The sequence below is a fragment of the Citrifermentans bemidjiense Bem genome (genome assembly GCF_000020725.1).
In the GTDB taxonomy this organism is placed as follows: Bacteria; Desulfobacterota; Desulfuromonadia; order Geobacterales; family Geobacteraceae; genus Geomonas; species Geomonas bemidjiensis.
Genome location: NC_011146.1, coordinates 2,498,101 through 2,555,771, shown reverse-complemented (window position 1 = coordinate 2,555,771; position 57,671 = coordinate 2,498,101). Strand labels below are relative to the sequence as shown.

Annotated in this window: 48 protein-coding genes, 1 pseudogene and 1 riboswitch (2 of these 50 only partly in view); of the genes and pseudogenes, 37 read left to right on the top strand and 12 right to left on the bottom strand. The window is 60.2% G+C overall.

The features are described 5' to 3' along the window. Positions 1-48: the beginning of a phage holin family protein gene (locus GBEM_RS10990; protein WP_012530628.1), read on the bottom strand. The gene continues 288 nt to the left of window position 1, outside the view; only the first 48 of its 336 coding nucleotides appear in the window; the start codon lies at positions 46-48; the stop codon falls past the left edge of the window. A 331-nt stretch (positions 49-379) separates the two neighbouring features. Here GBEM_RS10990 and iorA point away from each other — a divergent pair, with 331 nt between their 5' ends. The 15 genes from iorA (at position 380) to nrfD (ending at position 18,068) form a co-directional block, all read left to right on the top strand. Continuing rightward, complete coding sequence (iorA, locus tag GBEM_RS10985; protein ID WP_012530627.1) at positions 380-2,134, top strand: indolepyruvate ferredoxin oxidoreductase subunit alpha; 1,755 nt, start codon at positions 380-382, stop codon at positions 2,132-2,134. Continuing rightward, complete coding sequence (locus GBEM_RS10980; protein WP_012530626.1) at positions 2,131-2,712, top strand: indolepyruvate oxidoreductase subunit beta; 582 nt, start codon at positions 2,131-2,133, stop codon at positions 2,710-2,712. The genes iorA and GBEM_RS10980 overlap by 4 nt, the downstream gene beginning before the upstream one ends. A 255-nt stretch (positions 2,713-2,967) precedes the next feature. Next, the gene (locus GBEM_RS10975; RefSeq protein WP_012530625.1) at positions 2,968-4,272 is read left to right on the top strand and encodes a phenylacetate--CoA ligase family protein; all 1,305 of its coding nucleotides are present in this window, start codon (positions 2,968-2,970) and stop codon (positions 4,270-4,272) included. A gap of 10 nt (positions 4,273-4,282) precedes the next feature. Beyond that, a complete protein-coding gene (locus tag GBEM_RS10970) occupies positions 4,283-4,714 on the top strand; it encodes an ACT domain-containing protein (protein WP_012530624.1) in 432 nt (143 codons plus the stop codon). Positions 4,715-4,837: 123 nt separating this feature from the next. Next, positions 4,838-5,977, top strand: coding sequence for an ABC transporter substrate-binding protein (locus GBEM_RS10965; RefSeq protein WP_012530623.1), 1,140 nt, complete (start codon positions 4,838-4,840; stop codon positions 5,975-5,977). A gap of 44 nt (positions 5,978-6,021) precedes the next feature. Beyond that, a complete protein-coding gene (locus GBEM_RS10960; protein ID WP_012530622.1) occupies positions 6,022-7,161 on the top strand; it encodes an ABC transporter substrate-binding protein in 1,140 nt (379 codons plus the stop codon). Positions 7,162-7,170: 9 nt separating this feature from the next. Beyond that, positions 7,171-8,055, top strand: coding sequence for a branched-chain amino acid ABC transporter permease (locus tag GBEM_RS10955; protein WP_012530621.1), 885 nt, complete (start codon positions 7,171-7,173; stop codon positions 8,053-8,055). 44 nt (positions 8,056-8,099) lie between these two features. Beyond that, complete coding sequence (locus GBEM_RS10950; protein ID WP_012530620.1) at positions 8,100-9,062, top strand: branched-chain amino acid ABC transporter permease; 963 nt, start codon at positions 8,100-8,102, stop codon at positions 9,060-9,062. Next, on the top strand, positions 9,055-9,807 hold the full coding sequence (locus GBEM_RS10945; RefSeq protein WP_012530619.1) for an ABC transporter ATP-binding protein: 753 nt from the start codon (positions 9,055-9,057) through the stop codon (positions 9,805-9,807). The genes GBEM_RS10950 and GBEM_RS10945 overlap by 8 nt, the downstream gene beginning before the upstream one ends. 105 nt (positions 9,808-9,912) lie before the next feature. Further along, positions 9,913-10,656: an ABC transporter ATP-binding protein gene (locus GBEM_RS10940; RefSeq protein WP_012530618.1), complete on the top strand. Its 744-nt coding sequence runs from the start codon at positions 9,913-9,915 to the stop codon at positions 10,654-10,656. A gap of 220 nt (positions 10,657-10,876) precedes the next feature. After that, positions 10,877-12,178: a phenylacetate--CoA ligase family protein gene (locus tag GBEM_RS10935; protein ID WP_012530617.1), complete on the top strand. Its 1,302-nt coding sequence runs from the start codon at positions 10,877-10,879 to the stop codon at positions 12,176-12,178. A 90-nt stretch (positions 12,179-12,268) separates the two neighbouring features. Further along, positions 12,269-12,601: a c-type cytochrome gene (locus tag GBEM_RS10930; protein ID WP_012530616.1), complete on the top strand. Its 333-nt coding sequence runs from the start codon at positions 12,269-12,271 to the stop codon at positions 12,599-12,601. Between the two features lie 370 nt (positions 12,602-12,971). After that, positions 12,972-16,238: a formate dehydrogenase gene (gene fdh, locus GBEM_RS10920; RefSeq protein WP_012530615.1), complete on the top strand. Its 3,267-nt coding sequence runs from the start codon at positions 12,972-12,974 to the stop codon at positions 16,236-16,238. 1 nt (position 16,239) lies between these two features. Then, positions 16,240-17,034, top strand: a complete 795-nt coding sequence (locus GBEM_RS10915) for a 4Fe-4S dicluster domain-containing protein (RefSeq protein WP_012530614.1) — start codon at positions 16,240-16,242, stop codon at positions 17,032-17,034. After that, complete coding sequence (nrfD, locus tag GBEM_RS10910; RefSeq protein WP_012530613.1) at positions 17,031-18,068, top strand: NrfD/PsrC family molybdoenzyme membrane anchor subunit; 1,038 nt, start codon at positions 17,031-17,033, stop codon at positions 18,066-18,068. Before GBEM_RS10915 ends, nrfD begins: the two co-directional genes overlap by 4 nt. Positions 18,069-18,209: 141 nt before the next feature. On the opposite strand, the gene GBEM_RS10905 is transcribed toward nrfD, so the two are convergent. The 3 genes from GBEM_RS10905 to GBEM_RS10895 form a co-directional block, all read right to left on the bottom strand. Next, complete coding sequence (locus tag GBEM_RS10905; protein ID WP_012530612.1) at positions 18,210-18,581, bottom strand: pyridoxamine 5'-phosphate oxidase family protein; 372 nt, start codon at positions 18,579-18,581, stop codon at positions 18,210-18,212. Positions 18,582-18,617: 36 nt separating this feature from the next. Beyond that, a complete protein-coding gene (locus GBEM_RS10900; RefSeq protein ID WP_012530611.1) occupies positions 18,618-18,998 on the bottom strand; it encodes a VOC family protein in 381 nt (126 codons plus the stop codon). A gap of 66 nt (positions 18,999-19,064) precedes the next feature. Further along, on the bottom strand, positions 19,065-20,261 hold the full coding sequence (locus GBEM_RS10895) for an MFS transporter (RefSeq protein ID WP_012530610.1): 1,197 nt from the start codon (positions 20,259-20,261) through the stop codon (positions 19,065-19,067). Between the two features lie 360 nt (positions 20,262-20,621). Between GBEM_RS10895 and rd the strand changes: the two genes are divergently transcribed. From rd to dcd, 19 genes are all read left to right on the top strand, one after another. Continuing rightward, complete coding sequence (rd, locus tag GBEM_RS10890) at positions 20,622-20,780, top strand: rubredoxin (RefSeq protein ID WP_012530609.1); 159 nt, start codon at positions 20,622-20,624, stop codon at positions 20,778-20,780. Between the two features lie 80 nt (positions 20,781-20,860). After that, complete coding sequence (locus GBEM_RS10885) at positions 20,861-22,195, top strand: FAD-dependent oxidoreductase (RefSeq protein ID WP_012530608.1); 1,335 nt, start codon at positions 20,861-20,863, stop codon at positions 22,193-22,195. Positions 22,196-22,264: 69 nt separating this feature from the next. After that, the gene (gene acnA / locus GBEM_RS10880) at positions 22,265-25,069 is read left to right on the top strand and encodes an aconitate hydratase AcnA (RefSeq protein WP_012530607.1); all 2,805 of its coding nucleotides are present in this window, start codon (positions 22,265-22,267) and stop codon (positions 25,067-25,069) included. Between the two features lie 323 nt (positions 25,070-25,392). After that, positions 25,393-25,683, top strand: a complete 291-nt coding sequence (locus GBEM_RS10875) for a metal-sensitive transcriptional regulator (protein ID WP_012530606.1) — start codon at positions 25,393-25,395, stop codon at positions 25,681-25,683. Positions 25,684-25,700: 17 nt separating this feature from the next. Beyond that, positions 25,701-28,196 carry a heavy metal translocating P-type ATPase gene (locus GBEM_RS10870; RefSeq protein ID WP_012530605.1) on the top strand — a complete coding sequence of 832 codons (2,496 nt, stop codon included), beginning with the start codon at positions 25,701-25,703 and terminating at the stop codon, positions 28,194-28,196. A gap of 5 nt (positions 28,197-28,201) precedes the next feature. Then, entirely contained in the window at positions 28,202-28,423 is a 222-nt protein-coding gene (locus GBEM_RS10865) for a heavy metal-binding domain-containing protein (protein ID WP_012530604.1), read from the top strand. Between the two features lie 400 nt (positions 28,424-28,823). Next, the gene (locus GBEM_RS10860) at positions 28,824-29,984 is read left to right on the top strand and encodes an ABC transporter permease (RefSeq protein WP_012530603.1); all 1,161 of its coding nucleotides are present in this window, start codon (positions 28,824-28,826) and stop codon (positions 29,982-29,984) included. Positions 29,985-29,996: 12 nt separating this feature from the next. Beyond that, positions 29,997-30,665: an ABC transporter ATP-binding protein gene (locus GBEM_RS10855; RefSeq protein WP_012530602.1), complete on the top strand. Its 669-nt coding sequence runs from the start codon at positions 29,997-29,999 to the stop codon at positions 30,663-30,665. A gap of 306 nt (positions 30,666-30,971) precedes the next feature. Then, positions 30,972-32,243 carry a TolC family protein gene (locus GBEM_RS10850; protein WP_012530601.1) on the top strand — a complete coding sequence of 424 codons (1,272 nt, stop codon included), beginning with the start codon at positions 30,972-30,974 and terminating at the stop codon, positions 32,241-32,243. A 26-nt stretch (positions 32,244-32,269) separates the two neighbouring features. Continuing rightward, complete coding sequence (locus GBEM_RS10845; RefSeq protein WP_012530600.1) at positions 32,270-33,640, top strand: efflux RND transporter periplasmic adaptor subunit; 1,371 nt, start codon at positions 32,270-32,272, stop codon at positions 33,638-33,640. A gap of 190 nt (positions 33,641-33,830) precedes the next feature. Next, positions 33,831-36,968: an efflux RND transporter permease subunit gene (locus GBEM_RS10840; protein WP_012530599.1), complete on the top strand. Its 3,138-nt coding sequence runs from the start codon at positions 33,831-33,833 to the stop codon at positions 36,966-36,968. A gap of 147 nt (positions 36,969-37,115) precedes the next feature. After that, positions 37,116-37,598 (top strand): hypothetical protein, encoded by a 483-nt coding sequence (locus tag GBEM_RS10835; protein WP_012530598.1) that lies wholly within the window; start codon positions 37,116-37,118, stop codon positions 37,596-37,598. A 516-nt stretch (positions 37,599-38,114) separates the two neighbouring features. Continuing rightward, positions 38,115-38,981: a GerMN domain-containing protein gene (locus GBEM_RS10830; protein WP_012530597.1), complete on the top strand. Its 867-nt coding sequence runs from the start codon at positions 38,115-38,117 to the stop codon at positions 38,979-38,981. Positions 38,982-39,042: 61 nt separating this feature from the next. Continuing rightward, complete coding sequence (locus tag GBEM_RS10825; protein ID WP_012530596.1) at positions 39,043-40,281, top strand: two-component system sensor histidine kinase NtrB; 1,239 nt, start codon at positions 39,043-39,045, stop codon at positions 40,279-40,281. After that, positions 40,278-41,627, top strand: coding sequence for a sigma-54-dependent transcriptional regulator (locus tag GBEM_RS10820; RefSeq protein WP_012530595.1), 1,350 nt, complete (start codon positions 40,278-40,280; stop codon positions 41,625-41,627). The genes GBEM_RS10825 and GBEM_RS10820 overlap by 4 nt, the downstream gene beginning before the upstream one ends. Positions 41,628-42,038: 411 nt before the next feature. Beyond that, positions 42,039-42,581 (top strand): hypothetical protein, encoded by a 543-nt coding sequence (locus tag GBEM_RS10815; protein WP_012530594.1) that lies wholly within the window; start codon positions 42,039-42,041, stop codon positions 42,579-42,581. A gap of 19 nt (positions 42,582-42,600) precedes the next feature. Then, positions 42,601-43,491, top strand: coding sequence for a transporter (locus GBEM_RS10810; protein ID WP_012530593.1), 891 nt, complete (start codon positions 42,601-42,603; stop codon positions 43,489-43,491). Positions 43,492-43,516: 25 nt separating this feature from the next. After that, entirely contained in the window at positions 43,517-44,323 is an 807-nt protein-coding gene (locus GBEM_RS10805) for a hypothetical protein (protein ID WP_012530592.1), read from the top strand. Positions 44,324-44,712: 389 nt separating this feature from the next. Further along, positions 44,713-45,231 carry a dCTP deaminase gene (gene dcd, locus GBEM_RS10800; protein WP_012530591.1) on the top strand — a complete coding sequence of 173 codons (519 nt, stop codon included), beginning with the start codon at positions 44,713-44,715 and terminating at the stop codon, positions 45,229-45,231. Positions 45,232-45,247: 16 nt separating this feature from the next. Here the strand turns inward: dcd and GBEM_RS10795 are convergent, their stop codons facing one another. Both GBEM_RS10795 and GBEM_RS10790 read right to left on the bottom strand, forming a co-directional pair. Continuing rightward, the gene (locus GBEM_RS10795; protein WP_012530590.1) at positions 45,248-47,509 is read right to left on the bottom strand and encodes an ATP-binding protein; all 2,262 of its coding nucleotides are present in this window, start codon (positions 47,507-47,509) and stop codon (positions 45,248-45,250) included. Positions 47,510-47,518: 9 nt separating this feature from the next. Further along, entirely contained in the window at positions 47,519-48,265 is a 747-nt protein-coding gene (locus GBEM_RS10790) for a phosphate/phosphite/phosphonate ABC transporter substrate-binding protein (protein ID WP_226373852.1), read from the bottom strand. Between the two features lie 471 nt (positions 48,266-48,736). Here GBEM_RS10790 and GBEM_RS10785 point away from each other — a divergent pair, with 471 nt between their 5' ends. Beyond that, complete coding sequence (locus tag GBEM_RS10785) at positions 48,737-50,674, top strand: PAS domain S-box protein (RefSeq protein ID WP_012530588.1); 1,938 nt, start codon at positions 48,737-48,739, stop codon at positions 50,672-50,674. Between the two features lie 24 nt (positions 50,675-50,698). Here GBEM_RS10785 and GBEM_RS22030 read toward each other — a convergent pair. Further along, positions 50,699-50,854, bottom strand: a pseudogene (locus GBEM_RS22030) (sulfite exporter TauE/SafE family protein); the annotation flags it as partial. A 334-nt stretch (positions 50,855-51,188) separates the two neighbouring features. Between GBEM_RS22030 and GBEM_RS10780 the strand changes: the two are divergent. Further along, the gene (locus GBEM_RS10780; RefSeq protein WP_012530587.1) at positions 51,189-51,791 is read left to right on the top strand and encodes a phosphatase PAP2 family protein; all 603 of its coding nucleotides are present in this window, start codon (positions 51,189-51,191) and stop codon (positions 51,789-51,791) included. 177 nt (positions 51,792-51,968) lie between these two features. Here the strand turns inward: GBEM_RS10780 and GBEM_RS10775 are convergent, their stop codons facing one another. From GBEM_RS10775 to GBEM_RS10760, 4 genes are all read right to left on the bottom strand, one after another. Then, complete coding sequence (locus GBEM_RS10775) at positions 51,969-52,706, bottom strand: sulfite exporter TauE/SafE family protein (RefSeq protein ID WP_012530586.1); 738 nt, start codon at positions 52,704-52,706, stop codon at positions 51,969-51,971. 39 nt (positions 52,707-52,745) lie between these two features. Next, complete coding sequence (locus tag GBEM_RS10770) at positions 52,746-53,972, bottom strand: molybdopterin molybdotransferase MoeA (RefSeq protein ID WP_012530585.1); 1,227 nt, start codon at positions 53,970-53,972, stop codon at positions 52,746-52,748. Positions 53,973-54,085: 113 nt separating this feature from the next. Next, positions 54,086-55,354, bottom strand: coding sequence for a M20 family metallopeptidase (locus tag GBEM_RS10765; RefSeq protein ID WP_012530584.1), 1,269 nt, complete (start codon positions 55,352-55,354; stop codon positions 54,086-54,088). Between the two features lie 204 nt (positions 55,355-55,558). Further along, a complete protein-coding gene (locus tag GBEM_RS10760; RefSeq protein WP_012530583.1) occupies positions 55,559-56,320 on the bottom strand; it encodes an SDR family oxidoreductase in 762 nt (253 codons plus the stop codon). 310 nt (positions 56,321-56,630) lie between these two features. Then, positions 56,631-56,707, top strand: a riboswitch (cyclic di-GMP riboswitch). 85 nt (positions 56,708-56,792) lie between these two features. Between GBEM_RS10760 and GBEM_RS10755 the strand changes: the two genes are divergently transcribed. Continuing rightward, entirely contained in the window at positions 56,793-57,461 is a 669-nt protein-coding gene (locus GBEM_RS10755) for a lipid-binding SYLF domain-containing protein (RefSeq protein WP_012530582.1), read from the top strand. Positions 57,462-57,551: 90 nt separating this feature from the next. Here the strand turns inward: GBEM_RS10755 and GBEM_RS10750 are convergent, their stop codons facing one another. Further along, a protein-coding gene (locus GBEM_RS10750; protein ID WP_012530581.1) for a transporter family protein crosses the window boundary here: on the bottom strand, positions 57,552-57,671 show its 3' portion. Its footprint extends 714 nt past the window's final position; 120 of the gene's 834 nt are visible here — the last part of the coding sequence; its start codon lies beyond the right edge, outside the window; it ends in the stop codon at positions 57,552-57,554.

The window sequence follows — 57,671 nt, the reverse complement described above, 5'->3', positions numbered from 1 at the left end:
GATGCCGATGGCCAGCGCGTTGATAAGCCACCTTAAAAGTAGTGTCATGATGATCCTCCTCTATAAATCGATCTGTTTGAGCCGAAAATTAAAACCCCGCCTAGTGTACCAAACATTGCCCCGCTACCAACAGCCCCCGCGCAGGCAACCCCTTCGTTTGATCTCCTCAAAACATTGTTCACTCTTACCGCAAACACGAACTACAAGTGCGGCCTGAATATAATGAAAAGAGAAGGTAACGCCCCCTAATTATGCCGCAACCTCTTGTCTTTACTAGATTTAACCGTTAACGCGAACCTATAAAGCAGTTGACAGTCCCCCCAATACTCTAGTATATTTCGCCGACCCACTTTATTAACCCTATGAGGTATAGATCCGCATGAAGGAAATACTTTCCGGCAACGAAGCCATTGCCAGGGGTGCTTACGAGGCAGGGGTGAAAGTTGCCTGTGCTTACCCTGGTACCCCCTCCACCGAAATACTGGAAAACACCATCCGGTACCAGGAGATCGACTCCTCCTGGGCCACCAACGAAAAGGTCGCGCTGGAAGTCGGCATCGGCGCCTCTTTCGTCGGCGCCCGCTCCCTGGTCACCATGAAGCACGTCGGCGTCAACGTAGCAGCCGATCCTCTCTTCACCCTTTCTTACACCGGCGTCAACGGTGGGCTCCTGCTGATCTGTGCCGATGACCCGGAGCTCCATTCCTCCCAGAACGAACAGGACAGCCGCAACTACGCCAAGTTCGCCAAGATCCCGATGCTGGAGCCGGCTGATTCGCAGGAATGCCTTGAGTTCACCAAGCTCGCCTACGAGATCTCGGAGCGTCACGACACCCCGGTCATGCTCCGCACCACCACCCGCATCTCGCACAGCAAGTCGGTGGTGACGCTGGGCGAGAGGGTCGCCGCCGTCGCCGAGCCGAAACTGGCGCGCAATGCCGCCAAGTTCGTCATGCTCCCGGGCAACGCCCGCGGGCGTCACTACGTCGTCGAGGACCGGATCACCACCCTCTCCAAGGAAGGGTGCTCCATGGCCATCAACAGGATGGAGCTGCGCGACAAGAAGATCGGCGTCATCACCGCCGGGATCAGCTACCAGCACGTGCGCGAGGCGCTCCCCGAGGCATCGGTGTTGAAGCTCGGCATGGTGTTCCCGCTTCCCTTCGACCTGATCCGCGAGTTCGCCTCCAAGGTGGACAAGCTCTACGTGGTCGAGGAACTCGACGCCTTCATCGAGGACCAGGTGAAAGCGATCGGCATCCCGGTGACCGGCAAGGAGATCATCTCCCTTTGCGGCGAACTGACCCCCGGCCGGGTCAGGAAAGCTTTCGGCCTCCCCGAGAACGCACAGGGGACCGTAGAGAAACTCCCGGGTCGCCCCCCCAACATGTGCCCGGGCTGTCCGCACCGCGGCGTGTTCTACACCCTGAAACAGCTGAACGCCTACGTCTCCGGCGATATCGGTTGCTACACCCTGGGCTTCATGCCGCCTCTTTCCGCCATGGACACCTGCGTCTGCATGGGCGCCTCCATCGGCATGGCGACCGGCGCCTCCAAGGTACTCTCCCCGGAGGAGAGGAAAAAGGTTGTGGCCGTGATCGGCGACTCGACCTTCCTCCACACCGGCATCAACGGCCTCATGGACATGGTCTACAACAAGGGGGCCGCGACGGTCATCATCCTGGACAACAGGATCACCGCCATGACCGGGCGCCAGGAAAATCCCGGTTCCGGCCATACCCTCATGAGCGAGCCGACCAACGCCATCGATTTCCCGATGCTTTGCCAGGCGATCGGCGTGAAGAACATCCGCACCATCAACCCGCTGGATCTGGACGAGTGCCAGAGGGTGATCTCCGAAGAGATGGAGCGCCCCGAGACCTCGGTCATCATCACCGACAAGCCGTGCGTCCTCATCAAGAAGGAAGGGGTCTTCACCCCGGGCAAGCCGCTTGCTGTCGCCGAGGATAGTTGCATTGGCTGCCGCGCCTGCCTCAAGATCGGCTGCCCGGCCATCGAGTGGGTCCCCACCAGCGGCAAGAAGGGCCAAGCCAAGATCGATCCGCTTTTGTGCAACGGTTGCGACGTCTGCAGGCAGCTGTGCAAGTTTTCTGCGATTCAGGAGGCGAAATGAGCGACAAGATAACCAACATCCTCCTGGTAGGCGTCGGCGGCCAGGGCATCCTGCTTGCCGCCGAGATCCTTTCCGAGACCTTCATGCTGGCTGGATTCGACGTCAAGAAGAGCGAGATCCACGGCATGTCCCAGAGGGGGGGCTCCGTCGTCTCCCACGTGCGCTACGGCAAAGAGGTCTTCTCCCCGATGGTCCCCGAAGGGGAGGGGGACATCCTCTTCGGATTCGAGCTGATGGAGAGCTACCGCTACCTGTCGCTCTTAAAGCCCGGCGGCACCGTCATCGTCAACGACCTCTGCATAGCTCCCCCCGCGGTGCTCTTGGGGCAGGAGCCGTACCCGGATGGCCTCGCGCTGAAGATCCAGGAGCTTTGCCCCGACTGCCTGCTGGTCGATGGGCAGAACCTCGCCATCGAGGCCGGCAACGCCCGCGCCGCGAACACCGTGCTTCTGGGTGCCGTATCCAAGCGACTCGACGTCGAGGAGAAGTACTGGCTCGAAGCGATCGAGAAGATGGTGCCCAAGAAGGCGCTGGCAGTGAACCTCAAGGCTTTCGCGCTCGGCCGTTCGCTGGGGTAAAGGCACTCACCACAGAGGAACACAGAGGTACGCAGAGGAAAAGCAAGCAGGCATTTCACAGGGATGAAGGGGATACAGGGGATAACTGCAAAAACAAAGATTTTCTTTTGTTAAACCAGAAGCTGTTATTGGTTTTATCCCTTCCATCCCTTTTATCCCTGTATAAAGCCTTTTGTTTTAACCGCTTTTCCTCAGGAACCTTGTGGTGAAGCTTTTTGGTTTGATCTAACGTTTCGGTTTTTTCAGGAGTAAGTCATGTTCTTCAACGAGGAGTTCGAGACGCTTCCCAGGGAGGCTATCGAGGCACTGCAGCTCAAAAGGCTCAAGTCGATGGTGGCGCGCGTTCAACAAAACGTCCCCTTCTACAAGGAGTCGCTGGCCAAGGCGGGAGTCAACGCCGATTCCATAAAGTCCCTGGCGGACCTGGCCCGGCTCCCCTTCACCTACAAGCAGGACATGCGCGACTCCTACCCGTACCGCCTCTTCGCGGTGCCGATGGAGGACATCGTCCGCATCCACGCCTCTTCCGGCACCACCGGCAAACCTACGGTGGTCGGCTACACCCAGAAGGACATCGACACCTGGAGCGAGCTGATGGCCCGTTCGTTTGTAGCCGCCGGGGTGCACAAGGGCGACATCATTCACAACTCTTACGGTTACGGCCTCTTCACCGGCGGCCTGGGCGCGCATTACGGCGCCGAGCGGCTCGGCGCGTCGGTCATCCCGATGTCCGGGGGTAACACCAAGAAGCAGATCATGATCATGCAGGACTTCGGTTCCACCGTCCTCACCTGCACCCCGTCCTACTCGCTCTACATGGCGGAGGCCGCCAAGGAAGAAGGGATCGACTTCCGCGACCTGAAGCTCAAGGTCGGCATCTTCGGCGCGGAGCCCTGGTCCGAGGCGATGCGCCTCGACATCGAGGAGAAGCTGAACCTCTCCGCGGTCGACATCTACGGACTCTCCGAGATCATGGGACCCGGCGTCGCCATCGAGTGCTGCGAGGCGAAAAAGGGGCTCCACGTCTGGGAGGACCACTTCATCCCCGAGATCATCAACCCCGAGACCGGCGAAGTGCTCCCAGAAGGGCAGAAGGGGGAGCTGGTCATCACCACCATCACCAAGGAAGGGATTCCGCTCATCCGCTACCGGACCCGCGACATCACCTCCATCACCTACGAGCCCTGCATCTGCGGCAGGACCCATGCCCGCATAGCCCGCATGAGCGGCAGAAGCGACGACATGCTGATCATCCGCGGCGTCAACGTCTTCCCGTCGCAGATCGAGGCGATCCTCATGGGGGTCGAAGGTGTCGAGCCGCACTACGTCCTCATCGTGGACAGGAAGGACAACCTGGACACGCTCGAAGTGCAGGTCGAGGTGGGCGAGAACATTTTCTCCGACGAGATCAAGCACCTCCAGGCGATCTCCACCAAGATCGAGAAGCAGATAAAGGAGATGCTGGGGGTCACCTGCCGCGTAAGGCTCGTGGAACCCAAAAGCATCACCCGCAGCGAAGGCAAGGCCAAGAGGGTCATCGACAACAGGAACAAAGCCTAAGGGGGATACCATGTACGTAGAACAGATCTCCATATTCATCGAAAACAAGTTCGGACGTCTGGCAGAGGTGACCCGCATCCTGGGCGATGCAGGCGTCAACATCCGCACCCTTTCCCTCGCCGACACCTCGGATTTCGGGATACTGCGCCTCATCGTCAACGACGCCGAGAAGGCGAAGTCGGTGCTGAAGGATCGCGGCTTCACGGTCAGCAAGACCGAGGTGGTAGCCGTAGAGATCCCGGACCGTCCCGGCGGGCTCGCCGACATCCTCCAGGTGCTGGACGCAGGCGGCATCAACGTCGAGTACATGTACGCCTTCGTCGAGCGCTGCGGCGAGAACGCGGTCATGATCTTCCGCTTCGACGAGACGCAGAAAGCTATCGAGGCGCTCACCGCCAAGAACTTCAACGTCCTCCCTGGCGACCGGCTGTACAGCATGTAATTGAGAAGTCCGAAAACGGCGCAGCACTGTCCAGCTCTCCCCCTCCCTTTACGGGAGGGGGGACTTTTACGGCGTAGTGCTTTTGGTAGCGGTGATCGACTGAAACATTTTTCAGGGGGGAAGATGAGAAAGATTCTGGTGGTACTCAGCATCATGATGCTTCTGTGCAGCGCCACTGCCGCACTCGCCGCGGCGCCGATCAAGATCGGCGGTCTCTTCGCCGTGACCGGTCCCGCAGCTTTCCTCGGCGAACCGGAGAAGAACACGCTGGAGCTGCTGGTTAAAGAGGCCAACGCCAAGGGCGGCATCGGCGGCTCGAAGATCGAACTGGTCATCTACGACACCGGCGGCGACGTCACCAAGGCGGTCCAGCTAGCCAACAAGCTGATCAAGAACGACAAGGTCTCCGCCATTGTCGGCCCCAGCACCACCGGCGAAACGATGGCCGTCATCCCCATCGCCGAGAAGGAGCAGATCCCGCTCGTCTCCTGCGCCGCCGGCATCAAGATCACCGACCCGGTGAAGAAATGGGTCTTCAAGACCCCGGCCAACGACCACGTCGCCGCCGAAAAGATCCTGCTCCAGGCGTCCAAACTCAAGCAAAAGAACATCGCTCTTCTCACCGTTTCCGACTCCTTCGGCTCTTCCGGTCGCGAGCAGCTGAAGCAGATGGCGGCAAAGCACGGCTTCAAGGTCGTGGCGGACGAGGTCTACGGGCCTAAAGATACCGACATGACCGCGCAGCTCACCAAGATCAAGGCAGCCAAGCCCGATGCCATCATCTGCTGGGGGACCAATCCCGGCCCGGCCATCATCACCCGCAACGTGCAGCAGTTGGGCATCAAGGCCCAGCTCTATCAAAGCCACGGCGTCGCCTCCAAGAAGTACATCGAGCTCGCCAGCGCCCAGGCCGCTCAGGGGGTCATGCTCCCTGCCGGCAAGCTCGCCGTATTCGACCTCTTGAAGAAGACCGACCCGCAGGCGAAGCTCCTCAAGGAGTACAACGACTCCTACAAGAAGGCCTACGGCATCGAGGCGTCCACCTTCGGCGGCTACGCCTACGACGGCTTCCAGTTGATCGCCGCTGCTGTGAAAAATGGGGCCGTCACCCCGGCGCAGATCCGCGACGGCATAGAGAAGGGTGGGAGCATGGTCGGGGTGTCCGGTGTCTTCAAGATGACCCCCAAAGATCATAACGGACTCGACCTCTCCGCCTTCGAGATGGTCCGCATCGATAAAGGCGACTGGGCGATCGTACGCTGATTTAATCGCGGCAATGCTGCCGCTCCTTCAAGGGGGGAATATCCGTGAGAAAACTGTTTACCACTGCTCTTGCACTATTTACCTTGCTCTGCCTTTCCACCGTGGCCTTTGCCGCCGCTCCCATTAAGATCGGCGCGCTTTTCGCCGTGACCGGCCCCGCCTCTTTCCTGGGGGAGCCTGAGCGCAACACCGCTCAGATGGTGGTCGACGAGATCAACAAGGCAGGCGGCGTAAAAGGTCGCAAGATCGAACTGATCACCTACGACACCGGTGGCGACGCCACCAAGGCCGTGCAGCTCGCCAACAAGCTGGTCAAGAACGACAATGTCGTGGCCATCATCGGTCCCAGCACCACCGGCGACAGCATGGCTATCATCCCGGTGGTCGAGAAGGCCGGGATCCCGCTCATCTCCTGCGCTGCCGGGAGCAAGATCACCGAGCCGGTGAAAAAGTGGGTTTTCAAGACCGCCCAGAACGACGGGCTCGCCGTCGCCAGGATCTATGAGCAGCTGAAAAAAGAGAAAAAGACCAAGGTGGCGATACTCACCGTCTCCGACGGCTTCGGCTCCTCCGGGCGCGAGCAGTTGAAGGCCCAGGCGAAGGTCCATGGCATCCAGATCATTTCCGACGACACCTACGGCCCGAAGGACACCGACATGACCGCGCAGCTCGCCAAGATCCGCGGCTCGCAGGCGCAGGCGGTGATCTGCTGGGGCACCAACCCCGGTCCCGCCGTGGTGGCAAGAAACGCCAAGCAGCTCGGCCTCAAAATCCCGCTCTACATGAGCCACGGCGTTTCCTCCAAGAAGTTCATCGAGCTGGCCGGGGACTCGGCAGAGGGTATCAGGCTCCCCTCCGGGAAGGTGCTGGTCGCCGACCTGCTGCCGAAAACCGACAGGCAGAAAGGGTCGCTCCTTGCCTTCATCAAGGACTACCAGAACCACTACAAGGCCGAGGGCGACCACTTCGGCGGCCACGCCTGGGACGCGGTTATGCTCCTTAAAGGTGCCATCGAGAGGGGAGGGGACACCCCCGCCGGTATCCGCAACGCTCTGGAGGCAACCCGCAACTTCGCCGGCATCGGCGGCGTTTTCAACTTCTCGCCCAGGGACCACGCAGGCCTGACGAAAGACGCCTTCACCCTGGTTGAAGTACGCAAAAAAGACTGGGTGCTGGTCAAGTAAAGAGGATTCATGGAGCTTTTAAATCAGGTATCGCAATTCGTCATATCGGGGCTCGCCACCGGCGCCATCTACGCCCTGATTGGCCTCAGCTTCGCGATCATATTCAACTCCACCGGTATCATCAACTTCGCCCAGGGTGAGTTCGTCATGCTGGGCGGAGTGCTTACCATATTCTGCATCAACGCGCTGCAACTCCCGCTTCTGGCTGCGATCTGCGCCGCCGTGGCGGGGACCACCGTCATCGGGCTTGTTTTTGAGCGGCTTGCCATCAGGCCGCTCAAAAACGCCACCCCGCTCGCGCTCATCATCATCACCATCGGCGCCAGCATCCTGATCCGCGGCGTGGTGATGCTCCTTTGGGGCAAGGACACCAAGGCGCTCCCGGCGTTTTCGGGGAACGATCCCATCTCCGTTGCGGGGGCGACCTTACTGCCGCAGCATCTCTGGATCTTCGGCGTCACCATCCTCGTCATCGTGGGCTGCCGGCTCTTCTTCCACCACACCATCAGCGGCAAAGCGATGCGCGCCTGCTCCTTCAACCCGCGCGCCGCGAACCTGGTCGGCGTCAGCGTCGGCAGGATGGTGCTTTTCTCCTTCGTCATCAGCGCGGCCGTGGGCTCTTTGGCAGGCGTCATCATCGCGCCGCTCACCATGACCGCTTACGACGTCGGCGTCATGCTGGGCTTGAAGGGGTTTTGCGCCGCCATCATGGGGGGCATGGGAAGCGGCCTGGGGACCGTTTTAGGTGGGCTCATCCTGGGGGCGCTGGAATCTTTGGGTGCCGGGCTCATCTCCTCCGGCTACAAGGACGCCATCGCCTTCTGCATCCTGCTCCTCATCCTTTTCATCCGTCCTCAGGGGCTCTTCAAAAAGGGTGAAACCGAGAGGGTGTAACAGTTGTTTTTTGGTATCGATCTTCTGCTGGATAAGGTTCAATTTTGAAATCGGACAAACTCAAATTCTTCGTTTTCTGCCTGGTGGTGCTCCTCGCCCCCTTGCCTCTCTCCGGAAGCTACCTAACCAACGTCCTCGTCTTCGTCGGGGTCAACAGCATCCTCGCGCTGGGTCTCAACCTGCTGCTGGGCTTCGCCGGGCAGATCTCGCTCGGCCAGGCGGCCTTCTTCGGCCTGGGCGCCTACGGCTCGGGCGTGCTGACCTCAGCCTATGCCTTCAACCCCTGGGTCGCCATGGTCGTGGTCGCGCTTGCGGTCGCAGCCTTCGCCTTCGCCATCGGTTTCCCGGTGCTGCGCCTCAAGGGTCACTACCTGGCCATGGCCACCCTCGGCGTCGGCGTCATCGCCAACATCGCCTTCAACGAGACGGTCGACCTGACCGGCGGCCCCTCCGGCCTATCCGGCATCCCGAATCTCGCCATCGGCTCGTTCACCTTCGACACCGACCTGAAGAACTACTACCTGGTCTGGGGCTTCGCGCTGGTGATGATCCTGCTTGCGCTGAACCTGGTTAACTCTCGCTTCGGCCGCGGGCTGCGCGCCATCCACGATTCCGAGGTCGCCGCACGGGTGATGGGGGTCAACGCCAGGCTGATGAAGGTGCAGGTTTTCACCCTTTCCGCCTTTATCTCGGCCATCGCCGGGAGCCTCTACTGCCACGTCATGACCTTCATCTCGCCCACCTCGTTCGGCTTCAACACCTCGGTGGAGCTTTTGACCATGATCGTCATCGGAGGCCTTGGGAGCGTTTACGGCTCTATCCTTGGCGCGCTGCTATTGACCATGCTGCCGGAGATACTGCGGACCTTCCAGGACTACGACATCATCGTCTACGGCTCGTTGCTTATCGTCATGACCATCTACATGCCGGGCGGGCTGGTTAAAGGCGTGCCCGCTCTCTTCAGGCGCCTCATCCCGAAGAAGGCTAAGGAGGGGGCCAATGCTTAACCTGAACGGCATAGGGAAGAGGTTCGGCGGGCTCACCGCGCTGGACGGGATCTCCTTCAACGTCGGCAAGGGGTCCATCACCGGGATCATCGGACCTAACGGCGCCGGCAAGACCACGCTTTTCAACATCGCGACCGGGATCTATCCGCCGTCATGCGGCGCGGTGCTATTGGAGGGGAAGGACATCTCCAAGCTCCCTCCAGAGGGGCGCGCCCACCTGGGCCTGGTCCGCACCTTCCAGAACATCGAGCTTTTCGGCAAGATGACCGTGCTGGAGAACGTCATGGTAGGCCTGCACACCCAGAGCAAGTCCGGGATGTTCGCCTGCGCCTTCAGGATGCCGTGGCAAATGGGGGAGGAGAAGCGGATCCGCGCCCGTGCCCAGGAGCTGCTGGAATTCGTCGGCATCCCCGAGCTGGCCGATGTCGAGGCCGGCACACTTCCCTTCGGCAAGGGGCGGCTTTTGGAGATCGCCCGCGCCATGGCGCTAGAGCCGAAGCTCCTCCTTATGGACGAGCCGGCCGCGGGGCTTAACAGCAGCGAGACCGCGGAGCTTGCCGACCTGATCAAGAGGATCCGCGATCTGGGTATCACCGTGGCGCTCGTCGAGCACGACATGGACCTGGTGATGGACATCTGCGACCAGCTCGTGGTCTTGAACCTCGGCACCATGTTGGCAGAGGGGACCCCGCGGGAGATCCAGGACAACCAGGCGGTCATCACCGCGTATCTGGGTGAGGAGTAGTAAACCAGATAAAGATAAAGATAAAGATTGAGAAAAACCGAGTCTTTATCCTCTCCCTCTGGGCTAGGGAAGATGGACAACCCGGCCTAAGGAAATGGAATAGTAATGCTCAAGATCAAGAACATAAACGCCTACTACGGCAAGGTCCACGCGCTGAAGAACGTGTCGCTGCACCTGAACCGGGGCGAAATAGTCACCCTCATCGGCGCGAACGGCGCCGGCAAGACCACGCTCCTCAACACCTTGTCCGCCATGATCCCGACCGCCAGCGGCGAGATCATGCTGGAAGGAAAGAACATCGCCGGGCTCGCTGCCGACCGTGTCGTGTCGCTGGGGCTCTCGCAGGTTCCCGAGGGGCGGCAGGTTTTCAACCCGCTCACCGTCGAAGAGAACCTGGAGCTTGGCGCCTATCTGCGTTACCGCATGGGGGGGCAGAGACAGGAGATTTCGGAGGACCTGGAGCGGATGTTCCAGATGTTCCCGCGACTCAAGGAGCGCAGGCGGCAGGCCGCCGGCACCTTATCCGGCGGTGAGCAGCAGATGCTTGCCATAGGCCGGGCGCTCATGGCGCGCCCGAAGCTGTTGCTATTGGACGAGCCCTCCATGGGGCTAGCGCCGCTGGTGGTGCAGGACATCTTCAAGGTCATCCGGATGTTGCGGGAAGAAGAGGGGACCTCCATCCTGCTGGTGGAGCAGAATGCCCGCGCCGCGCTTAAAGTTGCCGACCGCGGCTACGTGCTGGAGACCGGCAAAGTGATTCTCGAAGGAAAGGCCACCGAGCTTCTGGAAAACAAAGACGTGCAGCGCGCCTACCTGGGTCGGGACAAGAAGGAAATTTGGGAACGATGAACAACTTCAATTGACAATTGACAATTGACAACGCAAAACCCACTTTCCAACTTCTGCACGCTGCCATGTACTAGCTGTTATTTAACACTGCCTTAACTGTCAATTTTTCAAGTATCCATGGAATTGATTCATTCGGGTTTAATCGTCAATTGTCAATTGTCAATTATCAATTGGTTCTAGACGTTGGTTTTAGACGTCAACTGGTTTAAAGAGAGGGTTTATGTCAATTTGGGATCCGGATTACGAATGCATGCCGCGCGAGGAGATGGAGCAACTCCAGTTGGAGCGCCTCCAGGCTACCCTCAACCGCGTGTACAAAAACGTCACCTGCTACCGGAACAAGTTCAAGGAACTGGGAATTGTCCCCGAGGATGTCACATCCCTCGCCGACCTCTCGAAGCTTCCCTTCACCACGAAAGAGGACCTGCGCCTCAACTATCCCTACGGCATGTTCGCGGTGCCGCTTCGGGAGGTGGTGCGCATCCACTCCTCCAGCGGCACCACCGGCAAGCCCACCGTCGTCGGCTACACCAAGCAGGACGTGAAGGTCTGGTCCAACCTGGTGGCGCGCTTCATGACCGCTGCCGGCGTCAACCACGACGACGTGGTGCAGATCGCCTTCGGCTACGGCCTCTTCACCGGAGCTTTCGGCCTCCATTACGGCTCGGAGATGATCGGTGCCTCGGTCATCCCGATGGGCGCCGGGAACACCGAAAAGCAGATCATGATCATGCAGGACTACCGCACCACCGCCCTGGTCTCGACGCCTAGCTACGCGGTCACCATAGCCGAGCGCATGGAGAAGATGGGGATCGACCCCAAGAGCCTCTGCCTCAAAGTGGGGCTTTTCGGCGGCGAGCCGTGGTCCGAGGCGATGCGCCGCGAGATCGAGAGCAGGCTCGGCATCTCGGCCACGGACAACTACGGGCTTTCCGAGGTGATCGGACCGGGCGTCGCCGGCGAATGCCAGTGCAAGTGCGGCATGCATATCTCTGAGGACGCCTTCTTGGCCGAGATCATCGACCCGGATACCGGCAAGACGCTCCCGCCGGGAAGCATCGGCGAACTGGTACTCACCTCGCTCACCAAGGAAGCGTTCCCGATGGTCCGCTACCGCACCCGCGACATCACCTCGCTCGACTACACAAAGTGCGACTGCGGCAGGACCACGGTGCGCATGAAGAAGACCATGGGGCGCTCCGACGACATGCTGATCATCAAGGGCGTGAACGTCTACCCGTCCCAGATCGAGGACGTCCTCTTCGCCGTCGACGGGTGCCAGCCGCACTACCAACTGGTGGTCGACCGCAAGGGAGCGCTGGATACCCTGGAGATCAGGATAGAGGTGACCGAAAACATCTTCTTCGACGAGATGAAGCTGCAGAAGGCTTTCCTCGACAACGTGGAGCGCCGCATTGACTCAGTGCTAGGGGTTGGTGCCGTCGTAAAACTGGTTGAGCCGAACAGCATCCCGAGGGCCGAAGGTAAAGCCTCCAGAGTAATTGACAACAGAAAAATCTAGACTAGCATTGGTTCCACCTTTCCTGACAGATCAGCTCAGTCAGGAGAGGATGAATACTCAAAGGGCATAGCCCTCACAAGGAGGAATCATATGAAGAAGTTGGTTATTGTCTCGGTATCGGTACTGTCCCTGGCTGTGATGGCCGCTCCTGGAATCTGTGCGGCGAAGAAAGCCGAGAAGACCGATGCCAAGGCGAAATTCGACCAGCACTGCGTCGCCTGTCACCCCAAAGGGGGCAACATCATCAGGCCTGACAAGACGCTCAGCAAGAAATCGCTGGCGGGCCACGGCATCAAGAGCGAAAAAGACATCGTCGCCAAGATGCGCAACCCCGGCGCGGGCATGACCAAGTTCGACGCGAAAGCAGTGCCCGATGCAGAGGCCACCGCCATCGCGAAGTACATCTTGACCACGTTCAAGTAGACCCAAACCACAAACACAATTTAAAAAGCACCTGCGGGCTCTGTCCTCAGGTGCTTTTTTGCGTCCGGCTACTGCCCGTAAGGGACTAGTTGTTTGTTCTGCTCCCCCTCCCGCAAGGGGCGGGGGAACCGTGCTCCAAGACCTGCCTAATTCTCGTTCCCAAGGTCCACTTTGGGAACGAAAGGCGACCGGAAGCTCCGCTTCCCCTTGGCACTATCCACCGCAGGAAAACGGCTGTTCTGGCAGCCAAAATCCAATGAGAAAGGGAGGACGGCGCTCTAACCAAACTTGCCTGGTCTAATTGACTTTTATCTACAGGATGTTAAACACCACTAATGTTTTTCACCCCAGATTAAGAAGGAGCGTGCCCATGTCAAAGAAATGGTCGCTGCTTAAATGGCCGGCTCTCCGGCAGATAGCCGAACTGGATCCTTTGGGCCTGGGAGAGTCGGCCATGTCGGAAAGAACCCGCGCGCTCAAGCCGCGCACGGCTGACGCCGACAGGGTAGTCGATTCGGTCTGCCCGTACTGCGGCGTCGGCTGCGGCCAGAAGGTCTACGTCAAAGACGGCAAGATCATGGACATCGAGGGTGACTACGATTCCCCCATCTCGTTAGGCGCTCTCTGCCCCAAGGGGTCGGCCAGCTCTCAACTGGTAGCCGGCACCCACAGAGTCAAGAAAGTCCTGTATCGCCGCCCGTATGGCACCCAATGGGAGGAGCTGCCGCTGCAAAAGGCGATGGAGATGGTCGCCGACCGTGTGAAAAAGACGCGGGACGAAACGTGGGAGGAGCAGAATAAGGACGGGCACCCGTTAAGGCGCACGCTGGGTATCGCGCACCTTGGCGGCGCCACCCTCGACAACGAGGAGAACTACCTGATCAAGAAGCTGTTCTGCTCGCTGGGGATGGTCCAGGTCGAGAACCAGGCCCGAATATGACATTCCTCCACGGTCCCCGGTCTGGGGATCTCTTTCGGCAGGGGAGGCGCCACCACCTTCCAGCAGGATCTGCAACATGCAGACTGCATCCTGATCCAAGGTTCCAACATGGCTGAATGCCACCCCGTCGGCTTCCGCTGGGTCATGGAAGCCAAACGCAGAGGGGCCACCATCATCCACATCGACCCGCGCTTCACCCGCACCAGCGCCGTCGCCGACATCCACATCCCGATCCGCGCCGGGAGCGACATCGCCTTCCTGGGCGCACTCGTCAACTACATCATCAGCAACGATCTCTGGTTCAAGGATTACGTCGTCAATTACACCAACGCGGCCGCGCTCATCTCCAAGGACTACCAGGACACCGAGGACCTGGACGGCCTGTTTAGCGGCTGGGACTCGGAAAAAGGGCAGTACGACCCGGCCTCATGGCAGTACGAGGGGGTCGAGGTGTCGCCGGCAGCCGGGCACAGGGAGATGTTCAGCGGGGAGCCGCGTGCGGAGCGCGGCGCCATCATAGCCGCGGAAAAGCACGACTACACCCTGACCGACCCCAAATGCGTCTTCCAGATCATAAAAAGGCACTTCTCGCGTTATACCGCCGAGGTGGTCGAGGAGGCGTGCGGCATTCCCAGGGTGCTTTTCGAGAAAGTCGCCCAAGCCCTTTGCGACAACTCCGGGCGGGAAAGGACCAGCGCCTTTTGCTACGCCGTCGGCTGGACCCAGCATACGGTCGGTGTCCAGTACATCCGCACCGCGGCCATCATCCAACTCCTCTTGGGAAACATCGGCCGTCCCGGCGGCGGCATCATGGCGCTCAGGGGACACGCCTCCATTCAAGGCTCCACGGACATCCCCACCCTTTACAACATGCTTCCCGGCTACCTCCCCATGCCGAAAGCGACCTACGACACCGACCTTAAGAAATACATCGAATTCAACGAATCGGCCTCGGGGTGGTGGAGCGAATTCCCAAAGTACATGGTCTCCTTGCTCAAGGCCTGGTACGGACCCGCGGCCACGGCTGAAAACCAGTGGTGCTACGACTATCTGCCGCACATAACCGGCGACCATTCCCACATGGTCACCGTCGCCGCCATGGCCGACGGCATGGTGCAGGGGTATTTCGTGATGGGAGAGAACCCGGCGGTCGGTTCCATGAACACGGCGCTGCAGCGCAAGGGTCTGCGGAATTTGAAATGGCTGGTGGTGAACGATTTCGCCCCGACCGAGACGGCCGAGTTCTGGCGTGAGGCACCGGAAATTGCCTCTGGAGAGATCAAGACAACCGACATCGCCACCGAGGTCTTCTTCTTCCCCTGCGCGGCCCATACCGAGAAGGAAGGGACCTTCACCAACACGCAACGGCTGCTGCAGTGGCGGCACAAGGCGGTGGAGCCGCCGGGGGATTGCCGCTCCGATCTGCACTTCATCTGGCACCTGGGGCGGCGGCTCAAGGAGCTCTACCGCGACTCTCCCGACTCCAAGGACCGCGCCATTCGCGACCTCACCTGGGATTACGGGAGCAAGGGGGCGATAGAAGAGCCGGAGGCCGAAAGGGTGCTGGCGGAGATCAACGGCTACGATTCCAGCGAACAGAAATACATCTCCGGCTACAAGGAGCTGAAAAGCGACGGCACCACTATCTGCGGCTGCTGGATCTACTGCGGCTGTTACAAAGACGGCGTGAATCAGCCGGCCCGGCGCAAGCCGGCGAGCGAACAGAACTGGGTCGCGCAGGAGTGGGGATGGGCCTGGCCCGACAACCGGCGCCTCCTCTACAACAGGGCTTCCGCCGACCTGGAAGGGAAACCGTGGTCGGAGCGCAAGAAGTACGTCTGGTGGGACGAGGAGCAAAAGAAGTGGACCGGCTACGACACCCCTGACTTCATCGTCAACCGCCCGCCCGACTACCGCCCAGGTCCCGACGCCAAGGGGATAGACACCCTCTCCGGGATAGATCCCTTCATCATGCAGGCGGAAGGGAAGGGATGGCTCTACGACCCGAGCGGCCTTCTGGACGGCCCGCTCCCGACCCATTACGAGCCCGAAGAATCCGTGCTCAAAAACCCGCTTTACAGCCAGCAATGCAACCCCGCGCGCATGGAATGGGTGCGGCGCGACAACCCCTATCACAAGGCATGGGGAGACTCGCGCTATCCCTTCATCGCCACGACCTACCGGCTCACCGAGCACCACACCGCAGGAGGGATGAGCCGCTGGCTCCCCTGGCTTTGCGAGCTGCAGCCCGAGATGTTCATCGAAGTCTCTCCGGAACTGGCCGAACTGAGGGGGCTCAAAAACGGTGGCTGGGCCACGATCAGCACCATGCGGGGGGAAATCGAGGCACGGGTGCTGGTGACCGAACGGATGCAACCCTACGTGCAGAACGGCACCACGCTGCATACGGTGGGAATCCCCTATCACTGGAGCTACGTCGGGCGCTCCAGGGGAGACGCCGCCAACGAACTCACCGCCTTCATCGCCGACCCCAACGTCAGCATAGAGGAGTCGAAGGCTTTCTCGGTACAGGTCATCGCCGGCCGCAAACGAAGCGATAGACGTGCCGCGGCCGGTGGCCCCCTTAACGAGCCGGACTCGGACGGCCCCAAACGCGACCAACCCCCGGTTCAGGATAAACCCGAAGGAAGGCACGGCCTTAAGGCAGGAAAAACCGAATTGACGGAGGAGGCCTGACATGACAGCTACCGGTTTCTTCACCGATACGAGTGTCTGCATCGGCTGCAAGGCCTGCGAGGTCGCCTGCAAGCAGTGGAACCAGCTCCCAGCGGACGGCAACTTCTTCAGCGGGCGATCCTACGACAACACCATCCACCTTGAAGCCACCACCTGGCGGCATGTGGCCTTCGTGGAGCGCTCCCTGCAGTTAAGCGGCCAGATAACGGCGCGCCCCTTCTCCTGGCTGCTCATGTCCGACGTCTGCAAGCACTGCGAACGCGCCGGATGCCTGGAGGCCTGCCCGACTGGCGCCATCGTCCGCACCGAGTTCGAGAGCGTGTACGTGCAACCCGACGTCTGCAACGGCTGCGGCTACTGCGTGGTCTGCTGCCCCTTCGGGGTGATCAACCGCCGCGAGGACGACGGCCGCGCCTGGAAATGCACCTTGTGCTACGACCGCCAGAAAGCCGGAGGGGAGCCCGCCTGCGCCAAGGCCTGTCCCACCGATTCCATCACCTTCGGAAAACTCGACGAACTGCGAGAGATAGCCCGCAAACGCCTGGAGCTGCTGCATAGCCGCGGGGTCCACGAGGCGTACCTTTACGGGATGACGGACGACGACCAGCCCGGCACCGAGGGGCTGCACGCCTTTTTCCTGCTGCTGGATCGTCCCGAGGCGTACAACCTCCCTCCCAAACCGACCGTGCCGACCAAGGGAGTAGGGGCTTCGTGGGGGACGATGGGTGTGGCGGCGGCAGGCATGGTCGCTGCCGCGGTGGCTGCGGTTCGATTCGTGGAAGGAGGGAAAAAATGAGCCAAGCTCTGACCAGTGGCTTGAAGATCGGAAGGGAGATGGACCCGGATTTGGCGATGCTCACGGGGGAGGGGGCGCAGCAGCGGGTAAAGCAGGCGGAACCGGACGCGGGGTCCATTGTCCCATTGTGGCGGCAGGTTTCCTCGCGACCGGCCGAGAGCCCTCCCGACTACTACCGTCTCCCGCTTCTGAAGGAGCCGGTCTGGATCTGGTCGGTTCCGGCGTACTTCTATCTGGGAGGCGTCGCCGGAGGCTGCGCGGTCCTGGCAGCGGCGCTCCCGGGGAAGCGCAGGTTCGACGCTTTGGCCTCCTGGTGTCGCCTGCTCGCCTGCGCCGGTGTGACCGTCGGCCCGGCGCTTTTGACCTGGGACCTGGGAAAGATGACCCGCTTTCTGAACATGCTGCGCGTCTTTCGTCCCTCCTCCCCCATGAGCGTCGGTTCCTGGTCCCTGGCGGGAACCGGGATGTTGGCGACTCTGTCGCTGCTCTTAGGCAAGAAGGCGCCGAGCTCGGTGCGTTACGGAACCGCCTTTGGCGGTGTCATGGTCGCAGGCTACACCGGGGTGCTCTTGGGCAACACGGCGAACCCTCTTTGGCTGGAAAAGCGCCGCCTGCTCCCCCCGCTTTTCATCGCCTCCGCAATAGCTAGCACCGCCGGCGCCTTGGAGTTGCGCCCCTTGAACCAGCACGAGGAAAAGGTGGTGCAGCGTTTCGGCATGGTAGGCAAGGTTGGGGAAGCAGCCGCCATGGTGGCCATGGAACGGCGTACTCCGACGAACAAGGAGGCGGTCTACGGCGTCGAAAAGGGGAGGGGAGGGCTACTTTGGAACGCGGCGAAAGTGGCGCTGGTGGCAGGTGTGGTGCTGGACCTCATCCCTGCCAAGTCCACTGCCCGAAGGAAAGCTAGCGGCGTCCTCACCACGCTCGGTGCTATCTGTCTCAGGTATGCGCTGCTGGAAACCGGGAAGGATGCGGCGCGGGAGCCTCAGGCGGTAATCGGGCCGCAAAGAAGAAGAATGCAGGGGGGAGGGTGAATCGCCAGGGGCCCTGTCTCCCCCTCCCTTGACGGGAGGGGGCCGGGGGGGAGGGTGAAGCTTCCATCTGCGCTACCGTGGCATCTACCCCCACCCCCTAGCCCCCTCCCGCAAGGGGAGGGGGAACTTAGCCGCCAGTCGCTACAGCGTCTGTGTCACATTGGATACGGTAATCTCCAGCACACCTCTGGCCCAGGGGAAGGTGCTCTTGGTGGTCTCGAAAACCGGGCCGGAAGTTATGAACCGTGCGTTCCCTTCGACCAGGAACCCGGTTCCGGGGCCGTGCGCCCCCTGCACCTCGCGGCTCCCCAGGGTCAGCAGCACCTTCGGGTTGCGGACCACGTTCTTTTCGGTCACATGCATGTATCCCGCGGGAATCAGCAGTCTCCCGTCGGCGTCTATCGCCAGGTAGCTGTTCCAGGTATTTACCAGATGCGGCCCGTCTTCGCCTTGCGTCGCAATGGCGACCACACCTTCATGCTTCATCACTTCTTTCATCTTGTCAGGGATCATCTGCATAACCTCCAGTTTTTATAGTTGTTGCTGCAGTTACCACTGCCTCAGTTCGATCGGCAGCCCGTCCGGATCGTGGATTTCCGCTTTCTTCGATGGCCCCAGCGTAACCGGCCCCCAGGTCGGCTCGATCCCTTTTCCAGCCAGGTATAACAGCGCCAGGTCCATGTCTCCAACCTCCAGCGCCATCATCCGGTACCCAGTGCTCCAAGGCTCCGGGGCCGAAAGGGTGGGGTCCTTCACTCTCATCAATTCCAGCACTGTGTCACCCAGCGCGAGATAAGCTATCTCTTCCAGGGGCGGAGCAGACACAGTCATGCGCTGCTTCATGGTGAAACCCAAAGTTTCTGTGTAAAATGAGATGGACTGCTCAAAGTCGCGTGGAATGATCTCTACGTGGTCTATTCGCTTAAACATCAGCACACCTCCTTACTGTCATATCTGCGTATCTACTTACCGCCATACCTTTCGTTATTTTCCTTTTTAACTAGCTGACGTCTCCGCCTTCGGTGCCTTCTCAGGTACCCGCATCCACTGTGCCGCGATCAGGGAAATCACACCCAGTACGGTGCCTCCGATGAATGGGATGCGGTAGTCCAACATCCAGAAGTAACCGCCCAGGGCGGGGAGGAAAACGGCGGCTATGTGATTGATGGTGAAACCTACAGACATGGATGAGGATATGTCGGCAGGGTCTGCCACCTTCTGAAAGTAGGTCCGGATCGAAACCTCGAAATTGTAGAGGATGTTGTCCAGTATGTACATGAACATGACCAGATATTTCGAGGTGCTGAAGGCATAGACCAGGAAGATGACGATGACACCGGCGTATTCGCAGGAGGAGATGAATCGTTCGCCGAAACGGTTGATCGCCTTTCCTATCAAAGAGTTGAGGATATAGGCGACGATGTTGTTCACGATGAAAAGGATGGTCATCTCCCGCACCGTGAAATGGAACACCTGCACCAATAGCAGTATCGAGAAGACTACGAAGATCTGCCGCCTGGCCCCGGAGAGAAGGGTCAGGATGTAAAAGAGCGAATACCTGCGCCGCAGTATCATCTTCTTGCGCTGGGGCACGATCCCTGAGTGGGTGGGGTTCTGGCAAAGTCCCCAAAGGCCTGCGATGACCACCACCGCGCCGATAGCCAGATACATTCCCCGGTACTGCACCACTGAACTCAGGCAGTAGACCATGATACCCGCTACCACGCTGGAAACCGCTGCCAGCGCTCGGAGGCGTCCAAAGACAATGGGGGACACGGCGGTGGAAAAGTACTGCAGCGTGAGCGACTGGTTCGTCGACTCGTAGTAGTGAAAACCGAAGCTCATCACTACCGTGGTGAAGATCACCCAGCCGTAGGACGGAATGAGCGCGGTGATACCGGTACCGAGCCCCAAGAGCAGCACCGAGAGCGCGGCCAGTTTGTGCTCGCGCATGAACATTAGCACGAAGACCACCAGCAGCGTCAGTAGCCCCGGAATTTCCCGCACCGACTGCGTCATGCCGACCTGGCTACCGTCCAGGTGCACCATCTCGGCTGCAAAGTTGTTGAAAAGAATGGTGTAACCCTGCAGCCCGATCGTCGAAGCCGCGGTGAGGATGATCAGGAAGCGCAGCATCGGACGCTGCTCGGAAGTGAGCAGCCCCTCGTCGATCTTCCCCAGTAGACGCTTCATGTAACTCTCCATCGTTTGCTGTGTGACAATCCGGCGTTGCCCACGATTCGGGGGCTCCTGGTTCCCAAGCTCCAGCTTGGGAACCCAATGCGGCGCAAAGCTCCTGCTTTGCATCCTGAAGTTAGAGCTTCAGCAGTCTGCGTTCCCAAGGTGGACCTTGGGAACGAGATCAAACCAAATCTTGCTTGACGGTAATACCATTTAACCGTTCCATCTGTACATAGCTTTCCAAGTAGAGCTTTATCATTTGCATCTGCTTGACAACAATGTCTCTCCAGCTACTTTATATGGATGTTTTTACTCCCTGAACAACTACAGGGGGATGACTTTTATCAATTAACAGGAGAAGGAGGGAGAATTATGAAGAAATATCGTTGCACTGTATGCGGTTACATCTACGACCCCGAGACTGGTGACTTGGACAGCGGCGTGCAGCCGGGTACTGCCTTTGAAGACATCCCCGAGGACTGGGTCTGCCCTCTGTGCGGGGCCGAGAAGAGCTTGTTCGAAGAGATGTGATACAGCAAGGAACGGGCTGCCTTCAGCTTCGACGCTGATACAAAGGCAGCCCGTTTCATTTTATGCCATGCGGAGGCTGTATGAAGACTGTGATCATCGGCGGGGTCGCTGCAGGGCTGTCGGCGGCAAGCCAGGCAAAGCGACTGTCCCCCGAGTCGGAAGTGATAGTGCTGGAGAAAAGCGGCGACGTCTCCTATGCCGCCTGCGGCATGCCGTACAACCTCTTTTTCAAGGAGAAGCCGGTCGAAAAGCTCTACGCGCTGTCGCTTGAGACCATCCGCAAGGAGCGGGGGATAGACTACCGGTTGCGGCAGGAGGTCACCGGCATCGACCCGGTCGGCAAGATAGTGAGCGTAACCGATCTCGCCACCGGCAGGAGTTACGAAGAGCGCTACGACTTCCTGGTTTACGCCACCGGCAACAGCGCCATCAGGCTCACCGCACCCGGCTTCGACGACAGCGACGTCTTTTGCTTCAAGACGCTCGACGATACCCGCCACGTGAAGCAGTTCATCTACGACAAGGCGCCGAAGCACGCGGTCTTGGTCGGCGCCGGCTACACCAACCTCGAAGTCGCCGACGTCCTCACCAACATGAAGATCAAGCCGGTCATCCTGGAGAAAGCCCCCACCATTCTTCCCTCGTTCTGCGAGGAGGCGAGGGCGAAGGTGATGGACAAGGTGAAGGAGAGGGGAATCGAGCTTTTAACCGGCGTCGATATCGCCGAGAAGGCGGGGGGCGAGGTGCGATCCTCGGCTGGCGTTTTCCCCGCCGACCTGGTGGTGGTCGCCGTCGGAACCCGCCCCAACACCGCGCTTTTCGCCGCGGCTGGAGGCGAATTGGGGACGGCGGGGGCGGCCAAGGTCGACCGCTTCCTGCGCACCAACCTCGACTCCGTCTTCGCCGGGGGGGACTGCGCCGAGCATTACGTCCGGCAACTGGGGGCGAACTCCTATTTCCCGCTGGGCCCTGCTGCCAACAAGCACGGGCGCGTCATAGGGAGCAACGTCGCCAACCCCGACCGCATGATGGAATTCTGGGGGATCGACCAGACCGCGGTCTTCAAGTTCTTTGAGCTGAGCGTCGCCACCACCGGTCTAAACGAGAGGCAGTTGCAAGCGCTCGGCAAGGATTACGTCAAGGTCGCCGTAGACAGCCCCACCCGAGGGGAATTCCCCGGCGGGAGCACCATGCGCGTCATCCTTTTCTGCCAAAAAGGGGACGGGTTGCTCCTCGGCGCCCAGATCGTCGGCGAGGACGTGGTGGCCAAGAGGCTCGACGTGCTGGCGACGGCTATCTACAAGCAGATGACCGTCTTCGAGATCGCCGAACTGGATCTGGCCTACGCGCCTCCCTACTCGCCGGTCTGGGACCCGATCCTCATCGCCGCAAACGTCGCGGTAAAGAAAGTGTGAAAGTCAGGTTTTGGTGCATTGGGTCCATTAGGTCCACCGGCCGGTATAAAACAAACTAGGGAGAAGAACATGAGCGTCACGACATCCAACAGCTACAACACCCTGAGCACGCTCACCGCGGGCGGGAAGAGCTACCGCTTCCACTCGTTGCAGGCGTTCGAGCAGAATTCCGGCTTGGACATCTCGCGGCTTCCGTATTCCCTTAAGATCCTCCTGGAGAACCTGCTGAGACGGGAGGACGGGGTGGTGGTCAAGAGGGAGGACATCGAGGCGGTGGCCCGCTGGGACGCCTCCGCCGAACCGGACAAAGAGCTCCAGTTCATGCCCGCTCGCATACTGCTCCAGGACTTCACCGGGGTTCCCGCCGTAGCGGACCTGGCAGCGATGCGATCGGCCCTGGCGCGTCTGGGGGGGAGCCCCTCACATATCAACCCGATGCAGCCCGCCGACCTGATCATCGACCACTCGGTGCAGGTGGACCTCTACGGAACCACCGGCGCCCTCTGGGGGAACTCCTCCATCGAGTTCGAGCGCAACCACGAGCGCTACCAGTTCCTGCGCTGGGGGCAGTCGGCCTTCAGGAACTTCAGCGTGGTCCCCCCCGCAACCGGCATCTGCCACCAGGTAAACCTCGAGTACCTGTCGCAGGTGGCTATGGTGGCGAAAACCGGGGAGGAGGATTGGGTCTTCCCCGACACGCTGGTCGGGACCGATTCCCACACCACCATGATCAACGGCCTGGGCGTAGTCGGCTGGGGAGTAGGGGGGATCGAGGCGGAAGCAGCCATGCTGGGGCAGCCCTGCTCCATGCTCATTCCCCAAGTGGTCGGCTTTCGTCTGACCGGCGCGCTCGCTCCAGGCGCCACGGCAACGGATCTCGTCCTTACCGTGACCCAGATGCTGCGCAAGAAGGGGGTGGTCGGCAAATTCGTGGAATTCTTCGGCCCCGGCGCCGCCTCCCTCAACATCGCCGACCGGGCCACCATCGGCAACATGGCGCCTGAGTATGGCGCCACCATCGGGGTCTTCCCCGTCGACGGGCAGACCACCGAATACCTGCGCCTGACCGGCAGGGGGGACATCGTCCCGCTGGTGGAGGCGTATTACCAGCAGCAAAAGCTCTGGCACGATGTGAACCAGCCGGATCCCTCCTACAGCGACATCCTCGAACTGGACCTGGCCCAGGTTGAACCGTCCCTCGCCGGACCGATGCGCCCCATGGACCGGGTCAACCTGAAGGAGGTACGGGGATCGTTCCGAAAGCAGCTGATCACCCTGAGGTCCCACGACGCCGCCCGCGTCGACAAGGAAACCATGAGCCGGTGGCTAGGGGAGGGGGGAGCGCCGGTGACCGTCGCGCCCGAGTTGATGGAGCACCCCGACAAGTCGCTGGGAGCGCTGGGGCACTGCGTCCCGGTGCGCCAGCCCGACGGCACCGCCTACAACCTTTGCCACGGCTCCGTGGTAATCGCCGCCATCACCAGCTGCACCAACACCTCCAATCCCTCGGTTATGATAGGGGCCGGTCTCTTGGCGCGTAATGCGGTGAGGCGTGGTTTGCAGGTGCGCCCCTGGGTGAAGACGAGCCTCGCTCCCGGCTCCAAGGTGGTCACCGACTACCTGGCCGCCGCAGGGCTCACGCCTTACCTGGAGGCGCTGCGCTTCCACCTGGTCGGGTACGGTTGCACCACCTGCATCGGCAACAGCGGCCCCTTGGCGGAGCATATATCCGGCGCCGTCGTCAAGGGGGACCTCGCCGTAGCAGCCGTTCTCTCCGGCAACCGCAACTTCGAGGGGCGCATCAACAGCCATGTCCGGGCCAACTACCTCGCCTCGCCGCCGCTCGTCGTCGCTTATGCGCTGGCCGGCAACGTCAACATCGACCTCACCCTGGACGCCATCGGCACCGACCCCAACGGCGACCCGGTTTACCTGAAGGACATCTGGCCCAACGAACAGGAAGTCGCGCAGCTGGTGCAAAGCTGCGTCCATGCCGAATCCTTCTCTCGCAACTACGCAGACGTCTTCCAGGGGGACGAGCAGTGGATGGCGCTGCAGGTGCCCACTGGCGAGCTGTACCAGTGGCAGGAAGGTTCCTCCTACATCAAGGAGCCCCCTTTCTTCGCCGATCTCACAAGGGGGCCGCAGCCTGTTCAGGACGTGAAGGAGGCGCGGGTCTTGGCCCTTTTGGGGGATTCCATCACCACCGACCACATCTCTCCGGCAGGATCCATAGCGAAGGATTCGCCTGCCGGGCGCTACCTCATCTCCCTGGGCATCCAACCCAAGGAGTTCAACTCCTACGGCGCGCGCCGCGGCAACCACGAGGTAATGGTGCGTGGGACCTTCGCCAACACCCGCATCAGGAATCAGCTGGTTCCTGGAGTGGAAGGGGGCGTAACCAAGTGCTTTGTCGGCAACGGCAAGGGTAACGGGCAGATGTCCATCTTTGATGCCGCCGAGAAATACCGTGCGGCCGGCGTGCCGCTGATAGTGATCGCCGGCAAAGAGTACGGCACCGGCTCCTCCCGCGACTGGGCGGCCAAGGGAACCAAGCTCCTCGGCGTGAGAGCCGTCATCGCCGAGAGCTTCGAGAGGATTCACCGTTCCAACCTGGTCGGCATGGGCGTTCTTCCCCTGCAGTTTCTGCCCGGCGAGAACCCGGCAACCCTGAGATTGGACGGCACCGAAAGCTTCGACCTGGAAGGGCTGTCGGAAGTCGCGCCTGGGCAGCAGCTGCAGGTCAACTATCGGAATGTCGATGGCGCGCAAGGATCGTTCACGGTACAGGTGCGGATCGACACCACCAACGAGCTCGATTATTACCGCCACGGCGGCATCCTCCCCTTTGTGCTCAGGCAGTTTTTGAAGTAGTCGCGGCTTACGAGGGGACAATGGCAGGGGAGAGGGAAGCGAAAGGGGACAGGCACCTGCGGAGCCAGTCCCCTTTCTATTGCCAGGGGGACTGGCTCCGCAAGGTGCCTGTCCCCCTTTTCTTTGTCCCCCTTTCCTTTCTATCCCCCTCATACTCTCGTTCCTAAGGCCCCGGGGGACAGGCACCTGCGGAGCCAGTCCCCCTCCCAGCCCCTGCCTCTCGCCCCCCAAATTTTCCTCTTGACCACACATACCCCATGGGGGTATCTTCGGCTTATCGAAAGAATACCCCCATGGGGTATCACAAAGCATAAGGAGGCGCCATGAGCCAGTCGCCCAAAAACAAAATGACCACGCGCGTAAAGCGGATCGCCGGACAGGTGGCGGGGATCGAGCGGATGCTGGAGGAAAAGCGTTATTGCGTCGACATCCTCAACCAAATCTCGGCAGTCCGCTCCGCCTTGGATGCGCTCGGCGTCGAACTCCTGACCCGCCACCTGGAGAACTGCGTACTCGGCCAAGGGACCGACAGCCAACACGAATCTGCCAAACCGATGTCGCAGCAGGCGCTGCTTGACGAGGTAAAGACCGCGCTGTCGCGCTTTTTGAGGTAACAAGGGAGGACCAAGAGATGTCGGAAAATAACGTATTACAAGACCCCGTCTGCGGCATGGACGTGCGCGAGGACGCGCCCCACAGCGCGACCAATGCCGGTGTCACATACAAGTTCTGCTCCGCAGGGTGCAAAGAAAAATTCGAGGCGAACCCGGAGAGCTACTTAACGACTAAAACGCCGCCTGCTGTCGAGGCACCGTCAGCGGTTGCCACGGCAGCGCCAGAGCATGCCGAGCAGTGCGAATTCCCGCTTTTGGGAATGAACTGCGCCGGATGCGCGGGCCGCATCGAGAAGACGCTTTCCGGCTCCCCCGGCGTCGCCAGGGCCGCGGTCAATTTCGCCACCACCCGGGCCACTATCAAATATGACCCGCAGGTGACAAGCCCGCAGGCGCTCAAACAGGTGGTGCGGGACATGGGGTACGACATCCTAGAGACGGGAAGCGGCGGGGCAGAGACCGACGAAGCGGAGCTTCTGGAAGCGCAGTCCAGGGTGCACGAGGAGCAGTATCTGAAGAACCGCGGCAAGTTCGTGGTCGCCCTCGCGCTCACCATCCCCGTGGCGGTTCTTGCCATGGCCGGACATCTTGTTCCTTCCTTGGCCGACGCCTTCAATTTCCCGGGCCGGGCCTGGGTGGAACTCGCGCTGACCACGCCGGTACTTTTCTGGGCGGGCCGGGAATTCTTCACCGGCGCCTGGAGCGCCGCCAAGCACCGCGTCGCCGACATGAACACCCTGGTGTCGCTGGGGACGCTTTCCGCCTATCTCTTCAGCGTAGTGGCCACCGTTGCGCCGCAATGGCTGAGCGCACGAACCGCAGCGGCTGGACACGGGCACGAGGGGGCGGTCGGCGTCTACTACGAGGTCGCCGCCATCATCGTCACCCTCATCCTCATGGGACGCCTTCTGGAGGCGCGCGCCAAAAGCAAGACCAGCGGCGCTATCCACGCCCTCATCGGCCTGCAGCCGAAGCTGGCGCGTGTGCTGCGGGACGGCACCGAGCAGGACATCCCCATAGCCGAGGTGCAGTTGGGCGACACCATCCTGGTCCGGCCCGGCGAAAAGGTGCCGGTGGACGGCGAGCTGGTCGAGGGTTCTTCCACGGTCGACGAGAGCATGCTGACCGGCGAACCGCTTCCAGTGCGCAAAAGCGAGGGGGACACGGTCATCGGCGCGACCCTCAACAAGACCGGCTCTTTCCGCATGCGCGCCACCAGGATCGGCAAGGACACCGTGCTGCAGCAGATTGTGAGGCTAGTGCAGCAGGCCCAGGGGACCAAGGCCCCGATCCAGCGACTCGCCGACCTGATCGCCAGCTACTTCGTCCCGGTGGTCATCTCGCTCGCCATCGCCACCTTCGTGGTCTGGTTCGACGTCTCGCCGCCGGATACCCGGCTCAACATGGCGGTCTTGACCTTCGTCTCGGTGCTGATCATCGCCTGCCCCTGCGCGCTCGGGCTCGCCACCCCAACGGCCATCATGGTCGGCACCGGGCGCGGCGCCCAGGGAGGCATCCTGATAAAGGGGGGGGAGGCGCTGGAAACCGCGCACAAACTCACCACCATCGTTCTCGACAAGACCGGCACCATCACCAGCGGCGTCCCCTCGGTTACGGACATAGAGACGGCAAACTTCGAGCGCCAGGCGCTGATGCAGTTGGCGGCGGCCGCCGAGGCGGGAAGCGAACACCCGCTGGGGGAGGCGATCGTTCGCTACGCCGACGAGAACGGCCTCGAACGCCTTTCCGCCCGCGATTTCAACGCCATACCTGGCCACGGCATCGAGGCCACCGTGGACGGTAAGAGGGTAGTGATCGGAACCGCGCTGCTGTTGCAAAAAGAGGGGATCGTGGCCGACACGAATGCCGCCCACCTGCTAGCGGACCAGGCCAAAACCCCCATTTTCGTTGCAGTCGACGGTGCCTATGCCGGCATCATCGCCATAGCCGACCCCATCAAGGAAAGCTCGGCCGAGGCGGTAAAGAAGCTGCACGACCTGGGGCTCGAAGTGATCATGCTGACCGGAGACAACCGGCGCACCGCCGACTCCATCGCGCGGCAGGTGGGGGTGGACCGGGTGGTCGCCGAGGTGCTCCCCGACGCCAAGGGTGAAGAGATCAAGAAGCTGCAGGCGCAGGGGAAGGTGGTCGCCATGGTCGGCGACGGCATCAATGACGCCCCCGCGTTGGCCCAGGCCGATGTGGGCATCGCCATGGGGAGCGGCACCGACGTCGCCATCGAGGCGGCCGACATTACGCTCGTCCGCGGCGACCTGAACGGCGTCATCTCCAGCATCGCGCTGTCCAGGGCCACCATCGCCAACATAAAGCAGAACCTCTTCTTCGCCTTCGTCTACAACATCATGGGGATACCCATCGCGGCAGGGGTCCTCTATCCGCTGACCGGCTGGCTCTTGAGCCCTATCATCGCCTCGCTTGCCATGGCGCTCTCCTCGGTCAGCGTAGTCACCAATGCCCTGCGCCTGCGCGGGTTCACCATAGAAAGGGGGTAGAGAGAATGGACCTGACCCAGATAACAGTCACTATCGCCGGGGCGGCGCTCATCGCGCTCAACCTCTGGTTCTTTTTCGGCAAGAAAGAAGCCGGGCATGCTAGTGCGAAAGAGAAGGGTGGGCTTTACGCCTGCCCGATGCACCCCTGGATCACCAGCAACGACCCGACCGCCGATTGCTCCATCTGCGGCATGAAGCTGGTCAGAAGCGACGAGGTCGGGAAGTAGCAGGGATATCCGGAGCTGTGGAATATTCTGCTGCGGCCCGTAGAATATTCCCCCCGCCCAGTCCGGCTACCCGTCGGTTGCGGGCTGTAGACCTACGTGGTATCACGGCGTTACCTCTGCGGTGATCCTTGGCACGACAATTGATAAAGATCATGCCGTAGTCGTTGATAGAGGGGTGCTGCGGGGTTAATGGGTTGGCTCCGCGGCATCTCCCTCACCCACCTTCGCGCTGAAGCGCTACGGTGGGCAGGCCCGCCCTGCGGGCACCCTCTCCCAGTGGGAGAGGGGATGGACTCCTCCAACTCTCCCTCGCCCTATGGGAGAGGGTCGGGGTGAGGGAGCTTGAAGCCTGAGAAGGCAGGGACGGGGAACCATTTAACATCCGTTACACGGAGACACGATGAAACTGCACACGATATCAATCAACAATCTGAAGCGCCGCAAGGCAAAGATGGCCTTTCTCACCATCGGCCTCATGGTCGGGATCGCCACCATCGTCACCCTGGTGACCCTCACCAGGTCGATGTCCACGGACATCGAGCGCAAAATGGACGAGTTCGGCGCCAACATCCTGGTCACTCCCCAGAGTAACGGCCTCTCCATGAACTACGGCGGCATCAGCCTGGGCGGGGTTACCTTCGACCAGCGCGAGATCAAGGAAGAGGACCTGGCGCAGATCCGCACCATCAAGAACCATAAGAACATCTCGGCCATCTCTCCCAAGGTCCTGGGCGGAGTCAAGATCGGCAGTCACGACGTGCTGCTGGTCGGCGTGGACTTCGCCAGCGAACTGAAGATGAAACAGTGGTGGCAGATCTTCGGCAACGCCCCCAAGGGGGACCACGAGCTTCTCCTGGGTAGCGACGCCTCCAACGTCCTCAACGCCAGCTCGGGCGACAGCATCCAGATCAAGGGCGAAACCTTCAAGGTCGCCGGCGTACTGAACCAGACCGGCTCGCAGGACGACTCGCTGGTCTTCGCCTCGCTCCCCAAGGCACAGAAACTCCTGGGCAAAGAAGGAAAGATCACCATGGCCGAGGTGGCTGCGCTTTGCTCGGGCTGCCCCATCGGCGACATGGTGACCCAGATCGCCGAGAAGCTCCCCGATACCAAAGTCTCCGCCATCCAGCAGGTGGTCGAAGGGCGGCTGAAGGCGCTGGACCACTTCAAGCGCTTCTCCTACGCCATGGCCGCGGTCGTCGTCTTCATCGGCTCGCTCATCGTCTTCGTCACCATGATGGGCAGCGTCAACGAGCGCACCACCGAGATCGGCGTCTTCCGTGCCATCGGTTTCCGCAAGAGCCACATCATGCGCATCATCCTCCTGGAGGCAGCACTGGTAAGCCTCCTGGCAGGGCTCTTAGGCTACGCCGCAGGGATGGGCGGGGCGAAGCTGGCGCTCCCCTTCATGGCGGAAACCAAGAACGCGCAGTTGGTCTGGGACAGCACTGTCGCCTTCGGCTCGGTCGGCCTGGCCATCCTGCTCGGCCTCGTGGCGAGCCTTTACCCTGCGCTGCACGCCAGCAAGATGGATCCGACCGAGGCCCTCAGGGCTCTTTAAAAAGAGGAAAATATGGCACTCATTGAGATCAAGGATGTGAAGAAGCAGTATCAGACCGGGTCGGACATGGTCGAGGCCCTGCGCGGCGTGGACATCAGCATCGAGGCGGGTGAGTTCATCACCATCATGGGGCAGTCCGGCTCCGGCAAGAGCACGCTCCTGTCGGTCCTGGGGGGGATGAACCATCCCACCAGCGGCGAGGTGGAGATGGCGGGGGTGAAGCTCTACCAGCTTCCCAGCGAGAAACTGGCCGATTTCCGTGCGCAGAACCTGGGTTTCGTCTTCCAGTCCTTCCACCTGATCCAGTATCTGACCGCGCTGGAGAACGTGATGCTGCCGCTCGCCATCGTCAAGATGAGCACTGCAGCAAAGAAGGACGCCGCCCGCACTGCTCTGGAGCGTGTAGGGCTTGGCGGCAAAGCGGACCGGCTCCCTAACCAGCTCTCCGGCGGCGAGCAGGAAAGGGTCGCCATCGCCCGCGCCATAGTGAACAACCCGCACATCCTGCTGGCGGACGAGCCGACTGGAAATCTTGACTCCAAAACCAGCGAGGAAGTCATGGCGCTATTCCGGCAACTGAATGAGGCGGGCCAGACCGTGGTGATGGTCACTCATAACCCGGAAAACGGCGCTTACTCCGATAGGACCATAAGCTTGAGAGACGGCCTGATCAGCGCATAAGGCTCACATTCGTCTGGAGCAGTCAGGACGGATACACCAAAGTTGCGTCACAAGGAAGATCTGGAGAATGCTGGCTGTGACAAGAGCCAAAGTTCTTTCAGATTTTTCTTTTTTATCCGACAAGAAATATTGACCATGTACTGCGACATCGGCCTCAACATGTATAATATTCAACTGTTACTGCGGAATATCCTTCTGGTACAGCTTTCAGACTAAAGCAAAACTATTCAAAAACAACAACTTGCCCATCCGGCACAGTTCCTGCTCTTAATAGTCGCACCTACTGTTATAGATCCTGGAGTCATCATGAAACACCGGCTTTTATCGTTCTACCTATTGCTGGCTCTCTTTCTTCCGGTCGCAACGACCCACGCCGAGCCGGCCCCGCCCGTAGAAAACCTCTCGTCTCTCATCGAAAACGCGCTTGCCAACAACCCGGAATTGAAGTCCTCCGCCGCGCGCTGGCAGATGTACCGAAGCCGGGCTGCCCAGGCGGGGGCGCTGGAAGACCCGATGCTCATGTTGAAGATCCAGAACGGCATCGTTACCAACCCGCTTAGTTTCACTGCGGACAGCATGACCCAAAAGGTGATCGGCATCAGCCAGCAACTCCCCTTCGCCGGCAAGAGGAAGCTCAAGGAGGAGATCGCCTCCAAGGAGGCTGAAACCTACCGCTGGAGCATCGAGGAGCGCAAACTCGAGCTGACCCGGATGGTGAAGGAGGCCTACTACCAGATCTACTTCACCGACAAATCGCTTGGCATCCTCGATAAAAACATCAAGATCATCGACGACTTCATTACGCTGGCGCAGACCAAGTACTCGGTGGGGCAGGGGGCGCAGCAGGATATCTACAAGGCGCTCCTGGAGCGCTCGCGCATGCTAGACATGAAGATCACCTTGGAACAGCAGAGAAGGAGCCTGGAGGCGAACCTCAACTCGCTTTTGAACCGTCCGCAGTCCACGCCGGTCGGGCGGGTCGCCGACTTCAAGCTCACCCCGCTCAGTCAGACCCCAGAGCAGCTTTGGGGCACGGCCGAAGCAAACCGCCCGCAGCTGAAAGCGCTCAGGGCCCAGATCGAAAAGGGGAGGGCGGGGCACGAACTTGCCCGGAAGGAATCCTATCCCGACTTCAACGTCTCCTTCGAATACATGCAGCGGCAAAGAGCGATGGGGAGCGACGGCTCCGACATGTACTCGCTCGGGGTGACCTTCAACCTCCCGATCCAGAAGGAGCGGCGCCAGGCGATGGTGGCCGAGTCCTCCTCCGAGATAACCATGGCCGGTGAGGAACTAGCCGGGGTTAAGAACACTATCACCGCCGGCATCGCCGACCTGCTGGCGCAGATGGACCGCCGCAAGAAGCTCGTCGACCTCTACAGCTCCGGGATCATCCCGCAGGCGTCCGAGTCGCTGGAAAGCGCGGTGATCGGCTACCGGGTCAACAAGGTGGACTTCCTGACCCTGCTCGACAACCGGGTCACCCTGTTCAACTACGAGCGGGAGTACTACGACTCGATGGCCGACTACCAGATGAAGCTGGCGCAGCTAGAGGCGCTGATCGGCAAAGAACTCTAAAAAAATCCCGACCACGAGGTATTGATATGAAACAAAGTGTCAAGGTTGCAATCCCGATTGTCGTTATCCTGGTGGCCGCCGTTGCCGGCGGCGGCTATTACCTGGCACAGAAGAAAAATCCCCCCGCAGCTAAAGACAAGGCGGCGCAGGGGCCGGTGCTCTACACCTGCGCGATGCACCCCTTCATCATCAAGGACAAGCCGGGAACCTGCCCCATCTGCGGCATGCAGTTGATCAAGAAGGTCGAGGGAGCCCAGGCGAGCGCCCAGGAGCAGAAGATGCTGGGGCACGTCTCACTCTCTCCCACCCAGGCGGTCATGGCCAACGTGGCGACCGTTCCGGCCGATTTTGCACCTCTCTCCAAAGAGATTAACGCGGTCGGCATCGTGCAGTACGACCAGTCCAGACAGGCGAAGGTCACGGCCTGGGTGGCGGGGCGCATCGACAAGCTCCTCGTCAACACAGTCGGCGCCTACGTTTCCAAGGGGCGACCGGTAGCAGAGATCTACTCTCCCGATCTGGTAGCCGCGCAGCAGGAGTATCTCCTAGCCCTGAAGAGCCGCGAGCAGTTCCAGAAATCCTCCATACAGGCGATCTCCCAAGGGGGAGACGGGCTCGTTTCTTCCGCCCGCCAGAGGCTGAAGCTCATGGGGGTGAGGGACGAGCAGATTGCAGGGCTGGAGAAGGCCGGACATCCCAACATAAAGCTCCCCATTTACACCCCCCTCTCCGGTGTGGTGATCGAAAAGATGGTCCAGGAAGGGCAGTACGTGAACATGGGGGAGCCCCTTTTCAGCATCGCCGACCTCTCCAGCGTCTGGGTCGAGGTCGAGGTGTACGAGAATGAGTTCGCCTTCGTGAAGGTGGGACAGAGGGTCGAGATACTTTCCCAGTCGTATCCTGGCAAGACCTTCTCCGGGCGGGTCAGCTTCATCTATCCCTTCCTCGATCCCAAGACCCGTACCGTCAAGGTCAGGGTGGACCTGGCGAACCCCGGCTTGAAGCTCAAGACCGACATGTTCGTCAACGCCCAGATCAAGGCGCCGCTTGGCAACACGCTGGTGGTGCCGGCGACGGCGCTGATGGACACCGGCAAGCGCCAGGTCGTCTGGGTGGAGTCGCAGCCCGGCATGTTCGAGCCGCGCGACGTGCAGGTTGGCGCGCGGGTGGGGGACAAGGTACAGATCCTCTCCGGCTTGAAGCGGGGGGACAAGGTCGCGGCTTCCGGCGGTTATCTGATCGATTCCGAGTCGCAGCTCTCGGCAGGGAGCGGTGGCGGCGGCCACGAAGGGCACGCAGGAGGAGCGAAAGCTCCCGGCGGCACAGCCCCCGGAGCCGTTGCTCCGGCCGCCCCCAAGAAGGGCGGCGGCATGAACATGGATGACATGAAAATGTAGCAAGAGGTATTTTTCGCACTGAACATCAAGCAGCCTCCAGCTCTCCCCATCCCTTGATGGGAGCGGGCTGGGGGGGTGGGTGAACCTGCCAGCACCGCAATGGTGGCACCTGCCCCCACCCCCTAACCCCTCCCGCAAGGGGAGGGGGGACATGCCTGGCAATTAAATGCATTGACCACTGAGGTTTCAAATGATTGAGAAAATCATCGAATATTCCGCCCGAAACCGCGTCATCATCCTGATGCTGTTCGCCCTGATCATCGCCTGGGGCGTCTGGTCCGTCTACAAGACGCCGGTCGACGCGATTCCCGACCTTTCGGACAACCAGGTCATCGTCTTCACCGACTACCCCGGCCGGTCGCCGCAGGTGGTCGAGGACCAGGTAACCTACCCGCTGGCTGTTAACCTGCAAGGGCTGCCGCAAGTCCGCGCCGTGCGCGCCTCCTCGGCCTTCGGCTTCTCCATGATCTACGTGATCTTCGAGGACAAGGCGGACATCTACTGGGCCAGAACCCGCGTCCTCGAACGCCTCAATTACGCGGCGTCGCTGCTTCCTTCGGGGGTGGTGCCGACCCTTGGCCCCGACGGCACCGGGGTGGGTCACGTATTCTGGTACACGCTGGAAGGGAAGGGGTACGACCTGGAGCAGTTGCGCACCTTGCAGGACTGGTTCGTCCGCTACCAGCTGAACACGGTCCCGGGCGTTGCCGAAGTCGCTTCCATCGGCGGCTTCGTGCGCGAGTACCAGGTAGACCTCGACCCGAACCGCCTGTTCGCCTACAACATCAAGGTCTCCCAGGTGGCCGACGCCATCAAGAAGTCCAACAACGACGTCGGCGGCAGGCTCCTGGAACAGGCCGACGCCGAGTTCCTCATCCGCGGCCGCGGCTACGTGAAATCGACCGCGGACCTGGAAAACATCGTGGTCGGCGCCGACATGCGCGGCACCCCGATCTACGTGAAGAACTTGGGCACCGTGCAACTCGGCGGCGCCATCCGCCGCGGCATGCTGGACATGAACGGCGAAGGCGAGGCCGTGGGCGGCATCGTGGTCATGCGCTACGGCGAGAACGCCAAGGACGTCATCGACCGGGTCAAGGAGAAGATAGTCTCCTTGGAGAAAGGGCTTCCCCCCGGCGTCAAGATCATGGTCTCATACGACCGCAGCGACCTCATCGAGCGGGCCATCGACACGCTGAAGCATTCGCTGGTCGAGGAATCCATCGTAGTGTCGCTGGTGATCCTCGTCTTCCTGCTCCATTTCCAGAGCGCATTGGTCATCGTGCTGACGCTTCCTATCGCGGTGCTCATCTCCTTCATCACCATGAAGCTCATGGGGGTCAGCTCGAACATCATGTCCCTTGGCGGCATCGCCATCGCCATCGGCGTCTTGGTCGACGCCGGCGTCATCATGGTGGAGAACTGCTACCGCCACCTCTCCGAGATGCCCCCCGAGGAGCGCAAGGAAAAGCGTCTTGATGTGATCATCGCCTCGGCCAAGCAGGTAGGGCGTGCCATCTTCTTCTCTTTGGCCATCATCATCCTCTCCTTCGTGCCGGTGTTCCTGCTCGAAGGGCAGGAAGGAAAGATGTTCCACCCGCTGGCCTTCACCAAGACCTTCTCCATGATGGGGTCGGCCTTCATCGCCATAACGCTCGTGCCGGTGCTCATGTACTTCCTGATGCGCGGGAAGATGCCGCCGGAAAGCTCCAACCCGGTCTCCACCTTCTTCATCAAGATGTACTCCCCGATCATCAGGTGGGTGCTCAAGTGGAAGAAGACCACCATCGCGCTGAACGTCGTGGCGCTCGCCATCGCCATCCCCATGTTCATGAGCATCGGCAGCGAGTTCATGCCCCCCCTCGACGAGGGGTCGCTCCTCTACATGCCGGTGACGCTCCCCAACGTCTCCATCAACGAGGCGAAGCGCCTGATTCAGGTGCAGGACACAGTGATCAAGAGCGTACCCGAGGTGGAGCACGTGCTGGGCAAGGTGGGGCGCGCCGAGACCTCGACCGACCCCGCGCCGGTCTCCATGTTCGAGAGCATCATCATCCTGAAACCCAAGGACAAGTGGCGCGCGGGGGTGACCAAGGCGGACATCGTTTCCGAACTTGACTCGAAACTGCAGCAGATAGGGGTCAGGAACGGCTGGACCCAGCCCATCATCAACCGGATCAACATGCTCTCCACGGGGGTCCGTACCGACTTGGGCGTCAAGATCTTCGGCGCCGACCTCAACGTGCTGAAAGACCTGGCGGTGCAGGCCGAGGGGATACTGAAGACGGTCCCGGGCGCTGCGGATGTCGTGGCGGAGCGCGTCACCGGCGGCAATTACATCGACATCGACATCGACCGCGAGGCGGCCGCCCGTTACGGGGTGAACGTCGGCGACATCCAGGAGGTGATCTCGACAGCTCTTGGAGGAGAGATGCTCTCCACCGCGGTGCAGGGGCGCAACCGCTTCCCCATCCGGCTTCGCTACATGCGGGAGATGCGCAGCGACATCCCCTCCATACAGCGCATCCTCGTCTCAGGGATGGGGGGGGCCCAAGTGCCGCTCTCCCTGGTGACGAAGCTCAAGGTCTCCACCGGCGCGCCTGAGATCAACAGCGAGGGAGGGTTGCTCCGCTCCATCGTCTTCCTGAACGTCAGGGGGCGCGACATGGGCGGCTTCGTCAACGAGGCCAAGACCGTGCTGGAAAAGCAGCTGAAGCTCCCCCCGGGATACTACGTCGCCTGGTCCGGCCAGTGGGAGAACCAGGTGCGGGCCAAGGCGCGCCTCCAGATGCTGGTGCCTGCCGGTATCCTGATCATCTTCATCCTGCTCTTTTTCACCTTCCACTCGGCCTTGGAGGCGAGCATGGTCATGCTCTCGGTACCGTTCGCGCTGGTCGGCGGCGTCTACCTGGTCAAGCTGCTCGGCTACAACATGTCCGTTGCGGTCTGGGTCGGGTTTATCGCCCTCTATGGGATAGCCGTCGAGACAGGGGTGGTAATGGTCATCTACCTGCACGAGGCGCTAGACAAGAAGCTCCTCAAAGGGCCGGTCACGGAACAGGATATCTATGACGCCACCTTCGAGGGGGCGGTACTGAGGCTGCGCCCGAAACTCATGACCGTCGCCGTCGCCCTCTTGGGCCTGGTCCCGATCATGTGGTCGACAGGCACCGGCGCCGACGTGATGAAACCGATCGCCGCGCCCATGATAGGGGGGATGATCTCTTCGGCCGTCCACGTTCTCATCATGACCCCGGTTATCTTCGTTCTGATGAAGAAGCACGACCTGAAGAAAGGTAAACTCAAGTACTCGGGGATGAAGCACTGAAAGAAGAATATCCCACGGCCGTCGTAGCATATTCGACAGCGGCAGCGGTACCTTGCCGCCTCAAAGTCGGTAAAATGAATAGTTAAGAGCCTGGCACAGCACATGCTATTAGAGCATGAGATTTCCCACTCAAAGGAGAATGAAAACATGAAAAAGCTTGTCGTCCTTATCGCAGCAGCATTCGCTCTCTCTGCACCGGTGGCCTCCATTGCAGCCATGGATCATGGCGCCATGAATATGGACCACGGTTCCATGAACATGGAGCACGGCAGCGGAGACGTCGCGCACGAAGAGGTAGTCAACGGCGTCAAGGCCACCTACAAGGTCATGAGCATGAAAGAGCATATGAAAGCGATGAAGATGGAGATGCCCAAGGGGATGAAAGAGACCCATCACATCGCCGCCGAGTTCAAAGACGCGAAGACAGGCAAGGCGCTCACCGAAGGGGAAGTGAAGCTGAAGCTTCAGGGCCCGGACAAGTCCGAGCAGACCAAGGAGCTGATGGGGATGCAGGGGCATTTCGGCGCCGACTTCGACCTTTCCAAAAAAGGGAAGTACGGCATCATGTGCAAGTTCAAGCTGAAAGATGGCCAGGTGCGCAGCTCCAAGTTCTGGTACACCGTTAAGTAGCCATCGCCGCTTTTTGTCAACGCCGCACCCGGAAAGGGGATAGGCTGCTGTATCTTTTTGGACTACGGATAAAGCAGCAGATCCCCTTTCTGCTTTACCGAGCCGTTTCATTGAAAGGCTAGGGAGCCCAAACGTCACCCCCCTTTGCGAAGGGGGACAGGGCAGCACTGTCCAGATACGTATTTGCACTACTTAATCAAGCCGTTTCGAGCTCTCCCCCTCCCTTGACGGGAGGGGGCAAGGGAGGTGGGTGAACTTGCCAGCAGCTCAAAAGGTGGCACCTACCCCCACCCCCTAACCCCCTCCCGCAAGGGGAGGGGGACCAAGAGCGGCTTTCCCCGGTATTTTCCGATGCCCCTTCGCGAAGTGGGGCCTCCCCCCCGAAGCGGTAGCTCTGCGAAGGGGGGACAGCGGAGATTTGCTTTTTAATCCACTTGCATATTCATTCCGATATATGTAAATTCTACCGGCATAAGGAGCAAGGTTTCCTCCTCAATGCCGAGCGAGGAAACCACGATGCGCTACCTGCGGAGCTTCATCCTCATTCTTGTCATAACGGCCCTTGCCGCCTGCAACTCTTCCGAACGGCAGCCGGCTAAAGCTGAAAAGCCGGGCTCAGTAAAGGCGACCAAGGCCTTCGTGAAGGAGTTCGGACCGGCTCCGTCAGTCGAGAAGGGGACCGCCTACGCTTTCGTCATCTACTTCCCCTCGGCGAAACAGCCGGGCAAGGTGCTTCCCTTCCCGTTCTTCAGCTTCGACGAGGCGAGCCTGAAGAAGGTGGCGCTGGCGAAGCTCATCGGCGGCCTTGGGGATCTCAAGAGCTACCAGGGCGAGATCGCGCAGCCGTTTCCCGCTGGAGCCCGGTTGCTCGACCTGCAGCAGTCCGGCGGGTCGGTCACTGCCGTCTTCAGCAAGGAGCTCGCCGCCGCCCGCACCGATCTGGGGCTTGTGAACGCGGTGGTTTTGACGCTGAAGCAGTTCGAAGGGGTAGGGCAGGTAGCCCTTCAGGTCGAAGGTGCGCCGGCGACCACGGACAAGCAGGCGCAAAAGGCGGACGAATCCGTAGTGCTGCCGCTTGCTCCGCCTCGTTTGCTGAGCGTAACCGGGATGAAGGAAAAAGGGGCGGCCACGGTGGAAGAGGTCGACGCCTTCTTCGACCGGCCGGTGCAGATAAAGGAACTCAGGCTTCTGGATGCCGACGGCAAGCCTTTCGAGGGTGAGATCTTCCACTCCGTCTTCGACATGGCGGGGGTGCTCAAACCGAAGAACCCGGCCAAGTTCAGCGCGGGATTGCCGGTTCAAGTGCGCTGGAATGTGACCGATAAGATAGGACGTAACTCTTCCGGGCAAACGGAGATGATGCTCGAAGTGCGGGAGCATTGATGGAAACAGTGAAAGACGCGGTTTTTGAGCGGCAGCCTGAAAAATGGGCTACGGGAAGCGAATGTTCAGAAAAGCGACGCTGATAATCGGAATATTCGCAACCTGTTCCCTGCTTTGGTTCACCCTCTACAACTACCGCCAGGCCGGCCCCATCGCCCAGGAGAACCTGCGCGGACTCGCCCTCACGCTTACCTCCGCCATCGAGAACCTCGCGGTTAACGACCCGAACCTTGCCAGCCTTGCCAAATTCCGCACTAACGATATCGCCTACTTCGCCCTGGTGGACAGCCAGGGCCGTTTCCGCTTCCATTCGAACCCGGACCTGATCGGTGCCTCCCTGCCGGAAGCCGAACGCAAAGCTGCACCAAAACTTGAGCGATCCGAGTCGCGAGTCGCCCTGGGGACGGGTGAGCAGGCATTCCTGGTAACAACTCCCATCAACTTAAACGGCGAAATTCTCTCCCTTCATCTCACCCTGCACACCTATCGCGCCGATGCTGTCGTGCGCAGCGCCAAGCTGAACCTGACCGTAATGCTTGCGCTGATTGCGACAGGTTGGCTCCTTAGTCTCGGCCTTTTCCGCTATGCCCGCAGGGAAGAACTGCACCAGGCCGAAATGACGCGCAAGGTGAACCTAGCCAAGCTGGGCGAAATGGGGGCGCTCCTGGCCCACGAAATCAGGAACCCTCTTGCCGGCATCAAGGGGTTCGCCCAGGTGATCGCCAAAAAGCCGCAGGAGGCACGCAACGCCGCCTTCGCACAAAACATCGTCACCGAGGTGGTGCGGCTGGAGGCGCTGGTTAACGACCTTTTGGCCTATGCCGCCGGCGACGGAGCACAGCGGGCGCCCTTCGACCTGGGCGAACTGATCGACAACACCCTCTCGCTCCTGGCCCCGGAGGCAGTCGAGCGCGAGGTATCCGTTTGCTGCAGCAGCACCTGCTCCTTCTTCGTGATGGGAAACAGGGACCGGATCGAGCAGACGCTCCTCAACCTGGGTAAAAACGCGCTGCAGGCGATGGACGCAGGGGGCGTACTGGAAATAGCGTGCGCCTCGGCCGGGGGACAAGCGCAAATCAGCATCAAGGATACCGGGCAGGGGATAGCGGAGGCGGACCTTCCCAAGGTCTTCGAGCCATTCTTCACCACAAGGGCCAGGGGAACCGGGCTGGGACTCGCCCTTTGCAAAAAGGTGATCGAAGAGCACGGCGGAACCATCGGGTTGGAGAGCAGGATAGGGGAGGGGACCACGGTGACCCTCGCCTTGCCTTTGCTCCCCGCGGACAAGGAGCAGACATGAAAGGAAACATTCTGGTGGTCGAGGATGACGGCACCTTCCGCGCTTTTCTGGAGACAGTGCTGCAGGACGACGGGCACCAGGTAAAGACCGCCGCCGATGGCGAAAATGCGCTTCGTCTGCTGAAGCAGGGAAGCTACGACGTGGTGGTCTCCGACCTGAAGCTCCCCGGCAAAAGCGGCCTCGACCTCTTTCGTGAGACGCGCAACGATCCAGCCGCGCCGCAGTTCATCTTCCTGACCGCCTACGGGAAGGTCGGAGAAGCCGTCGCCGCCATCAAGGAAGGGGCGGTCGACTTCCTCACCAAGCCGCTGCAGGATCCGGATGTGCTGCTCCGCCTGGTGCGGCACGTCATCGAGGAACAGCTCCGGGAGCGCGACTATCTCTCCCTCAAGCAGTGCGAGGTAGCCGGGCTGCCGCCGGAGGATCTCATCTTCGCCGGCCAAGCCATGGCCCCCGTGCGCAAGCTGGTACACGACGTGGCAGGCACCATGGCGAACGTCCTCGTCTTCGGCGAGAGCGGAACGGGAAAGGAATTGGTCGCAAGGACCATTCATCAGCTGAGTTCCCGCCGGGAGGCCGGCTTCGTCGCGCTAAACTGCGCCGCCATCCCGGAAACCCTTCTGGAAAGCGAGCTTTTCGGGCACGAGAAGGGGGCTTTCACCGGTGCGGTGCAGGCGAGGCAGGGGAAATTCGAACTGGCCCGGGGCGGAACCATCCTGCTGGACGAGATCGGGGAGATGCCGCTTGCCCTGCAGGCCAAGCTCCTGCGGGTGATCCAGGAGCGCGTCTTCGAGAGGGTGGGAGGGACCAAAGAGATCAAGGCCGACGTCCGGCTGATCGCGGCGACCAACCGTAACCTGCGCGAGGAGGTCAGGGAGCGCCGCTTCCGCGAGGACCTTTACTACCGCCTCAACGTATTCCCGGTGCAGCTCCCTCCATTGCGGGAAAGGGGCGATGCGGTGCCGGTTTTGAGCAGATACTTCATGCAACGCTTCAGTAGTCAGACTGGCAAAACCTTGAAAGGGATCGACGCCGACGCCCTCGCCGCCCTGGAAAGGTACCGCTGGCCCGGCAACATCAGGGAGCTGCAAAACGTAATGGAGCGGGCCGTCATCCTCTCCAGGGAAAAGGTGGGGCTATCCGCCCTCCCGGAGGAAATGCTGCGCACGCCCGAGCCGGATGCCCTCGATAGCCGCGAGAGGCTGAAGTCGGCGGAGAGGGAGATCATCGCAGAGGCGATCAAGAAGCATCACGGCAACCGGCGCCTGGCTGCCGAGGAACTCGGGGTATCGCGGCGGACCCTGCAGTACAAGCTCAAGGATTACGGCTTTCTTGACGAAAGCTGACCGGTGCAAATCCGCGTCGCCCGAGTGCAAAGGATTGCACCATTTCCCCCTTGGCGCGAGCGCCCTTTGCTGTTGGTCTCCTGCTAAATCAGCCACTTGCCTATTACAGGCGAATTGGCACGAAGTGTGATAACTACTGGTAAGTCACGCGGCGACGCAGGGAATCATCAATAGAGAGGTATCGGGATGCAGGCGGAAGGAACTCCCTCCGACCGGTCTGCCTCACTGGTACAAAAGGGGGAGTTAGCATGAAGGGTTTAATGGCAGCGGCGCTTTTGGCGGCAACGTTTCTGGCTTTGTCGGGTTGCTGCGGGTTGCATCACATCTGGTAATGGTTGCGGTCAGGCGAGGGGCAGGACGGCGCGGGTCCTGCTAGCGGTATCGCGTCTGACCCATGCGGAGTCAATGGTAATGAAACGTTTTTCCCTCATCCTCATATGCGCAGTGCTGTTGAACTGCCAGCTTCTGGGCCAGGCAAACGCCGGTTTTTTCGGCTTCGGCTCAGAAGTCAAGGGGAAGAGCGGCCTCGATTTCAGCCGTGGGTACGATCTGAACACGGTCGGGACGTTCTCCGGGCGGGTGACTGAGTCGCCGCGGCTTGCTGAAAACGGGCAGTATCTCATCGAGATCGAGAGCGGATCGGAGACGGTGAACCTAAGCGTCGGGCCGGAGAACTTCTGGGAGAAAAAGGGCATCCCGGTGAAAGTCGACGACGAGATCACCGCCAAGGGTTCGCGTGCCCAGGGGCAAGACGGGAAAACCTATCTCCTCACGCAGAAGCTGGTAAACCGCAGTAACGGAAAACAGGTGGAAATACGAAACGATCGCGGCGAGCCGGCATGGTCCGGACGCAGCGCCGGTGCAGCCCAGATGAGGGGCGGGATAGGATTCCAAGGCGGCGGGTTCATGCGCGGCGGAGGAATGATGGGTGGCGGCGGCATGATGAGGCGCTGATCGCGGCCCAGGAGTGCGAATGACCAGATTGAAAACCTTCCGGATCATGTTTGTTGTTCTGATGCAGGCACTTTGCCTGCTGACTCCGGGAGGGGTGCGTGCCGAAGGCCCATTGGTCTCGACCGGCGTCGGTTTCGAGTTCGCCTCAGGTTCGTACGGTCTCGGCACCAAGACCGATTCCATCTACGTCCCCTTCACGCTGGCGGTCTATCCCTCTGAGCGGCTCGGGTTCCTGCTGGAGATCCCGTACGTCTACCAGAGCAGTTCAGCCGTCAACACCGGCATCCTCCTGGGGCCAGGGGGAGGGCAGATGACCGGGATGCGCAAGGAGGCGGCCGCAATGCCCGGAGCGGGTGGCACCATGTCCGGAACCGGCAGTGGCAGCGGGGGAGGGACCTCCTCCGGCAGCACCGTGTCGAAGAAGTCCCGCCAAGGGGTAGGGGACCTGACCCTCAAGGGGGGGTACGTCCTCGTGCCGGAAGGGGAGTTTGTTCCAAGGGTGCGCCCCTACCTCTTCGTCAAGTTCCCGACCGCCGACCGTGAGCAGATGCTGGGGACCGGGGAATTCGACGAGGGGTTCGCAGTGGAATTCTCCAAGCAGTACGGCAACTGGTACTCCTTCGCGGAAGGAGGCTACACCTTTCAAGGCACCTCTGCCGTCTTGCCGCTCAAGGATTACTTCAGCTTTAACGCCGGAACAGGTTATCAACTGGGAGAAAGGTTTCTCCCCATGATGCTCATCAAAGCGGCCGGTGCTCCCATAGAGGGAGCCAGCGACCTGCTGGAGCTGAGACTTAAATTGAAAATGCTGGTCGGGGCCAAAAGCGGGATCGACGGGTATATCGCCAAGGGCATTACCCGGAGTTCCCCTGACTATGGCGTCGGGCTGGCCATCTACCATGATTTCTAAGACAAACAAGAGAAGGGGGCACCATATGAAAAAACAGATCGCGGCAGCAACGATTATCGCAGCAGCCTTGCTGGCCGGGTGCGGCGGAGGCGGAGGGTCCACCGCACCGACTACTGCCACAGTAGCCGGCAAAGTCGCCGACGGATACCTGGTCAACGCCGTCGTCTTCATGGACAAAAACGGCAACTACCAATTAGATGCGGGGGAACCTAGTGCCATCACCAACGACAAAGGTGAGTACACGCTGACGGTTGATCCCGCCGATGTAGGTAAGTATCCCATCATCGCGCGTGCCGATGCCAACGTCACCATCGATAAAGACACCAACACCGCTGTAGCCCACAGCTACATCATGAGCCTCCCCAAAGAGAGCGTGACCGGCACGGTCAGCAGCAACTTCGTGAGCCCGATGTCGACCCAGCTGCGGGAGATGATGGAGTCCGGCAGCTACGCCAACATGCAGGACGCCATGGCTGGCCTTAGAACCAGGCTCGGTGTTACACCCGGGACCAACATCATGGGCGACTACATTGCCGGCCAGAACAACACCCTCCATATTGCAGCCCAGAACATGGCGCAGCTTATGGGAGCACAGTCCGGCTTGATGTTCCGCAACTACTCCGGCGCTAACCGCCTCGACGTCACCCGCTACCGCGGCATGATGGGCGCCATCTTCAGCAACATGTCGGCGGTCAGGACCGGGGCGCAGATGCCCCAGATGACCAGCGGTATGACCAGCAATATCAGCAACATCACCGCCGGCATGCCTTCCCAGAACATGTCTTCCTTCACAAGCGGCATGAGCTGGGGCGGCTCCATGATGGGTAGATAGCCAGGGGCTACGCCCTTTCCTATGCTGCAAATGTGGAAGCGGCACCTATCGGCGGTTCGATCCCGTCGGCAGGTGCCGTTTTTCGTTTTCAACGTCGCCCTCACCCAGACCCTCTCCCGCCAACGGCATCGCACACGTATTTAGCGGATGACGCGGATAAAATCGGATTGATCTTGAAAACACAAGTTTTGTCTTATCCGCGGTAATCGTTTTTGGATCCGCGTCATCCGCGTGCGATGTCTCTTCGGTATTTTCACAATGCACAAAGCTCAAGGTGACACTTCCGTATCATTGACTGTGAAACAACCTTTGCAGACTAAAATCGTGCTATGATTGAAAAGCCCACAACGTACTGCAAGGGTCATTTCTGAATAACGGGGGGGCTGAGCATGTCCATACTGGTAGGGCAGGAAATGCTGGATGCAATCAAACGGGGCGAGATAGTCATAGATCCGCTGGATGAGTCTCAAATCGGTCCAGGATCGGTCGATTTGACATTGGGAAACGACTTCAGGGTTTTCAAAAAAGAGATCGGGATCTGCCACGTACACAACGAGTCCGACTTTGCCGACGTTACTGACCTTATCTCGCTGGAAGAAGGGGAATACATCACCATAGCCCCCTGCGAAATGATTCTCGGCATCACCAGGGAGAGGATCACGCTTGCAGAAACAATGGCCGGATGGTTGGAAGGGCGTAGCCGCTTCGCCCGCTTCGGCCTGGCTGTACACGTTACAGCGGGGTTCATGCAGCCTGGCATCTCGAATCACCAGGTGTTGGAAATCGTGAATTTGGGCCACAGGCCGTTGGCGCTTTATCCGGGTACCAAAATCTGCCAGTTTGTTTTCGAGCGTTGTATCGGATCGGCGCGATATCAGGGGCGCTTTATCGACCAGGGAAAACCTTGAACATGAGGTGCCTTAGCTAAGCCTGCAGCGCCTCTCTGACCTTCGCCGCCAGCGCCTGCGTGGTAAAGGGCTTTTGCACGAAGCAGACCTCTCGTCCGATGTTGCCGCGCTCCGAGATGATGTCCGCTGTATATCCCGACATGAACAGGCACTTCATGTCGGGATACGACCGTTGCAGCAGCTCCGACAAATCGCGCCCGTTCATGCCCGGCATTATGATGTCCGTCAGCAACAGGTCTATCTTCATCTGGCCGCCGTCCGCCATCTTCACAGCCTCGCCAGGGGTCCCCGCCGACAGAACCCGGTACCCAAGCTCGGACAGCATGGTGGTGGCAAGCGCATTGATGGACGGCTCGTCCTCCACTATGAGTATGGTCTCGTTCCCCCTTATAGCCACGACGCTCCTGTTTTGATGCTCCTGAACTTCCTCCTCGACAGCAGGGAAATAGATCCTGAAGCTGGTACCGGCCCCGGGCTCGCTCTGCACCTCGATGTGCCCGTCGTTTTGCTTCACGATACCGAAAACGGTCGCGAGCCCAAGCCCAGTTCCGCGCCCGACCTCCTTTGTGGTGTAGAAGGGTTCGAAGATCCTTTCCATCACCTCGCGCCTCATGCCGCAGCCACTGTCGCTCACCTCCAGCATCACGCACCTTCCCTGGGGCATTTCTACCGCGGGGTTTTTTTGCTCAGGTGACAATTCGACGTTCTCCGTCCGGATGTCCATTCTCCCGATTCCCGCTATGGCGTCCCTGGCGTTGACGCAGAGGTTGGCCATGATCTGGTCCAACTGGGTCGGATCCAGTTTCACTTTCCAGATGTCCCGTCCCGGCGACCAGACGACCTCGATATCCTCGCCTATCAGCCTGTGCAGCATCTTCAGCATCTTTGCGATCACTTCGTTCAGATCGAGTACCTTGGGCTTTGCGTGCTGCTGGCGGGAGAAAGCGAGCAGTTGGCGGGTGATATCGGCGGAGCGGTTCGCGGCATCGAGGATCCCCTGCAGCCGTTCATGGAGTTTCCCTGAAGGCTCGACTTCCATCATGGCCAGCTCGGCATTGCCTATGATGACCCCCAGCATGTTGTTGAAATCATGCGCCACCCCTCCGGCCAGCTTGCCTACAGCCTCCATCTTCTGCGACTGAAGCAGTTGCTCGGCAAGCCCCGTCTTCTCGGCCTCCATCTTCGCCTTCTCCGTCAGGTCGCGGATCACTAGCACCATACCTGCCAGCCGGGCCGCGCTGTCTATGATGGGAGCGCCGATCACGGTTACCGTGCGGGAAACGCCGTCCCGGGACCACACCCGGTGCAGGCCGGAGAGCTCTATGGTCTGTCTTCGCTCCATTACCGCCTGAAGCTCTTCCCCGACGTCCGGGAGGGAGTCGCTTGGCTCGATGCAAAGGACCTGGTCCAGGCCTACGCCTGTGGCCTGTTTCTCGGTCCAGCCGGTCATAAGCTCGGCGACGTGGTTGACCAGCACGATTCTGCTCTCGGTGTCGGTGGCGATGACGCCGTCGCCGATGGATTGCAGCGTTACGGAGAGGCGTTCCTGTTCCGCTAACAGGCGCTGCTCGGCCAAAAGGAGTTCCCCAGACGAATGGTTCAGAGCATCGGTCAACATGTCGATTTCGTAAACCCCGCGCGACACCGAGACCTGCGCACCCTTCCGGTTTTGCAGCTCATGGGCGAAGCGGGCCAGCTCCCGGACCGCCCGCAGCGGCGGCTTGACCACCAGTGCCATCAGCACGGTTCCCACAATGATCCAGAGCGCACCGATGACAAGCGTGCTGCGCCAGGTTGCATGCAGGAGCCGCTGGGCCGTATCCAGGCTCAGGGCGATCTTTACCCAGCCAAGCTTTTCGCCGGCGACGATGGGAGACCAGCTCACCAGTTGGTTTCCCTCGCGCTTCAGAACGGGTTGGGACCCCTGCGGCACCCTGACCCACTTCACGTCGTAGCTCACCTTGGGCAGGTCGGCGCGGTTGGGGCGCACGACGTTGCACAGAAGGTTCCCGTCCGGTTCGGCGACCTGGATGCTGACCACCTCGGGGAGGTTGGCACTGTCCAGCATGTGCGCTTCCAAGCCGGCGTATTCCTTTATCACCATGAAATGGGCCGCGTTGTCGGCGTTGCTGCGGGAGAGGATGCGCAGGTTGTCCGAGAGGGTCTGAATGTAGACGGAGGTCTGCCGGCTACCGATCCACCAGCCGTAAACGGCGATGAGCAAGGTGAGGATGAGGGCGAGGGAGACGATGATCTTTACTTCGAGGCGGCTCGTCATCTGGCTGGGCTACTTCGCCTGTTGCCGAGGTCCCTCAAGATCGACCTTGGCAAAGAAGCTGTAATCCCGCTTGAAGTTCGCCTTTATCGGGTCCACAAGCTTCACGTCCTTCAGCATCCTGCGCCCTTCCTCCGACTGGTCCAGGGCTAGCACCGCCCTGGTCACGGCATCCTGGAGCTTTTTGGGGACGCGGGGGTGGGCCGCCAAAGGGTGCGGCGCTATCTTCTCCGTCCGCAGGATGACGCGGAACTCGCTGAGCATTTCGGGGGCGTCGTTGATGACGCTGGTGTCAAGGGTGACGCCGGCGTCGACCTTCCCCAATAGGACGCTCTTGGCCACGTTGATGGTCGATCCACTGAAGGTCGAGTTGTAGTCGATGGCGCCCTGGCCGGTGAGCAGCGCGTGGCGGGTGATGACGCTGCAGATGGATCTGGGCCCGACGGAAGCGATCGTCTTACCCTTGAGATCGCTCACCTTGAGGTAGGGGGAGTCCTTTCTCACGAAGACCTGCCCCTGCAACGGATGGGAGCTGCGCACCAGCGGAACGTATTTCTGCTTCTGGTAGGCGAGATAGAACATGTTCGGTGCGGAATAAATGAGATCCGCCGCGCCTTTCTGCGTCTCCGACAGAAAGACGTCGATCTTGTCGTAAAGCTTCAACTCGATTTCCACGCCCAGTTGCTTGGAGAGGTACTGCACGAAAGGGGTCCAGTTCTTGTGCAGTGTTATGGCAGGCTGATTGGGGACAACTGCCAATGTATAGCTTCTTTTCGCTGGCTCTGCTGACAGTGCAGGCAAGGCAAGCAATAGAAGGATTGCGAAAGCGATACAGCAGGTATGCAGCTTTGAGCACATGGACCCCTCCAGAACCATTGATACCATCGTCGGCAATTGCTGATACAGTAAATAAGCCTTCCGAATATTTTCCACCTTACTTAAATACCACAGAAATCACAAATGTCAGGCACCTGTGCCTTTGGCGATTACTACCGTAACAGTAAACGCTGCGTCTCTGACAGATGTTCATGGAAAGAGATATCATCCCTCCTGCGAGTGACGGACTCACCTTACCCTCAGCCAGTATTTCAATTGTCTCGACAGATCATCTCTGTGCGCATCGTCAATATTAAAGTGTTATAATTCGCACTTGTCTTTCAGGGGGATACCCCCTATAACACTTGCTGGCGCGGTACTGCAAGAAAACCGGCGCGCACGGGAGGCAAAGACATGAAGCGGGGTGACGGCGCGGCCATGCCCATGGACGCAGACAAATTGGCAGCAATGGTGGAATCGTCTGGCGACGCGATTGTCGGAATGAACTTGGACGGTACCATCAGCAGCTGGAACCCCGCTGCGACCAGGCTCTATGGGTATTCCGCAAAGGAAGCTGTAGGCTGCGATATTTCCGTACTGGAATCTTTGGAGCGCCCCGGCGAGATCGCGGCGGAGCTGCAAGAGGTGCAAAAGGAGAAGCGATCCCGGCACTATGACCGCTACCGCCGGCGCAAAGACGGCAGCCAGGTTTTCGTCTCACTGACGCTCTCCCCGATACTGGACAGGCAAAATACGCTGATCGGCCTGTCCTCCATCGGCCGCGATGCGGAGGAACTGGTACAGAAACGTACCAAGGAACTGATGCAGGCCATCCGGGCACTGCAAGTTGAGATCTCCGAGCGGAGCAGGGCAGAGGAGGCGCTTACCCAGAGCGAGGAGATGCTCCGCTTCGCGGCATTGGCGGCGGATATCGGCATATGGCACTACGATCTGCTGACAGGGGACCTGGTCTGGAGCGACAGGTGCAAGGAGTTGTTCGGCTATCCTCACGACTTTCAGATGACCTACGAAGCTTTCCTCGACGCCGTAGCGGAGGAGGACCGGCAGAGGGTAGACCAAGCGGTTCAGAGGGCTTTGCAGGACAAGTCCGAATATGCAGTAGAGCTGAGGGTGATATTGCAAGACGGACAGGTGCGGTGGGTGATGAGCAAAGGGCACGCCTTCTACGATAGCCAGGGGAAACCGCTGCGGATGGCAGGCATAGCCTTGGACATCACCCAGACGAAAAAAACGGAAGCGGCGTTATTGCGAGCGAAGGAGGAATGGGAAAGCACTTTCAACAGCGTCCCCGATCTCATCGCCATACTAGACGAAAAGTGCCGCATCGTCCGGGTCAACGAGGCCATGGCGCAGCGGGTCCATATCAGCGCCGACGGGTGTGTCGGGCTTTTTTGCTACCAGGTTCTTCACGGGGAGAATGCGCCGCCTCATTTCTGCCCCCACGGCCAGAGCTTGATGGACAATATGCAGCACATTGTCGAGGTCTACGATCCCCACCTGTCCGGGACCTTTCTGGTCAGCACCACGCCCCTTGTTGCGGCGGACGGCAAATCTATCGGAACGGTTCATGTTGCCAGGGACATAACGGAGCGCAAGAGGGCGGAAGAGGAGATCGCCCGGCTGAACGCCGACCTGGGGGCGCACCTAGCCGAACTGGAGGAGAGAAACCAGGAACTGGATGCCTTCAACCGGATGATATCCCACGACCTGCGGCAGCCCTTGAACATCATGTCCCTTGCCGGCCAGCACATCGAGATGCTATGCAGCAGCGACACCCCCGAGTGCCGGCAAAGCGTGCAGACCCTCGAACAGTCGGTATTGCGCATGAACACAATGATCGAGACGCTGCTTTCCTTCTCGCGTTCGACCCATGGGAATTTGATGCGAGAGGATTTCGACATCAGCGAGATGGTACAGGTGATACTCGCGGAATTTTATCTGGCCGAGCCGCCGCGCAGGATAACCACAGTGATAGCGGAAGAGACAAAGGTCAATGCCGACCCCCGGCTGTTGAGGACTGCGCTGGAAAACCTCCTGGGCAACGCCTGGAAATATACCGGTGGCCGTGAAGAGGGATACATCGAGTTCGGTGTGAGGGGAGGGGGGGCAAAACCGGTCTACTTCATCAAGGACAACGGGATGGGGTTCGACATGGCCGATGCGGATAAGCTCTTCGTCCCCTTCCAGCGGCTGGCCGGGGCCGATGCGTTCAAAGGTTCGGGCATCGGCCTTGCGACCGTGGAAAAGATCATCAAGCGGCACGGCGGAAGAATCTGGGCAGAGGGCGAGCCGGACAAGGGAGCCACCTTCTACTTCACGCTGGAAAGTTGAATCGCTTCGCCTACCCGCCACCGAGTTCGCCAGGATGAACAGCGCCGCTACCGCGGATACTTCCCTGACCTTCCCCCAATTGAGCAGCAGGAGCAACGGGCTGAGGAAAAGTCCTCCACCCACCCCGGTAAGACCGGAGGTAAGGCCCAGCAGCGCACCAGCTAAAAACGCGACCGGCATCCTGCACCCATCTTCACGCTGCTACGCCACACATAATCGCTGTCAGATTGCTGTGCTCCCAGCCAAGCGGCGGAAAATTAGTGGCACGGGTTCTCAAAAATAATTCTTGAAACTGTATTCTCCCCAACGTACTATCTCAGCGAGTTTCGATGAGAAATGACGTACGTTGCAATGCCATTCACTCGATTTTCGCCACTATCTTCGGGATCAGACAAATCTTGGAGTTTCGATATCAACTTTGTACCGTTGGGTTCCCGCATCAATCGCATACCTGATCCTGGTGCACTTGCCAAAGCCATTGCCCAACCTAAATCCTATTGGACACCGAGAAACAATGAACGAAATCGAAGCCTTAAACCGCACTTTATTCCTGCACATTAACGGCGGCAACTATACCCCAGCTTGGTTGGTGCAAGCCTCCATCGGCATGGCCGATTACCTGATCGACCTGATTCCGCTGCTGCTGCTTGGTCTTTGGCTGCAGGGTGATTATGCACGACGAAACCTGGCGATCAAGTCGTGTCTGATTGCCTTGCTGGGTGTCGCGGCAAACCAGATCGTCGGTGTGGTCTGGCCCCACCCGCGCCCCTTCATGATCGGACTCGGTCATGCCTGGATTCAGCACGCGGCCGACCCGTCGTTCCCGAGCGATCACATGACCGTGTTTGCCGGGGTCGGACTGACCCTGCTGTTGGATGGCGCGGGCGAATGGGGTATCGCTACGATGCTGACGGGGCTGTGCGTGGCCTGGGCGCGGGTGTTCCTGGGCGTGCATTTTCCGCTCGATATGGTAGGTGCAGTCGGTGTCGCGGCCTGTACCTATAGCATCGTGTCGCCGCTTTGGCGTGTCTTGGGTGCATCCATAACCAGTATGACCGAGCGCCTGTATCGATACCTGCTGGCCCGCCCGATTGCGATGGGCTGGATACGCAACTGAGCGCGAGCAATGATAGATGGTAACAGGGTTTCCGGGAAGGGCGAAGATAGGCCTACCCTTCGGTGCGCGAAGGCCAACGGGATGGGGTTCGACATGGCCGATGCGGATAAGATCTTCGCCCCGTTCCAGCGGCGGGCTGGGGCCATGCGTTCAAAGAATCGCTTCGCCTACCAAAGCCTACACCAGCAGCATTTTGAACCCCGCCACCATTAGCACCAAAGACAACGCCTTCACTATTCCCGCCACCGGGAGCCTTGCGCTCCCTAGATACGACCCTATTACTCCACCGGAAAGCGCTGCGAACGCGAGCGGCGGAACGAAAGAGGGGATCTGCTGCAGGCTGCTGAGATGCCCGAGGAGCCCTGCCGCGGAGTTCACCAGGATGAACAGCGCCGCGACCGCGGACACTTCCCTGACTTTCCCCCAATTGAGCAGCAGGAGCAACGGGCTGAGAAAAATTCCTCCCCCCACCCCGGTAAGACCGGAGAGAAGGCCCAGCAGCGCGCCGGCCAAAAACGCGACCGGCATGGAGGGGTGTCGGACCGGCTCGGTCTTCCTTTCGCTGTGGAAGCTGAGGCGGAGTGCGGAAGCAACCAGTACGAGCCCCACCAACGGCTTGTAGATGTGGTCCGGGAGGCTCAAGTAGCCGCCGATGAAGCTGCAAGGGATCGAGGTGACGGCGAAGGGCCAGAATAGCCGCCAGGAGAAGTGGCCGGCGCGGAAGAATATGCAGGTGGCCACGCCGGCTACCACAAGGTTCAGAACCAGCGCGGTCGGCTTGAAGGCAGCAGGCGCAACGCTGAAAAGGGCCAGGGTTGCGATGTAGCCCGAAGCGCCGCCGTGCCCTACGCTGGAATAAAGGGCGGCGACCACGAGCACCGCAGCCAATAACAATGTCAGAAGCGGCAAGGTCACAGGCGCACCCTCTCGGGATAGAGTTCCAGGTCGAGAACTTCAGGCAACGCCGTCATCTTCGAGCCCCCCCTGTTCAAACCACCGGTCCAGGAGCATGACCTCTACCTCGCTCCCCGCTTCCTGCGTCGACTGGGGTGCCAGCTTCATCAAGCCGTTGCCCAAGGTCAAGGAGGAGAGTCTTCCCGAGCTTTGATTGCCCGTAGTGGAGACCTCATAGCGCTCTCCGTGCCGGGAGACGATGCCCCGCACCAGGTGCGGCCGCTCCCCGTTGTTGCTGGCGCGCTCCTGCAAGAGCGCGTTCACCACGGGACGGAGGATGCGCCTATGTCCCATCGCTTTCAAGATAGAGGGGCGCACGAAGAGTTCGAAGGAGACCATGGCGGCAACAGGGTTTCCGGGAAGGGCGAAGATAGGCCTACCCTTCAGGTGCGCGAAGGCCAACGGCTTACCCGGCTTCATGTTGACCTTCCAGAACTGGATCTCGCCTCCCAACCGCTCTATGGCCGCCTTGACGTAATCCCTGTCCCCGACCGATACCCCTCCCGAGACGACCAGCATGTCCGCGTCCAACCCCGCCTTGATCTTGTCGCAGGTCTCCTCAAGCGTGTCTGCGGCGATACCGAGGACAATGGGTTCGCCTCCCGCTTCGACGACCTGCGCGGCGAGGCTGTAACTGTTGCTGTCGATGAGCTTGCCGGGGGAGGGGGGGGATCCTGGTTCGAGAAGTTCATCGCCGGTGGCGAGGATGGCGACTCTCGCTTTGCGGTAAAGCGACAAGGACGTTTTTCCCATGGCGCAGAGCATGCCGATCTCCGGGGGGCGGAGCACGGAGCCGGCAGGTATGACGACGTTGCCGCAGGCTATGTCCTCGCCACGCCTGCGGACGTGGTTGCCAGCCTTCACCGGCGACTTAAGCCGGACCAGATCCCCCTGCAACTCTACGTCCTCGATGGGAACCACGGTGTCGCATCCGGGAGGGATGGGGGCTCCGGTCATGATCCTGATGGCGCACCCGGCGGGAACCGAATCGTTTATGACCTCCCCGGCAGGGAGAAAACCGGTTATCTTCAGCTCGACCGGGTCAGCGCTTTGGTGGCGGAAAGCGAAGCCGTCCATGGCGGAGTTGTCAGCAGCGGGGATGTCCCAGGGGGCGAGATGGTTCTCCGGAGTAACCCGGTTCAGCCCCTGGGAGACCGGAACATTCTCCGTTTCCAGCGGGACTATCTGCTCGAAGACGGTGCGTTGCGCTTGCTCGATGCTGATCATTGATGCGCTCCCTCTTGTATTTCAAAACCCAAGCTGTGCGAACTTGGCATTTGCCGTCTCCTCGAAATCCTGCTGCAGCGGGTCCCCTCACCGCACCGAAACACCGGCTTGCCCTATGGCGCCAGCCAAACGAGCGCCGCGACGACCAGTGCCTCGACACCGGTTTCCAACGTGGGATGGATCACGGGGGCAAATTGTGGGCTATGGTTGACCGGCAGCTCATTGAGCGTTCCAGCCGCTTTGGCCTTTGCATAGGTTTCCCTTTCGGTGCCGCCAACGAACCAGAAGACCGACGGAACCTGCCAGGCCGTGCCGAAACAGCCGAAGTCCTCGCTGGCTGGCGCCGGTCCGGTATGGTGCACGCGTGCCGGGGAGAAATGGGCGCGGAACGCGTCGGCGATCCGTTGGCTCGCCGCCTCGTCATTCACGTTGAGGGGATAGCGGTCTAACGGCGTGATCTCCGGTTTCCGGGGGGTACCCGATGCTGCGGCCTCGGCGTTGACGATGCGTTCGATCGCCGCCAGCACGCGCTTACGAACGCCGGCATCGAAGGTCCGAACATTCAGCTTTATTATCGCCTCGTCCGGGATTATGTTCTCTTTCGTGCCGGCTTGCAAAACGCCGATCGTGACGACCGCAGCCTCGGTCGCGGCCACCTCGCGCGAAACGACAGTCTGAAGCCTAAGGACCGTCGCCGCCGCCATGACAACGGGATCGACGCTGGCTTGCGGCATCGATCCGTGTGCACCACGACCGAACAGCCTGATTTGAAGGCTGTCCGCCGCCGAGGTGATGGGGCCGGCGCTTCCGGCGATGTCGCCGGTCGCTCCGAGCATTACGTGCTGCGCAAGTACGACAACTGGTCGGGGAAAACGCGCAAGAAAATTATCGTCGATCATGGCCTGGGCGCCCTGTGCCGTCTCCTCGCCGGGCTGGAAGACCACCATCAGCGTCCCTTGCCAGGAATCCGACTCCTGAGCGAACAAGGCAGCGGCGCCGGCGAGCCAGGCCACATGCATGTCATGGCCGCACATATGTCCGACCGGCACGACCTTCCCTTCCGCATCCGTCGCGGTCACTTGACTCGCGTAGGAAAGACCTGTCGCCTCTTCAATGGGTAACGCATCCATGTCGGCGCGCAGCATGACCGTCGGCCCTTCTCCGTTGCGGAGCAGTCCTACCACCCCCGTCTTTCCTACGCCGGTCGTCACCTCATAACCTGCTCTGCGAAGCCAGTCCGCAGCTAGCGCAGCGGTTCGGGTCTCTTGCATCGACAACTCGGGGTGGGCATGCAGGTCTTTGTACAGGGTTTCAAGGTCGGGGTTCAGCCGGTCGAGATTTTTCAGGACTTGCTCCGAGGCAGTTGCTGTCTTCGTGTTCATAACTGTCGCCCTCACATAATGGTAGATCGAACGTCAAAGTGTCGGAGAAGCCCCGCGGAGAATGCACGTCTGTTCTCCTGCTACTCGGATCCTTCGCTGCTGCATGCGTACGCGCCGATGCCTGGGCTAAACGTTGGGTTCTACCAGCCGACATGAGAGGCAGCGCTTAGCAGAGCACGTAATGCTTGCTTGTCGTTTTGTGAACTAAGCGGAAGTCTGTGCATCGTTATCGATGGGCAGTACCTGGCCGGAGATTGATTTTCCGGCATCCGATGTCAGGAACAGGATCAGCGCGGCAATGTCCCTGGGATCTACGAATCGCTTCAGCGACTGGAGGCTCATCGCGGCGGATCGTTCCTCCTCCAGCGTCTTGTGTTCCGCGCTAGCGCGGCCCTGAAGGACGCGTTCGATCCGGTCGCCTGCGACGGCTCCGGGCGCGATGGCGTTGACGCGAATATTGTAAGGACCCAGTTCACGCGAAAGTGTTTTAGCGAAGCCGATGAGCCCCATCTTTGCCGTGCAATATGCGCTGCGGTTCGGATAGCCAAAGCGACCGCCAAGCGACGACATCACTACGATGCTTCCGGCTGCGGATTTTTTCAGATGAGGAATGCAAAGGCGCGTGACATGAAACGTCCCGATGACATCAACAGTCATGACCGCCTCCCATTGGTCGGGGTCAACGTCCTCAACGGGCGCTGTCGGTCCTGCGATGCCGGCGTTGTTCACCAGCACATCGAGCCCACCCAGCGCCTCGATGGCAGAGGTGACCATGCGTTTAATGTCGTCAGGCTTCGAGACGTCGCAGACAATAGTCTTCAGGCCAGAAATATCCTTTGCCGCGGTATCCAGCGCCTTCTCATCGATGTCGCAGACGCAGACTTCTGCGCCGGTCGCGGCATAGGCGCTAGCGATTTCTTTTCCGATGCCGGAGGCTCCGGCTGTAACCAATACACGCTGAGCCATTTTTGTCTCCCCTTGTATTTAGTTGTTTCTCCACGTAAAGGCTAATCTGGTTCAGTTACCGCTGCGTTACTGGGACCCTGCAAAAGAGTCGTCGCGTTCAGGTGGACCCTGTCGACATCCCGAACAATACCAGCTAATTACCTAATTACAACCACACGATATCTTTCTCGCCTAATCTGAATAACGTTCATGTGCGGACGCTTCAACGCCCCCAATTACGAACAGTGGGGGATGAAAGCAGGCAACCTTGATGTGCCTCAGGTTGACAGGTCTCTAGTTGGTGTGATAATACGGGTCTCCAATACCTGATACACGATAATACTCAACCACTCGCGAGGGTGGGGCGGAAAGCCTACAGGGTCTCCTTGAGACAGCCGGGTTGCCGAAATATCAACGCGATATTCAGCCCCGGCTTTTTTGCGTCTGCATTATAATCAATAACGTGGATCTGCATTCACAAGGAGGAGGATTTATGAGACAGAGAAAAATCATATTTGCAGTGTTGGCCTTGGTGATGGCCCTTTCTACCACAGCGGCCTTTGCAGAAAGTGGTGCCACCAAAATCGAGGACTGCATCGAGGTTGTCAAAGCCATCAAGGCCATCCCGGAACAGGGTGTTCCTCCGATGCTTCTGAAGGACGCCCAGGCTATAGCGGTTATTCCAAGTGTCATCAAGGTCGGCTTCGTCATTGGCGGCAGGTACGGCACCGGTGTTCTTACCGTGCGCGACGCAAAGGGGAACTGGTCCGCACCTGTCTTCATCAAAATTGCAGGCGGTAGCCTCGGTTGGCAGATCGGAGCGGAATCGACCGACCTTATCCTGGTGTTCAAAACCAAAAAGAGCGTGGACGGCATATTCCAGGGTAGGTTCACCCTGGGCGCCGACGCGTCTGTAGCTGCAGGGCCGGTGGGGAGAAGCGCCGAAGGGGCCACCGACCTTACGCTCAAGGCGGAGATCTACTCCTATTCGCGCAGTCGGGGCCTTTTTGCCGGAGTGGCGCTGAACGGTGCCGCCATCATGGTGGACGACGACGCCAATGCCTCGTACTACGGCAACAAGTATCTAGGTCCGAGAAGCGTGGTGGCAGGGGAGGGGGGTGAAAGGACTCCGGCTGTAACCAAACTGCTTGAGCTCATGTGAGAATCAGACTGCGATTTGATGCGGTAAACAAAGAAACCCGCCTCTGCATGCTGCCGAGGCGGGTTTCTTTTTCAGATCCGTTGCTAGCTTCTAGAAGAGGTAGTAAAGGGAAACGGCGCCCTTGAAACCATCGACGGAAGTCGCGCGAACGTCGAGCGCCTTCAATGTCGAATCGGTTTCGACAACGTAGGCAACGCTCGGCAGCAGATA

Coding starts and splice junctions, on each gene's coding strand:
- GBEM_RS10850 (WP_012530601.1), top strand. CDS start 30,972: ATGAAACACCGGCTTTTATCGTTCTACCTATTGCTGGCTCTCTTTCTT.
- GBEM_RS10820 (WP_012530595.1), top strand. CDS start 40,278: ATGAAAGGAAACATTCTGGTGGTCGAGGATGACGGCACCTTCCGCGCT.
- GBEM_RS10765 (WP_012530584.1), bottom strand. CDS start 55,354: ATGAACACGAAGACAGCAACTGCCTCGGAGCAAGTCCTGAAAAATCTC.
- GBEM_RS10875 (WP_012530606.1), top strand. CDS start 25,393: ATGAGCCAGTCGCCCAAAAACAAAATGACCACGCGCGTAAAGCGGATC.
- GBEM_RS10780 (WP_012530587.1), top strand. CDS start 51,189: ATGAACGAAATCGAAGCCTTAAACCGCACTTTATTCCTGCACATTAAC.
- nrfD (WP_012530613.1), top strand. CDS start 17,031: ATGAGCCAAGCTCTGACCAGTGGCTTGAAGATCGGAAGGGAGATGGAC.
- GBEM_RS10760 (WP_012530583.1), bottom strand. CDS start 56,320: ATGGCTCAGCGTGTATTGGTTACAGCCGGAGCCTCCGGCATCGGAAAA.
- acnA (WP_012530607.1), top strand. CDS start 22,265: ATGAGCGTCACGACATCCAACAGCTACAACACCCTGAGCACGCTCACC.
- GBEM_RS10945 (WP_012530619.1), top strand. CDS start 9,055: ATGCTTAACCTGAACGGCATAGGGAAGAGGTTCGGCGGGCTCACCGCG.
- GBEM_RS10845 (WP_012530600.1), top strand. CDS start 32,270: ATGAAACAAAGTGTCAAGGTTGCAATCCCGATTGTCGTTATCCTGGTG.
- GBEM_RS10805 (WP_012530592.1), top strand. CDS start 43,517: ATGAAAAAACAGATCGCGGCAGCAACGATTATCGCAGCAGCCTTGCTG.
- GBEM_RS10930 (WP_012530616.1), top strand. CDS start 12,269: ATGAAGAAGTTGGTTATTGTCTCGGTATCGGTACTGTCCCTGGCTGTG.
- iorA (WP_012530627.1), top strand. CDS start 380: ATGAAGGAAATACTTTCCGGCAACGAAGCCATTGCCAGGGGTGCTTAC.
- GBEM_RS10865 (WP_012530604.1), top strand. CDS start 28,202: ATGGACCTGACCCAGATAACAGTCACTATCGCCGGGGCGGCGCTCATC.
- GBEM_RS10885 (WP_012530608.1), top strand. CDS start 20,861: ATGAAGACTGTGATCATCGGCGGGGTCGCTGCAGGGCTGTCGGCGGCA.
- GBEM_RS10795 (WP_012530590.1), bottom strand. CDS start 47,509: ATGACGAGCCGCCTCGAAGTAAAGATCATCGTCTCCCTCGCCCTCATC.
- GBEM_RS10830 (WP_012530597.1), top strand. CDS start 38,115: ATGCGCTACCTGCGGAGCTTCATCCTCATTCTTGTCATAACGGCCCTT.
- GBEM_RS10825 (WP_012530596.1), top strand. CDS start 39,043: ATGTTCAGAAAAGCGACGCTGATAATCGGAATATTCGCAACCTGTTCC.
- GBEM_RS10915 (WP_012530614.1), top strand. CDS start 16,240: ATGACAGCTACCGGTTTCTTCACCGATACGAGTGTCTGCATCGGCTGC.
- GBEM_RS10755 (WP_012530582.1), top strand. CDS start 56,793: ATGAGACAGAGAAAAATCATATTTGCAGTGTTGGCCTTGGTGATGGCC.
- GBEM_RS10965 (WP_012530623.1), top strand. CDS start 4,838: ATGAGAAAGATTCTGGTGGTACTCAGCATCATGATGCTTCTGTGCAGC.
- GBEM_RS10770 (WP_012530585.1), bottom strand. CDS start 53,972: ATGATCAGCATCGAGCAAGCGCAACGCACCGTCTTCGAGCAGATAGTC.
- GBEM_RS10980 (WP_012530626.1), top strand. CDS start 2,131: ATGAGCGACAAGATAACCAACATCCTCCTGGTAGGCGTCGGCGGCCAG.
- GBEM_RS10900 (WP_012530611.1), bottom strand. CDS start 18,998: ATGTTTAAGCGAATAGACCACGTAGAGATCATTCCACGCGACTTTGAG.
- GBEM_RS10935 (WP_012530617.1), top strand. CDS start 10,877: ATGTCAATTTGGGATCCGGATTACGAATGCATGCCGCGCGAGGAGATG.
- GBEM_RS10970 (WP_012530624.1), top strand. CDS start 4,283: ATGTACGTAGAACAGATCTCCATATTCATCGAAAACAAGTTCGGACGT.
- GBEM_RS10835 (WP_012530598.1), top strand. CDS start 37,116: ATGAAAAAGCTTGTCGTCCTTATCGCAGCAGCATTCGCTCTCTCTGCA.
- GBEM_RS10895 (WP_012530610.1), bottom strand. CDS start 20,261: ATGAAGCGTCTACTGGGGAAGATCGACGAGGGGCTGCTCACTTCCGAG.
- GBEM_RS10785 (WP_012530588.1), top strand. CDS start 48,737: ATGAAGCGGGGTGACGGCGCGGCCATGCCCATGGACGCAGACAAATTG.
- GBEM_RS10870 (WP_012530605.1), top strand. CDS start 25,701: ATGTCGGAAAATAACGTATTACAAGACCCCGTCTGCGGCATGGACGTG.
- rd (WP_012530609.1), top strand. CDS start 20,622: ATGAAGAAATATCGTTGCACTGTATGCGGTTACATCTACGACCCCGAG.
- GBEM_RS10810 (WP_012530593.1), top strand. CDS start 42,601: ATGACCAGATTGAAAACCTTCCGGATCATGTTTGTTGTTCTGATGCAG.
- GBEM_RS10975 (WP_012530625.1), top strand. CDS start 2,968: ATGTTCTTCAACGAGGAGTTCGAGACGCTTCCCAGGGAGGCTATCGAG.
- GBEM_RS10940 (WP_012530618.1), top strand. CDS start 9,913: ATGCTCAAGATCAAGAACATAAACGCCTACTACGGCAAGGTCCACGCG.
- GBEM_RS10855 (WP_012530602.1), top strand. CDS start 29,997: ATGGCACTCATTGAGATCAAGGATGTGAAGAAGCAGTATCAGACCGGG.
- GBEM_RS10840 (WP_012530599.1), top strand. CDS start 33,831: ATGATTGAGAAAATCATCGAATATTCCGCCCGAAACCGCGTCATCATC.
- GBEM_RS10860 (WP_012530603.1), top strand. CDS start 28,824: ATGAAACTGCACACGATATCAATCAACAATCTGAAGCGCCGCAAGGCA.
- GBEM_RS10905 (WP_012530612.1), bottom strand. CDS start 18,581: ATGATCCCTGACAAGATGAAAGAAGTGATGAAGCATGAAGGTGTGGTC.
- dcd (WP_012530591.1), top strand. CDS start 44,713: ATGTCCATACTGGTAGGGCAGGAAATGCTGGATGCAATCAAACGGGGC.
- GBEM_RS10955 (WP_012530621.1), top strand. CDS start 7,171: ATGGAGCTTTTAAATCAGGTATCGCAATTCGTCATATCGGGGCTCGCC.
- GBEM_RS10815 (WP_012530594.1), top strand. CDS start 42,039: ATGAAACGTTTTTCCCTCATCCTCATATGCGCAGTGCTGTTGAACTGC.